The organism is Mucilaginibacter gilvus, from assembly GCF_004054195.1.
In the GTDB taxonomy this organism is placed as follows: domain Bacteria; phylum Bacteroidota; class Bacteroidia; order Sphingobacteriales; family Sphingobacteriaceae; genus Mucilaginibacter; species Mucilaginibacter gilvus.
In genome coordinates this window covers 1-57,671 of the sequence record NZ_SBIW01000012.1, presented here as the reverse complement: position 1 = coordinate 57,671, position 57,671 = coordinate 1, and the positions used below count along the sequence as shown (strand labels likewise).

The window sequence follows — 57,671 nt, the reverse complement described above, 5'->3', positions numbered from 1 at the left end:
GAGATCACCTTCATGTTAAAATGCTTATCGCCATGGAATTTACGGCAAATGTATGGCCAAGCGCCCATGTTCTCCGGCTCTTCCTGCACCCAAATAAATTCGGTTGCTTTTTCGTATTTGGCTTTTATTTTGATGATCTGCTGTATAGGTGTCGGGTACAATTGCTCTACACGAACAATGGCCACATCCTTGCGTTTGTCTACCTGTTGTTTCTCCAGCAGGTCGTAATAAACCTTACCCGTACACAGCAGCACGCGTTTTACTTTCTTAATATCAGCATAGGTATCGTCTATCAGTTCCTGGAATTTACCGCTGGTAAAATCGCTTATAGGCGATACGCATTTAGGGCTGCGTAATAAACTTTTAGGTGTAAAAATGATGAGTGGCTTGCGAAAATCGCGGTGCATCTGCCTCCTTAATATGTGGAAGAAGTTTGCAGGCGTGGTGCAATTAGCCACCTGGATGTTATCATCGGCGCAAAGCTCCAGGAAGCGTTCTACACGTGCAGAGGAGTGCTCAGGGCCCTGGCCTTCGTAACCATGCGGCAGCAACATTACTAAACCATTACCACGCTGCCATTTTGTTTCGGCACTGGCAATGTACTGGTCAACGATAATCTGCGCGCCGTTAAAGAAATCGCCAAACTGCGCTTCCCAAATGGTTAACGCATTAGGGTTTGCCATGGCGTAACCGTATTCAAAACCCAATACGCCGTATTCCGACAGTAAAGAGTTGAAAATGCTTAGCCTTGTTTCTTCATTAATAGTGCCAAGCGGGGTGTATTCGTCTTCGCTATCAGCCAGCGTTAATACTGCGTGGCGGTGCGAGAAGGTACCGCGTTTAACGTCCTCACCGCTCAGCCGCACCGGGAAACCTTCTTTCAACAAGGTTCCGTAAGCAAGCAATTCGCCCATGGCCCAGTCAAATACGCCGGTTTTGTTCACCATGGCGTTGCGGTCTTCAAATAATTTCTCAATTTTTTTGAAGAACTGTTTATCTGTTGGCAATACGGTTAATTTATTGCCAATCGCTATGATATCTTCTTTTGGTACAGCAGTATCAATTGCCGAGATCAATTCTTTATGATTAGCCAGGTGCAACCCGCTCCATGCGCCTTCAAACATGGCTATGGTATCGGTAAAGCGGTCTTCGGCTTTAGATTCATCCAGCATTCCCTGCAATTCGGCACGGAAATCTTTCTCTAACGTTTTTACAAATGACTCGTCTACAGAACCTTCCGCGATGAGTTTTTTGCTGTAGATCTGCAGTGGGTTAGGGTGTGCCTCAATGGCTTTATACAATACCGGCTGGGTGAATTTTGGTTCATCAGCCTCGTTGTGGCCGTAGCGGCGGTAACAAAGGATATCGATAAACACATCCTCGTTAAATACCTGCCTGTACTCCATGGCCAGGTTTATTACATATACCAATGCCTCCACATCATCGCCATTTACGTGAAAAACGGGCGAAAGCACAGTTTTAGCAACGTCGGTACAATAAGTGCTCGAGCGGGCGTCCTTATAGTTGGTGGTAAAACCTATCTGGTTATTAATAACCAAATGCACGGTGCCGCCTGTGCGGTAACCATCCAGTTTTTCCATCTGCAATACCTCGTACACAATGCCCTGGCCTGCTACAGAAGCATCGCCATGGATAAGTATCGGGGCAATTTTAGAGTGGTCGCCGTTGTATTTAAAATCTATTTTAGAGCGGGTGATACCTTCCACAACCGGGTCTACCGCCTCTAAGTGCGATGGATTGGGGCAAAGGCTTAAGTGAACATTTTTACCGCTTTTTGTTTTAATATCTGTAGAGAAACCAAGGTGGTACTTTACGTCGCCACCAAATGGTGATTCCGAATCGTAGTTCTTGCCCTCAAACTCAGAGAACACCTCTTTATAGGTTTTCTCCATGATGTTGGTAAGCACATTTAAACGACCGCGGTGAGCCATACCAATGATGAACTCCTGTATGCCCAGTTCCGAACCTTGTTTGATAACCGAATCAAGCGCGGGGATCAAAGATTCGGCACCTTCCAGTGAGAAACGTTTTTGACCTAGGAATTTTGTACCGAGGAAGTTTTCAAAAACAACGGCCTCGTTGAGTTTCGAAAGCATCATCTTCTTTTCTTCGATGCTGAAGTTTGGCGTGTTACGTTTGGTCTCCATCCTGTCCTCAAACCATTTTAGTTTGATAGGGTTGCGGATGTAGCGGTATTCGGCACCAATGGCGCGGCAGTAAGTATCTTCTAACAACTGGCGGATATCGCGCAGTTTGGCGGGGCCTATGCCAACTTCAACACCTGCGTTAAATACGGTATCCATGTCTGCTTCGCTCAGGCCGAAAGTTTCCAGTTCTTTACCGGGGAAATATTGGCGGCGTTCGCGCACCGGGTTTGTTTTGGTGAACAAATGGCCACGGGTACGGTAGCCATCTATCATGTTCATTACGTTGATCTCCTTCAGCAGGTTTTCGGGCATAACGCTACCTGTTGCTGTAGGTGCAGCCGCTTTTGCAGGCTGCGATTCTTTACCAAAATCAAAGCCTTCAAAAAACTTTTGCCAACCAAAATCTACCGATTCGGGGTCTTGTTTATACGATTCGTAAAGAGAGTCGATGTAGGCAGCGTTTCCGCTATCAATATAATTTAGGCGATCCATGAGAAACCATTCTTGTAAAACGGTACAAAATTAAGCATAATAGTACAATATGCCCCAAATTATATGTTATAACTTTGTAACTAAAGTGCACTTCACCAGCTAAATTTTTCTTTTTGCAATAAATTCCTCTCTCCTATAGTTTGTATAAGCCGCTCCCGATTTATTATATTTAACCATTAATAAATTTTGCCCGTGAATAAAAAAATCAACAAAACGCACAGTGAACTGGCGGCACCTGGCCTGTGCGCATCATGTGGCACGGTAGTTAACGATAAGTTTTGCGGCACCTGCGGCGAAAAGCAGGTAGACGCGCACGATTTCGCCCTGAAGCATTACGTAGAAGAATCGGTTGAAGGGATCACCCATTTTGACAACAAGTTTTTTCGCACGGCCAAAACACTCATCACAAAACCCGGGCTGCTCACGGCCGATTTCTCTAAAGGCAAAAGGATAACCTATCTCAAACCCTTCCAGTTGTTTATCACCTGCAACATCCTTTTCTTTTTTTTGGCGGGAAGCCTTAATATATTTTCGCAACCACTTTACAGCTTTTACGCGTACGACCCATACGTATCCTTTCACACCAAAGAAACCATTTTACAAAAGGCACACAACGATGCGGAATTTACCACCCTTGCCGCCACTTTTAACGGAAAGGTAGGCACCGAATCTAAACTATACATCGCCCTGTTCATCCCCACGCTGGCCTTGGTTTTCGCGCTCATCTTCTTCAACACTAAAAGATACTTTACCGAACACCTGGTGTTTGCCACGCATTACTTCTCCTTCATCCTCATCTATTTTACCCTGTTCACTTTATTGGTGATCAAACCTTTTTACTGGTTTACACACCTGGAGTTTTCCAGCACGTTTGATACCATCACATCCGTGATCAATATGGCTGTCTTTGGCACATACTTCACCATTGCTGCAAAAAGATTTTACAAGGTGGGCGGTTACCATGCCTTTTCGGGCGCGGTGATAACTACGGTAATGTTTGTTGGGATATTAACCGGGTACCGGCTACTGATATTCTATAAATTAATGTGGACGATGCACTAATCTTAATGCATCAGTTTGTGCAGGTAGCTGCGCACATAGCCCAATCCCTCGAACAGCACAGCCAGCAGGCCGATAATGATGGTGAATTGTTCGAAGGAGTTCATATACAAATATATACGATTGGATTGATATTTTATTGCTTTGTTACGCCGATACGGGTAACCAGGTGCTGATAAAATCGCTCTTGCTGTCCAGCTGATTGGCGGGTTTGGCAGCGTTAAAGTAACGGTTGCTTTTGGTATCGTTACCTACACCGGCAACAAATGCCCAGTTACCCCAGTTACTTGCCGGCGAATAATCTATCAGTTTTTCTTCAAAATAAAGTGCGCCGCGAGTCCAGTCTACCTGTAACTCCTTGGTTAAATAAGTAGCCACAGCCTGGCGACTGTAATTGCTGATGTAGCCTGTGGCATTCAACTCGTGCATGGCGGCATCTATAAAAGGCACGCCCGTTTCGCCGGTTTTCCAATGCTCAAAAAGTTCATCCTGGTTACTGGCGGGTTGGGGAGCTTCATCATTAAAACCTTCCGCACGGAAATACTTTTGTCCATGCTTTTTAAACATAAAGCGAAAATAATCGCGCCAGAGTAATTCCAGCATTAAGGCATCAGCATTTTGCAGCGTGCCGCGGTGCTTTACCACCTCCCAGTACACCTGCCTTGGCGATACGCAGCCCAGCGCCAGCCACGGCGATAAGCACGAGGCGATACCGCCGGTATTTTTGCCTGTCTTTTGCCCACAATTGTGCTGGCTGATAAAATATTGCTCCAGGCGGTTTAAGGCCTCTGTTTCGCCGCCTATAAAGTGGTTGGTTGCGCGGGTGTCGTCAATAGGTTCGGGTACGCCCAAGTCGGCCAGGGTTGGCAGTTCGCCCGCGTCGGTAATTTCCGGTATCAAAATCTGCTCCGGTGAGGTTACGCACTGGCGCACATTGCTATCGCGCTCCACCTTCTTTTTAAAGGTGACAAAACTATCGGGAATATCTTTTATAGGGAAGGGCAGATCCTCTTTATGGTACATGGTATGCCCGATGAAATGCCTGAGATTTAGCTTCATTTTCCATAAAGCTGCTTCCACTTTTTCAGACACATCGGTTTCTTCGGGTGCAACCTCGCGGTGATGGTAAACTTCGCTGATCTGGTATTCTTCGGCCAATTGGGTAAGTACTTCGGCAGGGTCTCCGGTGCGGATGAGCAGTTCGGCACCAAACTGTTGCAGGTTGGCGCGCAGGTCGGCGACCGACTCCAGCAAAAACCTCGCCCTGAAACTGCCTGTTTTTAAAACACCAGAAGCGCTGGTTTTAAAGTAATATGGATCAAAAACATATACCGGCAATACTTTATCAGCCCTGCGTATGGCTTCAGATAATATTTCATTATCGTGTATCCGCAAGTCATTCCTAAACCAAACCAGTATCGTCTTTTCACCCATATGAACACCTAATCTAAACTTATTTAGATTAATTACAAAAATGGTAATTATTTATTTGTTCGGCACCTGTCGCTGCAATATTTGACATCATCCCAACATTTAGCCCACTTTTTACGCCAGCTAAAAGGCTTTTTGCAGCATTGGCAAATTTTTGACGGAAGGGTTTGTTTGTTGCCTTTATGCATTAAATTATCTGTTTAAAAACTCTAACTAATTCAAGCCAAAGTAGTTTTAATGCCATTAAATCACGCTTACAACACTTCTTTATAACACAAGCATGATATTTGCGTATATAATAAATGGTAACTTTAACTCATAAAATCAACCCGATATGGCAACTACCGAAAGTATCCAGAAAGCATATATAGATTTTGTGTTGACCGAAGGCGCGCAGCCAAAATCGGTTTACATTTTTGCCAAGAAGAATAAAATGGCTGAAGAGGAATTTTATAAGTTCTTTGGTTCGTTTGATGCCGTGGAGCAAAGCGTTTGGACCGACCTTACCCGAAAAACCATGGCAGAGATACGCGCACAGGAAGTGTGGCTTCAATATTCCTCACGCGAAAAAGCGCTGTCCTTCTTCTACAGTTTTTTCGAACTCTTGAAGAGCAGCCGCAGCTTTGCCGTTTACAGTATTAAAAAACAACGCGGCCTGGGAACGCCAAAAGTATTGGAGCCCACTAAAGACATCTTCGAAGAGTTTGCCGACGGCATTTTAAGCGAAGGCATAGAAACCCAGGAACTAACCGACCGCAAATTTTTTAGTAAACGCTATAAAGATGCACTTTGGATCCAGTTTGGTTTTGTGCTTAATTTTTGGATCAACGACGACTCCGCCGGGTTTGAGAAAACCGATGAAGCTATAGAAAAAGGCATCAACGTAACGTTCGACCTATTCCAGCGCTCGCCCATTGATAACCTGTTTGAGTACGGTAAGTTTTTGGCCAAGAACGGCGGCATAAAAGAGAAAATGGGATTTTAGAAAGCCTCAGCCCAACCCCTTTCTAAAGGAAAGGGACTAAAAATATAAATGAGCGATAAACAAGACCCAAACTATAACGGCAAAGTCCTCTCCTCCGGAGAGATTTTAGATGAGGCTCCCAAGGCTTCCTTCGCTGCCATATTTGATATGGATGGCACCCTGATAGATAATACGCCGTTCCATTACAAAGCCTGGCAATTACTTTTTAAAAAGTACAACATGCCCGAGCTTAGCCGCGAAACTTATAAGGGCGAAATAAGCGGTGTCCCTATTGCCAATACCGTCAGGCGTTACTTTGCCGATGCGGATGAAAACCTGATTAAAACCATAGCCCACGAAAAGCAGGCCTTTTACCAGCAGGAATTTCTACCCTACCTAAAACCCATAAACGGACTGGAAAATTTCCTGGCCGAACTAAAGGATGGGGGGGTTAAAATGGCGGTTGCTACCTCGTCTGACATGGCGGATGTTGATTTTATTTTTGACACCATCCCCATTCGTCAGTATTTTGATGCCATTATAACCGGCGATATGGTAAACGAACCTAAACCAAGTCCGCAGATATTTTTAAAAGCTGCCGAACAACTAAACGCCCGCCCCGAAAACTGCCTCGTTTTTGAGGATTCGACAGCCGGGCTTAAGGCCGGCAAGGATGCAGGCATGAAGGTTGTAGGTATTACCACCGCCCACCCTACAGAAACCGTTGCAAAAGCAGCCCGCCTGGTAATAAACGATTATGCCGGTATGAGCCTGCAAAAGTTGGCGGCATTATTTGATGAATAAATTATGAGCGATAACACCCCAAAAGAGCAAAACAGTATCCCCACCAGTAAGGTAGAGCGCAGCGCCAAGTTTGTAAAAACAGGCTTTAAAATTGGCGGTAACTATATTAAGCATTACTCCAAAAAACTCTTCAACCCGGAGATGGATAAATCAGAGTTGAATGAGGATAACGCGACGGACATTTACCAATCCCTTAGCGAGCTAAAGGGCAGCGCCCTCAAAGTAGCGCAAATGTTGAGTATGGATAAAAACCTGCTGCCGCAGGCCTATGTAGATAAATTTACGCAATCGCAATACAACGCGCCGCCGCTTTCGGGGCCGCTTATTGTGCAAACGTTTAAAAAATATTTTGGTAAAGAACCCGGGCAGATCTACGATAAGTTCAACATCCGCTCTACCAACGCGGCCTCTATTGGCCAAGTACACCAGGCCGAGCTAAAGGGCGAAAAGCTGGCCATAAAAATTCAGTACCCCGGCGTGGGCGATTCCATCTCGTCGGATCTTAAGCTCATCAAACCCTTCGCCTTCAGGATGCTGGGCATGAGCGAAAAGGAATTGAACATTTATATGATGGAGGTGGAAGAGCGCCTGCTGGAAGAAACAGACTATGAACTGGAAGTACGCCGGTCAATAGAGTTTTCTGAAGCCTGCGCCAATTTGGATAACGTGGTATTCCCCAAATACTATCCAAAACTTTCCAGCAAGCGCATTATTACCATGGATTGGCTGGAAGGCAAACACCTTCGCGAGTTTTTGGCCACCAACCCATCGCAGGAGTTGCGCGATCAGATAGGCCAGGCGCTATGGGATTTTTACAACTTTCAGCAGCACGAGCTGCGTGCAGTACACGCCGACCCGCACCCCGGCAATTTCATGATAACGCCCGATGGTAAACTGGGCGTGATAGATTTTGGCTGTATCAAAGTAATGCCCGAAGATTTTTATTACCCATTTTTCGCGCTTACCTCCACTAATTTATTCGAAAGTAAAGAAGATACCATTAAGGCCTTCCGTAAGCTGGAGATGATATTGCCTAACGATACCCCTACGCAGATTGAATTTTATTACACCATGTTTAAGCAAATGATAGGCTTGTTTGCTAAACCGTATATCACCAGCGAATTTGATTTTGGCGAAAAAGCCTTTTTTCATGAACTATTCGGCTTTGGCGAAAAGATATCCAAAATGCCCGAATTTAAGCAAGCCCGCGGTGTAAAGCATTTTATATACGTAAACCGCACCAATTTCGGCCTGTACAATATCCTCCATGAACTAAAGGCACGCGTAAAAACAGATACTTATAAGCCACATGTGGAAGTACTCGTATAAATTATAACAGATGCGCTATGGGTATGATCGTACTAAGAGTTAAGGTTTGTATAAACTATATATAGTTTACTATCGCTACCAATGATAAGGCGAACGTTGCTATCCAGCTGATAACAGATTTTACATACCAGGCCTCAATTTCGGCAACGCGGCCGGTGCCGGCAAACGATTTTGATTTATGGTTGCAATAAAAACCGTAGGTGATCAGGCCCGTCATAACCAGGGCGAAAAAACAAATGAGTAACTTCTGAAAATCATTTGTTAACATATTAGTGCTGATGATCGGTATGATATACGTGCGGTTGTCAAAAATAGGTTTATTCATTTTCCGAATAGCACACTTTTTTATTTTATTAAGCAAAAATTTTACCAAAATCGCAGAAACACGCTTTTTGGAAGCACCATGCTTAAAAGTGTTGGTTATACGTAAATAATCATCCCAGTGTTATGTTAAATTGGGGAATTGCGGAACAGGTTGGGGCGGTTTTTGCAAAGCAGGTGTTTTATTTTCATCTTAGATGCATAAATATTTAATCCATGCTTTTAGAGAATACATTCACCCACCATGTACATTTTTGGCTGACCAATAAGGCCGATAAAGATAAATTGATAGAAGGGTTAAAAACTCTCATACCTATACCACATATCCGCCAGATCCATATCGGCGTACCTGCAGAAACTTTCAGGGAAGTGATAGACCGTTCGTACGATGTATCGCTGCTGTTGCTTTTTGATTCGCCCGAGGCTCAGGAAGCCTACCAGGTAGATGCAACGCATCAAATTTTCGCTAACGAATATGCAAAGGTGCTGTGCAGTAAAGTAGTTGTACAGGATAGCGTGAACATTTGATAGGCGATGAAATAGGCGGCGCAATACAGTGCCTCTTATCCTTACTCCTTATACCTCTATGTAAAACAGCGGGCCGCTTTGCTTGTTGCATTAACACATGAAAATTTTACTTGCCGGCGCTAATGGGTATATAGGTACAAGGCTCATTCCCATATTGCTGGAAAAGGGTCATACCGTGGTATGCATGGTGCGCGACAAGCGCCGCTTTCACGAACAAAACGATTACAGCGAACGGGTTACCCTCCTCACCGGCGACCTGCTGAAGAAAGAAAGTATAGAGGCCATCCCGTCGGACGTCGACGCGGCCTGTTACCTGGTGCACTCCATGGCGCAGGCTGCTGATTTTGCAGCGCTGGAGGCGCTTTCGGCACATAATTTTGCGCAGGCGCTTAATAAAACAAACTGCAAGCAAGTAGTTTACCTCAGTGGAATAGTGAACGATACCGGGTTATCAGATCACCTCCGTTCGCGCAGGCATGTAGAAGATGTATTGAAGGAATGCAAAGCGGCCATAACCGTTTTAAGGGCGGCTATTATCATCGGCTCCGGCAGTTCGTCATTTGAAATTATCCGCGACCTAACAGAGAAGCTCCCCATCATGACTGTTCCACGCTGGGTATATACCAAAAGCCAGCCCATCGCCATCCGCGATGTACTGGGCTATTTAGAAGGTGTGCTGCTGAACGAAAATGCATTTGATAAAACATTTGATATTGGCGGGCCGGATGTCCTCAGCTTTAAACAAATGATGCTGGTTTACGCCAAAGTGCGTAAGCTAAAAAGGTATATTATTACCATTCCCTTCCTCTCGCCAAAAATATCATCGTATTGGCTGTACTTTGTTACTTCTACCAGTTATTCGCTTGCCCAAAGCCTGGTGGATAGCATGAAGAACGAAACCATTATGAAAAACCATGATATTGACGGCGTGGTAAAGCGGGATTGCCTGGGCTACGAAGAGGCGCTGCAACTTGCTTTTAAAAAGATAGAACAAAATTCCATTGTAAGCAGTTGGAAGGATGCCCTGAACAACGGCTACCTTACCTCGCGCTTTATGGACCAGATAAAAGTACCGCAGAACGGCACGCTGGAATATAAGGTAAAACAGCCCTTTCACCGCGACAGCGCAGATGTATTAAAAAACATTATGGCTATCGGCGGCAGCAGGGGCTGGTACTATTGGGACTGGATCTGGAGCATACGCGGTTTTTTGGATAAGCTTTTTGGCGGCGTGGGCAGCAGACGTGGGCGCACCAGCAACATCAGCGTTTCGCCCGGCGATGTGATAGATTTTTGGCGTGTTTTACTTGCCGATAAACTCAACAGCAGGCTATTGCTGTATGCCGAAATGAAATTGCCTGGAGAGGCCTGGCTGGAGTTTAAAATTATTGAACGCAACGGTAAAACTTTTCTCAGCCAGGTAGCTACCTTTAGGCCCCGCGGGCTTTGGGGCCGTATGTACTGGTACCTGATGTGGCCGTTTCACCTTTTTATATTTAAAGGGATGGCCCGGCGGATAGTGAATTTTGAAGAAGCTCAAAGATGATGCTTCATGGTTGATAGTTTATGGTTCATAGCCGAACCTTTACTATCAAACTTAGAAGCTTCCTATGAACTATCACCTATTAACCATGAACAATTTATAAATGAAAAAAAACATACTCATCACCGGCGGCTCGGGGCTTTTGGGGAAACAACTTACCGACGAATTACTGAGCAAGGGCCATACCGTAAACCATCTTAGCCGCACCAAAGGCAAAAACCCAAAGGTGAAAACCTTTTTGTGGGACGTAGACAAAGGGCAGATAGACGAGCATTGCATCGACGGGGTAGATACCATCATCCACCTCGCCGGCGCAGCCATTGCCGATAAACGCTGGACAGACGAGCGCAAGCGCGAGATTGTAGAAAGCCGCACCAAATCCATCGGCCTGGTTTACGAACTGATGAAGGCCAAAGCCAACCGCGTACACGCAGTTATCTCCGCATCGGGCGTGGGTTATTACAGCGATCGCGGTGATGTGTTGCTGACCGAAGAAAGCGAACCCGCGCATGATTTTATCGGCACCTGTTGCATAGACTGGGAAAACGCGGTAGACGAGGGTAGAGGACTGGGACTGCGGATACTAAAATTCCGCACCGGGGTTGTACTTACTACCGACGGCGGCGCGCTGCCGCAACTGGCAATGCCCATAAAATTTGGTATTGGTTCGCCCTTAGGCACTGGCAAACAATGGGTCCCCTGGATCCATCACCGCGATGTGGTAGACATGTACATGATGGGGCTCGATGATGAAAAACTAACGGGCGCTTACCTTATGGCTGCGCCAAACCCGGTAACCAATGCCTATTTAACCAACGCCGTTGCCAAACAGCTGAAACGCCCGCTTTGGGCCCCAAAAGTACCCGCGTTTTTAATAAAACTGCTTTTTGGCGAGATGGCTACCCTTGTATTGGGTAGTACCAGGACATCGGCACAAAAAATAATGGATGCCGGCTTCAAATTCAAATACCCTGATGTAACATCGGCATTGCAAGAAATTTATGGATAAAAATACACCTGTAACAATTTTCTGGTTCCGCCGCGATCTGCGTATAACGGATAATGCAGGGCTTTACCATGCCCTTAAAAGCGGCAACCCGGTTTTGCCCCTTTTTATTTTTGATAAAGAGATACTGGGCGAATTGGAAGATGAGGACGACGCGCGCGTAACTTTCATATATAATAAGATAGAGGATTTAAAGTCGGCTTTAAATACGCACCACAGCGACCTTGAAGTAGTATACGATACCCCCGAGTATGCTTTTACCAAACTGATAAAAGATCATAAAATTGCGGCGGTTTATACCAATCATGATTATGAACCCTACGCCGCAGCGCGCGACGGGGCCGTGAAACAATTATTAGCCAAACACAATATTGAGTTTAAAACCTTTAAAGACCAGGTAATATTTGAACGGGCAGAAGTGGTAAAAGATGATGGCAAGCCTTACACGGTTTTCACCCCATATAAAAACAAATGGCATCAAAAACTAAAGCCATTTTACCTGAAGGCCTACCCTAACGAACAGTACTTAAAAAACCTATATCTATTTAAAGCAACCGCCCTGCCGTCATTAACAACAATGGGCTTTACAAAAAGTGATGCAAAGTTTCCCGAAACAGGGTATGAAAAGTTTATTGCCGATTACGCGGAGAAGCGCGATTTCCCGGCGATAAAAGGCACATCGCATATTGGACTGCACCTGCGTTTTGGTACGGTGAGCATCAGGCAGTGCGCAACCGACGCGCACAAGGCGCACGAAAAAACATGGCTAAACGAACTGATATGGCGCGAGTTTTACATGATGGTGCTGCACCACTTCCCAAAAACAATGGATAACGCTTTTAAGCCCGATTACGACAACATTAAATGGATAAACAACGAGCAACAATTTAAAGCGTGGTGCGATGGCGAAACCGGTTACCCACTGGTAGATGCCGGGATGCGCGAGCTGAACACCACTGGCTACATGCATAACCGCGTACGCATGGTAGTGGCCTGTTTTTTAAGTAAGGACCTGCTGATAGACTGGCGCTGGGGCGAGCGCTACTTTGCCCGGAAATTGCTTGATTATGAAATGGCCAGCAATGTAGGCGGCTGGCAATGGGCGGCCGGCAGCGGTACCGATGCCGCACCGTATTTCCGTATTTTTAACCCGGAATCGCAGCTCAAAAAATTTGACCCGAAATTAGAATACGTAAAAAAATGGGTTCCGGAATATGCTGACCTCAGCAAATATCCAAAACCCATTGTCGACCATGCTTTTGCACGAGATCGTTGTTTAAAGGCTTTTAAAACAGCCTTAAGTTAATATTACTATAACTGCGTAACCGTAGTTATCTGAAACTCGAACCTAAGCGGCGCGAAAGATGGTATTGAGCTTCCCGTTGTCGGGAAGTTGCCATAACCTAATCCCGAAGGTAATAGCAACGATATAGAGGTCCCAACGGTAGCATGATCTTCCAACCCCTCTTTTACACCCTTAACCAAGCCGGAAAGGCCATCGCTTACTGTAGGAGTAAATACATAGGCGGTAGTTTTTGATGCTTCATCAAACACAACACCGTTTAATAATGCGCCTGTATAAGTAGAGGTTACGATGGATAGATCTTTGATCTCGCCAATAGCACCTGTACCCGGTGTAATTATTTTATAGTACAAACCCGAAGCTGTTTTAGTGTAGCCACTTAAAGTGTTAGCGGTAAGGTAATTACGTATCACCAGATCGTCATACGCAGGCTGATCATCAATTACATGCACATAATACTCAAGCGACTGGTTACCCGCTATACGGCTATTTACATTGGTAACACTACCGGTACCGTAACCGTCTTTACCATACGCAAGATGCGAGGGTATTAGCAGGCGCATACTTGCTCCCTTATATTTCAGCAGGTTAAATATGCCGGTTTGTAAGCCCTTTGGTAAACCATCCTGCGCCAAATGGCCCAGGTAATCGTAAAAGTGGTTAGATATGGTATCGATTGAGGCGTACTTACCATCAAAACTTTTCAGGGTAAAAACCAAAGCAAGCCTGTCAGAATATTCCACCTTGGGGCCGCTGCCCGGGTTTATGATCTTGTAATACATCCCGGTAGTATCGCCGCCAATGGTATCGCGGATAAAACCGGTAAGGCTGTTTGCTGCAATATAATTTTTGATCTGCTGTTCGTCGTATTCTTTTATAGTCGGGTCAACGGTATCTTTTCGGCAAGCGCTAAGGCCGGCTGCGGCGATCAGTAAAAAAGTAAAAATCTTTTGTTTCATCTAAAATTAGTTCGTTACATCTAAAAGTTGTATATCAAAATCAAGCACCGAATTTTCGGGTAAGCCTAAAGTTTGTTGAGGGTACGGGCCGTATGCATAACGCGACGGTAGCAACAATCGTACGGTGCCGCCTTTCTTAATTTGCGGTATCCCCAGTCGCCAGCCCCTTATCACTTCACCCAGCGTAAACGAGGGATGAAAATTGTTGCTTTGCGTAAACTCCTTGCCACTGGTTAATATTCTGCCTTTATAATCCACAGTTACCCTTGTGGAATTCGTGAACAGATTGCTTCCTTCGCCCGGGGCTATCACAATATAAAAAACGCCCGTGGTATCAATCCGCTTTGCAGTTGTGGTGAGGCCGTTAGCGGCGATATAATCCTCCACTATCTTATCATCAACAACGCCCTGCGCCCTTACTTCCTCCGCCACATCGAATCCTTTTTTACAAGAGGATAAGCCAGCGGCAAGTAATAATATGATCACCAGTAACCTGTTCATTCCTTTAATAATCTGCAAATTTATTGTTTTATATGGCAAAAACGGCAGCTTAACACTTTTTAACACTTGGAGGGTATAAATAAGCTTTGGTTTAAGGCTTATAGTTAATAGTGAGCTGGTTTATTTTTTTCAGAATCTCTGTTAAATACAGCTTATCTGCCTCGCTAATGTGGGCGTTAAGATAGTTATTGAACTGTTTCACCACATCTTTGGCCATCTGGCGTTTCTCTTTACCCAGATCTGTTAAAAATATTTTCACAGAGCGCTTATCACCTTTGTTAGACTGGCGGTAAATAAGCCCTGTTTCTTCCAGCTGATTAAGCATCCGCGAAAGGCTGGTAGATTTTAGGCCAAGCAAAGCAGCTGCCTGCGATACGGTAGTACCTTCTTCATCGATATTGATGAGCAGATAGCCTATAGATTGTGTAATGCCAAATTCCGTTACTATCTGGTTATACCGGTTAGCAACGGTTTGCCAAACGATCTTTAAGAAGTAATCAATTGTTTCCTGGTGTTTTACACTGCTTCGCATACGGCAACAAACTTAGTATTTTAGTCGATAGTCCATAGTCGATAGTCCATAGTTTTTTTCAGATATGCAAATATCTCCCACATGTTTAAACAAAACGATTGGACATATAAGATATTGTACCTTACCATCCATCACCATGGCCTATCGACCATTGACTATCGACTTCTTCACTACCACCCTAATTTAGTATCATCTCCTCTTGGGTCGGCCCCACCTTCGTAGTAGCCCCATTTGGTTTTCCGGATGCCATCTACCCGGCCTATCGATCCGCGTTTAGTAAACTTATAGCCCTTTTTTGTTAACTTATCTATGGTGAGGCTATCCAGGGCATCGGCTTCGGCACCCACTTCATCGGGCATCCATTGGTGATGAAAGCGCTTGGCTGATACCGCTCCCTGAATACTTTTATCAAACTCAATTACATTTAATATGGTTTGAAACACCGAGGTAATGATAGTAGCGCCGCCCGGAGTGCCTACCACCATGTACAGGTCGCCGTTCTTTTCTATAATAGTAGGCGTCATAGCCGATAGCATCCTTTTGTTGGGCTGAATGCTGTTTGCCTTGCCGCCAAGCAGGCCATACATGTTTGGCACGCCCGGCTTCGAGCTAAAATCATCCATCTCATTGTTCAGCAAAAAGCCCGCGCCACCTACAAACACATGCGAGCCGAAGGTATCGTTCAGCGTGGTAGTTATAGCAACCGCGTTCCCTTCTCTGTCCACTATGGAGAAGTGGGTGGTTTGGTCGCTTTCGTAACCCATAAATATGCCGGGTTGTATGCTCGCACTTGGCGTGGCGGCATTCCAGTTAAAGTTTGCCATCCGTTTAAGGAGGTATTGGGAGTTCAGCAGGCTATCTTTCGGCACTTTATAAAAATCCGGGTCGCCCAGGTATTTAGACCGGTCTGCATAGGCGCGGCGCTCGGCCTCCACCATCACCTGCACGGTAGAATCTTTATTAAAGCCCCATCTTTTTAGCGGGTATCTTTCGGCTATTTTCAATAGCTGCATCAATATTATACCACCGCTGCTGGGTGGCGGCATGGTAATAATTTTATAACCCTTGTAATTGCCGGTAATAGGTGCGCGCCATACCGAATGGTAATTCTGCAGATCGGCCTTGGTCATAATACCTTTACCGGTATTCATTTCAGCTACAATCAGGTCGGCAGTTTTGCCGCTGTAAAAACCATCACGGCCCTTATCGCGGATCAGTTCCAGCGTGTGGCCCAGGTCTTCCTGCACCATTATATCGCCTTCCTTCCAATCAACATCCTTCACCAGGTAATTTTTACCGGGGTTAAGTACTTTAAATTTCGCCTTGGCGCGGTTGATATCATTGGCTATCCTCGCGGTCATTTTAAATCCGTTCAGGGCCAGGTTTATAGCGGGTTGCAGCAAGTCGGCCCATTTTAATTTGCCGTATTTTTTATGCGCGGCCACCATGCCATCAACAGAACCCGGCACACCCGCCGCGAAATGGGTGTACAAGCTCATATTTGGTATTACGTTGCCTGCGCTGTCAAGGTACATGTTGGTACTGGCCTGCGCAGGTGCTTTTTCCCTAAAATCGAGCGTGTTTGTTTTGCCGGATGCCGAGCGGTAAACCATAAAGCCACCGCCGCCAATATTACCCGCCTGCGGGTGGGTAACCGCCAGTGCAAACTGTACCGCCACCGCGGCGTCTACGGCGTTACCTCCCTTTTTTAGTACATCCAACCCTGCCTGGGATGCATCCGGGTAGGCGCAAACAACCATACCGTTGCGGTATTGGCCGCTTACATTTTGCCCTAACTGCCCTTTTACACAGCCCGCCGTAAGGCATAAGAACAGGACTGCAGCGAATAGTTTATTGTATGTGGCAAATTTGCGGTTTATCATTGCGGGGGATATAATTTCTGCCAAATTAATCTATTTTGGGATAAAATTCCAGTCTCCAACCGTGTAATTTTCTTGTTGACAACCAGCCATATCAGGCAAAAAGCCACATTCATTTTGGCTAAATAAGCATAAAACCTCAATTATGCCGTTTATACGAAAACTATCATTATGAAAAAGATCTCCTTTATAGCATTTATTTTATGCTCGTTTTTACTCATCGCGAACCGAGCGCAGGCGCAGGATTATAAAACTGCCGTAGGCGTAAAATTCGGCGGTTATGAAAATGGCTTCTCGGTAAAACACTTTTTAGACGAGCGTACCGCGCTGGAAGGCATCCTGGGGATTCGCTCACATGGTGCCGTGCTTACCGGCCTTTACGAATTGCACCAACCCGCCTTTAACACCGCGGGATTAAAATTTTACTATGGCTTTGGTGCCCACCTGGGTTCTATCGGCAAAGGCAATTACAGGGGCTTTGGTAACGACCAATATTACGATGACAACCACATCCTTTTAGGTGCCGATGGTGTGCTTGGCCTTGAATATAAGATAGCCGACGCACCTATCGCCGTCAGTCTGGATCTTAACCCACGTTTAGAACTGGCTACCGGCCCGTTCTTTGACCTTGCGCCGGGACTGGGATTGAAGTATACTTTTTAAGCTCAGGCAACCTAATTTAACAAAGGCCCTGCAATTGCGGGGCCTTTGTGGTTAATACTATCGTACTAACTTACTTCACAATAATTATTTTTTTGGCATATACCTTTTGCCGTAATGTTACCCTCAGTAAGTATGTTCCGGGTAATTGGTTAGTGATATTTACAGCCGCGCTAAAGTTGCCTGCCGCTATGGTTTGCGATTGCTGGTACACTACCTGGCCGGCGGTATTCACAATTTCTATTTTGGCGGTGCCTGCTTCCTTTGCCACAAACACCACGTTTAAATTGCTAATGGCCGGAATTGGAAAAATGGTAAGCCCTATATCGGTACTGGTATCGGGGTGTTTAGCTACCAGCGCGAAGTTATACACGTTTGACCTGCTCACACAGCCCGTGTTTAAAGTTACCTCTATGGTATAATTCCCACTCTGGATAGGTGTGTAAGTTGCAGCCGTTGCACCAACTACGGCAACTCCATTTAAAAACCACTGGTTCCCTTCGGTGAAGTTAGAATTGAGCGCATCTCCGGTTTGGGTGATCACCGGTTTGTTTACAGTTACAGGCAAGCGCGCTGCCGAAGGGCAGCCTATGCTTTTTACATGCAGATTGTAAAAGTAATAGTAAAAACCTTTGTAATAGGTAGTATCGTTAGCGTTAGTGGGCGATTGCGCCGTATTACCCATAATACTGAAGATATTGCCAATTTTAAACGGATAACCGGTAACCCCGCTATTATTACGGAACACCGTTACTGTATTATCATACGAGGGTGTAATGGAGTAAGTGCCAGCGGTGGGCAGGGTTAAATTGAGCGTAACAAGTGTTCCCTGGTCTGCAGCATCGTCAATTTGTGCGCCCTCACCTGGTATGGTGCGGGTAGCAGTAGCGTTGATGGTGGTGGACGAAACCGTTTCGCCATTGGCGTTAGTTACCGTAAATGTTAGCTTCCCGGAGTTACCAAAGTACATTTTGGCTGTCTCTAATACTACAGGAACATTGGTATACACCGTTACCGATGGCCCAAACTGGTTGTACCCGCCACCCGGAAACGCTGTTTTTGCAAACGGACCAACGTTGCCGCTAAAATCATTTAATCCGGCATAAAAAGTATTGTTTACCGGGGCCGTGGTGGTTGAAGCAACAGGCCCGAAAGCTATTGGCAAAGCAGCCGTAGGCGAAGTATACCAAAGCAATTGCCCGTCGCCGGTGCCCTTAAGCAGGTACGAGTTATTGTTATTACACAAATACGCGCTTAAAGTACCCAATGCAGGCGGCAGGCTTATGCTTACCGTGCCGGTAGTTTTATCGTTAGTGGTTATGGGGTCGCCGGTTAAATGGGTTTCGGCAGTAATGGTGTAGGTAGCGCCTGCTACGGTATTAAACTTTCCTGTAAGGGTAAAATCAACCTCATCCAGCGGGCTGATGGTACCGGTGTAAACCTCGTTAAAGGTAACCGCCGTATTATTTTGTGAGGTTACCGTAACAGTAACCGGCACATTGCTAATGCTGGCGCTACCATAGTTCTTTAGCCTTACTATCACCGCCGTGGCTACCGCGCACGAGGTACCATCCTCCGCATTCACAATGGCTGTTGCCCCGGCATCGGCCACGGGTTTTAAAAATTGCACCCGGTAATCCTGCGTTTCGCCCTTGGTATAAGTACCGCAGGCGGCTATGGTTGATGCATCAGCGGTTTCGGCAAGCACTACACGCAACAGGCCGAAGTTACCGGGTATTACCGATAGCGGCACCGTAATATTACCGGTATAGGTAGCCGTTCCATTTACTACGTTGGTTGTGGCAGCCAGTTCATTGGCTGCAAACACACCATCGCCGTTCCAATCCACAAAAACTTTGGCTGCTTTGTTAAAATTGCTGCCGCAGCTACCCACGGTGATGCTGAAAGGATAAGTTTTTGCCTGCTCTAACTGCAGGGTAAGATTGGTATAATCCGAATAACCGGTGCATCCCGCGGCGGGGGTATTGTTGATATTGGAGAGCGTAAAATTATTCACCCTCGAATCGGCGGTTGATAATGGGCTCGATGCACAGTAAGCCGCCCCGCCAATACCCGTAGCAATAAGCGAATATGCCTGGCTGCCTGATGACAGCGTGCCTTTGTGTGACACGGTAATGGTATAGGTTTTACCCGGCGTAGCATTGGCAATGTACACCTGTTCAATATTATCGCGGATGTTATCGCCGGTGGTAGCTACCGCCGATGGGTTATCGGGGTTTAGCACGTATGGGTTAAAAGTGGAAGCGCCATCGCTTACGCGGATATCCAGATCGTTAACCAGTTTGGGTACCCTGCTGTTGATGGTGCCTTCGGCGTTTGGTATACCCTGTGGGTCTGTCCAGGAGATAGAAACCGCCAATGGCCCACTGCCTGATGCGGTAACCGTGAATGTTTTACTCTGCCCCTGCGTTAAGGCATTTTCACTGATGAGACTCTTTGTTCCATTATCAGTAATGGCCTGCGCGGCGGTGCGCATATTGAGCAAACCCCACCCGTAAATATAATCGGGACCAGGGTTTCCGGCATCAAATGCGGTGTGGCAGGCAAGCCCTTTAAGGGTGGCTGCACGCATAAAAGCGCCTGCATTCTTTTGCGCGTAATATTCCTGCAACAAGTAGAGCGAGCCCGTTACACTGGGCGCCGACATGGAAGTGCCCGACAAGGTAAGGTATGAATTGGGGCTGCTTACACCGGTAGATAACACGTTCTCGCCATCGGCCACAATATCGGGTTTAATGCGGCCATCATCTGTTGGCCCCCAGCTGCTAAAGTAGGAAACAGCTACATCGGAAAGGTTAACCGGGCCATTTGGCAAAGCCCCTACCGCGCCTATTGTTAATATATTTTTGGCGGTGCCTGTGGTGCTGATGATATCGTACCCATCGTTACTGCTGAGGTTTGCCGGCCTTGGCCCTTTGTTTACGATAGATGAATTGGTTTTACTGGCATAACCATAATAGGTTTCGCCGACCGCAGGGCCATTGCTGCCCCGGCTATTACCGGCCGATTCCACAATGAGATAATAGGGCGCGTTGTAGGCTATCCGGTCCCAGGCCTGTACACGGGCATCGTAAAAACCGAAATTATAATCTTCCGTATCGCCCGGGAGGCCGTACCATTCCCAATGGCCCGCAGTGCTATTATATTCCCAACCGGCCACATCGCCGTAAGAATGGTTAGAAAGCAGCAGGCCCGGTGCGGCGGCGCTCATTTCAGATACATCGTTATCAAAATCCCAGGAAGAGAGCACCGGCGTATTGAATGCCATCCCCCTTGCAGGGCCGTAAACCCCTTTGGCTATCATAGTACCCGCTACGTGGGTGGAATGATCGAGCACACTGGCGGCATCTTTGGAAGTGATGGTTTTGCCAGAAAATTCTACATGTGCCCCGTATACCGAGCCGCCATCCCAAATGGCCAGTTTGTTATTAAGAAAAGTACTGCTGCCAGATAAGTTGAGCCCCAAAGCACCGCCCGGCTGTACCGCGTTGGTACCTATAGTGGCAGCGGAAATAGTATTGTTATGCGTAACCAGGTAAACCGGGAACCCCAGACTGTTTACCCCCTGCAGCGTTTTCAAATTGCCTGTTTTGGTTTTACTGCGGATAGACCAGCCGCGCGCCTTCGCCAGCGAAACGGCTTTTTGCTGCCCGGTAATAAATGCCTGGTTGGCTTGCGCGGATATGCGGTTGAGTTCCTGCTTTTTAGCGGCATCAACCAATGGGTTTTGCGCAAACGCGGGAGAGATGCAACAAAAACATAAAAAACTTAATAATTGAGCCAGGTGAAGTTTTCTCATAAATTAAAAAAGCAGGCGGATGTACAAGTTTCCACATTTAAAGGCGGATAAAAAAGCAGAACAGCGGATAACTTTAACAGTTAAAGTGGTTTTTTTTTAATAAACCTTACTCCAAATACGTTTAAACACCAGATTAACCATGACCGGGAATAATTCATCCTCGCAAATACAACCCTGTTTTAACAATATATATATTGTTCAGCGAAATTATATAGCCAAAAAATACCCTAAAAGCAGACCTTTTCGTAATAGTTAACAAACTAAAAGCACATGGGCTGCGTATACAGTATATATGTAATTTTGTTATATATAATATATTGATTTGCACCGTTTTTGATTAAATTTGTGTGTATATTAAAATAATATCTCAAAGCTTTGAAAAAACTATTATTTAGGTCGTTTCTCTTAAGTATTTTTATTGCCACAATTATAGGCCGTATTGCCTACGGCCAAACGCCGGCTGCGGGAGTAGCAACATTTCAATTCCAAACCGGCACCCAAACAAATTCTTCTTCAAATTTTGCTGATTTTGTGCCAACGAGTGTTTTGACCGCAGATGGTGGCTTTGGATATGAATTCATAACACAATGTACCGGTGCTACTACAAGTTTTTATCCCCAAGTATCTTATGTTAATTTTTCGGGAACGGATGCCACTCTTAGTTTCGACAGAAGTAATAATGCGATTACTGTCACTGCTGCTTTTATCCGCAGTGCCAGAACCGGCGCGGCAACAACGCAAGGTTTGACATCAAAACCTGTTGCCGGGGGGGAATTTAGATTCACATCTTTAGATTTACTGGCTATATCCGCAGCGACAACATCTGTATCGTTACAGGCTTATAAGAACGGGGTAGCTGTTGGTTCGGCAGTACTGGTAACAGGATTATCAACGTCTACAAAAAAACCAGTTGATCTATCTGCCAATAGCGATTTTTATAATATCGATGAGATTGGCATTACCGGTTTTGCCGCAGACGGTATACGCGTAGATAACTTGACGACGGCAGCGATTCCCTTCTTTATTAATTCACCGGCAACAAACACCTACTATAATATTGGCAATAACTTTACCATATCGGTAACTAATCCTCCGTCAGGAACTTTAGGGGTAGACTACTTTGCAAATGGTGTTCAATTAGGTACCCGCTCCACCGTTTCGCCATTTTCTGTTAACGCAACCGCTACTACTGGCGGCTCTTACAGTATTGTTGCCAAGGCGTATAACGCCACTTCGGCAGGAACACTCTTAGGTACAACAGCGGCAATTATCGTTAACGTTTACCCGCCTGCACCATCCACTACAGACGGATCCAATTGTGGCACCGGACCGGTTTCTGTAAGTGCATCAGGTACACCAACGGGAGGCACCTTTTATTTGTATTCTGCCGCTACAGGTGGTACGGCAATTTCCAGCAGTACTTCAACCACTTTTTCTACACCTTCTATCTCGGCGACAACCACTTATTACGTTTCTTATGCAGTGAGTGGGGTAGAAAGCACTTCTCGCACAGCTGTAACGGCCACTATCAATACACTGCCAACTGCCGCCTTTACAGCCACAACGCCGGTTGTAATCAACGCAAATTCTACGGTTACATTAACCAGTACCTATTCTGCCTCTTTAACCTACGCCTGGAATTTTAACGGAGGCACCCCATCAACAGGGTCAGGCCAGGGGCCGTTCTCAGTACAATGGTCAACTGCGGGCACAAAAAACATAACGCTTACGGTTACCAGTGCTGCAGGCTGTACCACGGCTACTGCATCGCAATCAGTTACCGTTAATACGCCCGTACCAACAGTAACTGGTGCCGGCTCGGGCTGCGGTGCCGGCTCGGTAACGCTTACCGCGGCAGGTGGTCAGCCTACCGGTGGTGTTTATAATTGGTATGGCGTTGCTACAGGTGGTACTGCTTTGGCAACCGGTACAACCTTCGCGCCAATTACCAGCGGTACCTATTATGTAGATTATACAGCGGGGGGCGTAACAAGCTCTCGCAGCACCGGCAGTGTAGTAACTATTAACCCTATAGTATCATCGCCCACCAGTAACGCTTATTTTTCATATTCGTTTGATGGCAATATTAATGATATTTCAGGCAACCTGAACGATGGGGTACTGTCGGCAAGCCCGCCAGCTGCCACCACCGGCAGGTTTGGTGCACCTTCTGCAGCATACAATTTCACGGGAACCAGCAGCCAGTACATATACACGTCAAAATCTGTGGTAAACCCGCAAACCTTTACCATAAGTGCGTGGTTTAATACCACCACCACAACCGGCGGCCTCATTGTGGGCTTTTCTTCGCAGACTAACGGGCAGGCCCAGCACGATAGGAAAATATATATGGATAATGCAGGTAAGCTGTATTTCGGGGTATATAGCGGCGCTACCAACACCATCGTTACAGCTGGTACGTATAATGATGGCAACTGGCACCACGTAGTTGCTACGTTATCTGCAGCAAACGGTACCAGGTTATATGTAGACAATACGCTACAGGCCTTTAATGCCAGCTTTATAGCCGCAGAACCTCACAATGGTTACTGGCTAATAGGAGGACCTTATGTTAACGGCTGGCCAAACGCACCCACAAGCAATTATTTCACTGGTAAAATTGATGATGTATCTGTTTTTAGTACGGAGATGACAGCGGCCGCTGTAGCCGCTTCTAACAACGTTAATCAGATTGGCGCCTATGGCCCTGTTTGCGTTGGCAGCCCAATAACCATTTATAGCCCAACCATAACAGGCGCAACCTATTCCTGGAAAGACCCAAATGGAACCACGTTAACCGGCACCGCCAACAGCACCACCTTCCCGTTAGCAGTAGCGGGTACATACACACTTACAGTAACTAACGGCCCGGGGAGCTGTACATCAACAGCAACTTACACACCAACTTTATACGCTTTGCCCGCACCGGTAATTACCAGCCCTGCTACAGTTGCCACAGGTGCATCGGCTGCTTTTAGTACAACCGCTGTGGCCGGCGAAACATATTCGTGGACAACCGATGGTGGTACGCCTGCAACCGGCACCGGTAATACCATTTCTGTAAACTGGGCCACTGCCGGGGTTAAAAAAGTAATTGTTACCGCAACAAATGCTAACGGTTGCAGCGTATCTGTTACACAAACTATAGCAGTTACCAAAACGGTTGCATCTGGCAATTATGCCTTTAGCCAGGGTATTACGGTAAGCGCGCTGGGTAATACCGGCACCTTATCTAATTTCCCGATGCTGGTTTATATAAAAGAAGATGCACTAAAATCGGCAGTTAACTGCGCTAACAACGTTCAGTTTCCAACAGGTTTATCTGCCGTTAACGGGTACGATTTTGCCTTCACAACAAATGGGGGCACGAATGAGTTGTTTTACCAGGTAGAAAGCTTTGACGCCACTACCGGCACTTTAACAGCCTGGGTTCAGGTACCAACTGTTACCACGGCGGCAACGTCGCTTACCTTTTACTTTGGCTCGGCGGCTCCGGCACACGACGCAAGCTTTGCGTATGGTACCTGGAGCAGCGATTACCTTGCGGTATATCACTTTAACGAAGGCAGCGGTACTGTGTTAGATGGTACTACTTATCAACGGTCTTCCACGGCCACCAATGCTACCAGTACAACTGCGGGTAAAGTATCTTCAGCCTATTTATTTGATGGCACAAGCACAAAAATTGTATCGGCCTCTTCGGCAGATATTACGGGTAACTTTACGCTATCGGGATGGGCCTTTGTTACCGATTTTAGTAGCAGCGATCGAAAGATTGTCACTAACCAAAGCAACTCTGCAAATGGCGGTTACAAATTAGGCTATTATGGCGGCAGCGCTACAACTGTAAAGGCCGAGATTGAAACGCGTGCCTACTCCGGTGCATCAACTTTAAACCGGGGCGAAGCCGGTGGTACCATTGTTACCACAGGTGCCTGGCACTATGTACAGGGTGTATACACCGGCACAAATTTCATTACTTATTTTGACGGAGTTGCAGACCGATCTGGCACTACGGGCGCGACAGCCGGAACCGGCGGGCCAATAATTGTAGGGTCTGACTTTGGAACAGGTAACTTTTTTAAGGGAACTTTGGATGAGATCAGGGTATCTAACGTAGTCAAATCTGCGGATTGGATAAAAGCCGAATACTTTAACCAAAATAATTATCTTACCACAACCGCCACTAATGCCGACTTTACAACCAACGCTGCTAATGCAAAGGCTATAGGTGGTTCTATTGTTTATACCTGGACGGGGGCCACTAATACATCAACAACCGCTCCGGGCAACTGGAAAACACCCGCATCTAACAATCCGGTAGCGACAATTGCAATACCTACAGATGGCTCGGCCAGTATAATTGTCAATAACGTAACCAATAAGCCGTCCTTAGCTGCCGCTGCAACATTTTATGGTGTAACTGTAGCAGCAGGTTCAAGCTTAGATCTAAATGGAAATACCCTTACGGTAGGTTGTAACGTTTACAATAGCGGCACCATTAACACCGCAGGTACTACCAATACATCTACCTTAATATTTAATGGCTCTGCCGCCACCCAAACATACACTGCCGCTGCTACTTCAAATACGGCGAGCATCGGTACTATGACTGTGAATAACACGGCAGGTGGTACAATAACCGTTAGCGGCGGCCCTATTGATGTTTACAACCAATTGGTGATCACTAAAGGTAACCTCACCATTGCAGGTACAACTACGCTTTCATTAAAAAGCTCTGGAACATTAACGGCTAATGTACCGGCAATTCCGTCAACATATGCCATAACCGGTAACGTTACGGTAGAACGCTGGTTTACCGGCGGCTCAATAAGCAACCGTGGCTGGCGTATGCTCAGTTCGCCTGTAAATAACAATACTATTAGCCCGCTTGCAGCAAATGGCACTACCGCAACAACCGCAACATTTAACTTTTCGAGTTTAAAAACCAATTTATTAATTACCGGTGTGGGAGGTAGCGGGGCCGGGTTCGATCAACCATCGGGTTATACTGCTAATGGCTCAACTATATTATTTTACACACCATCAAACGCCCTGTTCACCTGGCCTACGTCATTAAATACTGTGCCAACAAGGCCGGTAGGTTCGGGTTTTTATTTCTACTTCAGGGGTAATAATACAACAAACACGGTGGGTAAGGTAATAAAATCGGGCGGTGTTTATACAGCACCGGAGGCTAACGTGGTGGGGCTACAAACCGGTACGCTTAATCAGCAGGCATTCAGATACACGTTGTCATACACAGCAACTACAGGCGTAAAAAACTTTAACCTGGTTGGCAATCCATATCCGTCCACCATTAGCATGAGTAGCACACCACAAACCGGTACTACAGGCTTTATTTACACTTACACCCCCGGCGCGACTGCTATTTTCACGCAACCCGGCGCTATCAACATAGCCAGCGGGCAGGGCTTTTATGTAAAAGCCAACGCAGCCACAAGCTACATTAGTTTTGCTGAAACTTTAAAAACGGCAACGCAACCAACAGGAGCGAGTTTGTTAATGGGTGTACCTGTTGAAATTAAGGAGCCGATGATCACCATGAAGATGATACAGGACTCTTCTAATTACGACATTACTTACCTGCGTTACCTGGATAGCTATAAAGACACCTACTATGATATGGAAGACGCGGACGACCTTAACGGAAGCGGCCAAACTGTATTTTTCGGCGCGTTAACTAGCGATAAAAAATTAGTTGCTATTGCTTCACAACCGATGGCCAAACAACGCACATCCGTATTTTTAAGCGTAGATGATGCCACCACCGGCATTTATACTTTGAAAAGAACAGGGTTGATTGGCATACCGGCGGCCTATGATGTTTACCTGATGGACCACTTTAAAAAGGATTCGCTTGACCTGCGCGCAAACGACACCTACAGCTTTAACCTGAATAAAAGCAATACCGCTACTTTTGGTAACGAACGATTTGAGGTGATTATCAGGAAAAAAACATTACCTCCCTACAAACTTGTGGCGTTCACCGGCGAAAAAACCGGCAATGATGTTTTGTTACGGTGGGATACCCAAAACGAATTCGACTATACCGGCTTCGAACTGCAGAAAAGTTACGATAATGCTACCTTTGAGGCTGTGCGGAACATGCAGTCCACATCGGCCGGCACTTATACTTATAAAGATCTGTTCTCGGTTACCGATAGCAAACCGGTTTACTATCGCTTAAAACAAACAGACATTAATGATAACATCAGTTATTCGCAGGTGGTGATCATCACAACCAACGGTAACGGCACCTTTAGCGTTTTCCCCAACCCGGCCACAAACGTTATACAATTTAGCCTTGCAAAACCTATTAAATCGCAGGTAAGGCTAAGGATCTATAATTCTATGGGCATATTGATGAAAACAAGTATCTTTACAACTTCAACCGGTCAGCAGGACATTTCGTCATTGCCAATAGGTAGTTATACGATAGAAATAGTTGATCTAAGCACTAAAACACCTACGCTTACCGGTAAATTTATAAAACTTTAAGATATGTGGAGAAGGTTTAGTTGCATTGTGGTGTCTGTTTTAGCATTGGTTATGTATAGTAATATAGTACTTGCACAATGCGATGAAGTACCAAACCCCGGCAACCCGGATGATCCCGGATATGACCCCAACGGTTGCCCTGTCCCGCTTGATACCTGGGTATTTATCCTTGTAGCTATTGGACTGGTTTACACCGTATATATCCTCCACAAAAAACAAAAAAGCCTTTCTGCTTAAGCAAAAAAGCAAATAATATAAAAAGCAAAGGGCCCTTTCTGATAACCAGAAAGGGCCTTTTGTATTTCTTATAAACTTTATGACTTTATTAATTTAACCGGTGGGTTAAGGTTAAGCTGTTTAACAATACCTTCCACTACCTTAGGTATTTCGCGCAGGGTGGTTTTTGGGTCGTGCAGTTCGCCAACACCGTAACCGCGCCATACCAGCGTATTTGTTTTTGGGTCTATCAGGTCGATAATAATCGTTCCTTCTTTATAAGGCACCCGTGCGGCGTAAGAACCGCCGTAATTAGGGAAGCCGTAGCCGTAGTAGCCATAGCCAAACGGGCGGTACCAGCCGTACCCAAAGCCGCCATAATAGCCGCCATACATAGGCGAATAATAGTAAGTAATTTTAGAGCCCCGCCCGGTAACGGTGGCATAGCCAACCAGCAAGTCGGGGTTTTGCTCGTTTAAGGTTAAGCCCTTTTGCAGCAAGGCGTTTTTAGCAGATTCCTGTAGCTTGCCGTTGCCAATTTCGGTAAGGGGGCGCCATTGCTTGCCCGAATCCCTTTTCATGGGTGCCCAGGCAAAGGTGCGGTAACTGCTTAAGTTTGTTTTGTTTGCCGCGGCTGTATAGTAGTTGTAACTGCTGCAGGCCGACAGTACCGAAACAAACGTTACCGCCAGCATTAAATAAATATATTTTTTCATAGCAACACCTTTTTATTTATAAGTCTTAGACAAGGGTATAAGCAAAGGTTTAACGGAGTGAAAACTTTTTTTTGACATACATGACTGCCTGCTTATGTTACGGTTATCAACTAATGGGTGTACACTAAACTATAAAAGCGTGCATATCTATGTCAACCCTGTTAAAATACAACTTATTGATTGATAGCTTTTTATAAAGTTAACATCGGAAATTGTGTTAACTTTTGTAAACTTTTTGAGCTGGCTCGGGGTTGTGGAATGTCGGCTTAGGACAAATACTTCCCAACTATAGGCATCCTCCGGCCCATACCAAATGCCTTTGGCGATACCCGCAATATTGGCGGGGTTTGGTAGCGTTTATGCTCGGATATATTAACCAGCCTAAGAACTTTTCGCACCACGGCTTCTTCAAAACCCAATTTTATAATTTCGGCAGAAGAACGCCTGTTGAGGATATATTCATACAATATCGCATCCAAAATATCATATTCGGGGAGGGAGTCGGTGTCCTTTTGATCGGGCCGTAACTCTGCCGACGGTGGTTTTACAATAGTATTTTCGGGGATGATCTCCCGGTCTTTATTGATCTCGCGGGCCAGTTCAAAAACCTGCGTTTTAAAAACGTCGCCAATTACCGAGATGCCGCCGCACATATCACCATACAAGGTTCCGTAGCCAACCGCGGCTTCGCTTTTGTTGGAGGTATTGAGCAAGATGTACCCAAACTTATTACACATGGCCATCAGCACCACCGCCCTGCTACGCGATTGAAGGTTCTCCTCGGCAATATTAAAAGGCAGGTTTTTAAACTGCGGCGACAGGGCGCTCTCAAACGATTCGGTAATTTTGGCTATCGCCACGGTTTCGCTTTTGCAGCCCAGGTTTTTCACCAGGTCCTCAGCATCCTTTATAGAATGGTCGCTGGAGAAACGCGAGGGGAGCAGCACTGCCATCACATTTTCGGGGCCTAAAGCTTCAGCCGCCAAAGCACAAACCACCGCAGAATCAATCCCGCCGGATAAGCCCAATATGGCCTGCTTAAAGCCCGATTTATAAAAATAATCCTTTATCCCTAATATCAACCCCTCGTGGATTTGCTCTATGTCGCTCTGGTGGGCCGCCTTAATGGTAGACGCGTGCTCAAAGCTAACGCTGGCGTCATCATTCAGCGTATAATAAGTAAGGGCCTCTTTAAAATACGGCAACTCATCCAGCAAAACGCCGGTGTTATCAAATATCAGCGAGCCCCCATCAAATATCAGTTCGGTTTGCGCGCCAACGTGGTTCACATAAAAAAGCGGCAGGTTGTAACGGATGGCATTATCCTTCAATATCTCAATTCGTTCCTCATCATGGTTATACGCAAACGGCGATGCCGCGATGTTGATCATCACATCGGGCTTTTGCTTGATCAGGGTATCCATGGGGCGGGTAATGTACAGCGGGTTTTCTATAGTGTTCCATAGGTCCTCGCAAATAGTAAGTGCTATGCGTTTCCCTTTAAAATCAATACAGCTAAACTGGGTAGACGGTTCAAAATAGCGGTACTCGTCAAAAATATCGTAATTAGGCAGCAGCGCCTTGTTTACTACTGCCTTCACCGTTCCGTTCTCAATAAAATAGGCCGAATTATTAAGGTCCTTACCTTCGGGGTTGTTATTTGGTGTAGGCAGCCCTATAATGCAGGCTATATCGTGGCATTCGGTCGCAATAGTTTTGGCGGCCTCATCACAAAGGGTAATAAACTCGTTAAACTCTAAAAAATCGCGTGCTGGGTAACCACAAACGCACAGTTCGGCAAATACCACCAGATCGGCACCGTTTTGTTTGGCTTCGCGGATGTGCTGGATGATCTTATTGGTGTTGGATTCGAAGTTGCCTACGTGATAATTAAGCTGGGCTAATGCGATCTTCATGGTGTATGGTAGTATTGCTTACGCTGTAATGCAAATAAAAAAATTATTTTTGCTAAAACGACAGAAATGGATTTCTATTCTCTAAAAACGAGGCTTATTTATTTAAGCTTTATCACCCTAATATTTAGCGCCTGTAACAAACATAAAAAAATTGACGTTAGCAATATACCTGTTGATGTAAAAATTGAACGTTTTGACCGGGATTTCGACTCGTTGCGCGTAAAGCCAATGGACGAGCAGGCGGGTGTGCTGTATAAAAAATACGGCGTTTTTTATACCGATTTTATTGAACGTGTGATGAAAGCCGGGAGCGCCCGCGATACCGCTTATTTTACCAGGCTGCGTGCAATTTTTGCTGATAAAGCCTACGCCGACCTAAAACATGATGTGGACGCCGCCTACCCTAACCTGGATAAGCAAACCGAAGAACTAACCGATGCTTTTAAACACATTAAATACTATTACCCAAAAAAGAACCTGCCCAAACTTTACGCTTATTTCTCGGGCTTCGAGGCGCAAACCTCAATTGGTGACGGCTACTTCGGTATTGGATTGGACCTGTTTCTGGGTGCCGATTCTAAATTTTACCCCTCGCTTGTAAACGCTTTTCCGCGTTATGTAAGCCGAAGGTTTACACCCGATAATATTACCCCACGGGTGGTAGAAGGTATGGCACGTGAGGATATGTTCCCGGAGTATGAACGCGATAAGTCACTACTCGCTAAAATGGTGTACAACGGCAAGATCATGTACTATATGGACCAGATATTACCCGATGTACCCGATTCTACTAAAATTGGTTACAGCACCAAACAAACCAAATGGTGCGAAGATTATAAAGGCGATATATGGAGCTACTTTTTAGAAGAGAACATGCTTTACGAAAGTGATTACCAAAAAATACAAAAGTATTTGAATGAGGCGCCCTTTACGCCCGGGCTTGGCCAGGATAACGAATCGGCCCCAAAACTTGCCGTATGGACCGGCTGGCAAATTGTACGCGCTTACATGGACAAACACCCGGATGTTACCCTGCAGCAACTAATGGCAGATAAAGACGCCCAAAAGATTTTGAACGAGGCCAAGTACAGGCCGAAGAATCCGTAATAGCAATATCTATTATCCACCACGCCATCTCCAATAAACTGGCGGGGCAGAGTGGGGCGTAAGGAGAGATCTTATACGCCCTGCATAAAAATGCAGATCGTACAAGCACGGCGTTCAAGATTTCTCCTCGCTATCGCTCGATAGAAGTGACGCAGCGGAGCAAAAAAAAAGCGTCGCCGAACGGCAACGCTTTCATAAATATCTACGAGTAAAACTTAGTCTAAAATTTTGAAAACCGCTCTTAACGCGATGATTGAAGCAAACAACAAAATGAGGTTTGATACTAAAGTAGCATGCGGAAACTCTGCAAAACGCAAATAGCAGCCTACTAAACCTATAATGATGGTAAGAATTAAAAATTTATAGTGGCCTTCTTTATTGGCATTTTCCATTGATTGCATAATCCTGTTGTTTTTTATTCGCCACAAAAATATAAATGTTTACCGAAAAACGATAACCTTTTTAAGCTTTTACCGCTTTTTTGTTCCAGCCCTGCGGCAGGTTTTCCTCAATCTCAATATTCTCGAACTCGGCACTTGCGCGCGAGCCTACTACCCTGGCCCAGGCAGCCATTTTGCTGATACCATCCTTTAAGCTTACGTTGGCGCTTTCGCCAAAAACACCGGCTGCTTTTGAGTGGTCGCTGTGTGCGTGCATAACCTCCTTACGCGCTTCCAGGTGGGTTACTTTTGGCTCCACCCCAAGCTCATTGGCAACTACCTGCACCAGTTCGTTCACGGTGTAAGGTTTATCGGCACCTACGTTAAATACCTCGTTGTACGCGGCAGGCACGTTAGGGCTGTTGGCAATATGCGGGGCAACATCATCAATATAGCTAAACGCGCGGGTTTGCTCACCATCACCAAAAATGGTCATTGGCTTTTCCTGCATAATTTGGTTCATAAAAATGCCGATAACGTTACGGTATTTATCGCCGATGTTTTGGTTCTCGCCGTAAACATTATGCGGGCGAAACACCACATAGTTTAAGCCGAACATGTGGTGAGCTGCCTTCAGATCCATCTCCACAGCGTATTTGGCAACGCCGTAGGGGTCTTCGGGTTGTGGTACCAGGGCTTCGCGCATAGGCAGTTGCCCTGCGCCATAAACAGCTATAGATGAGGCGAACACAAAACATTTCACTTTATGCAAAATAGAAAGGTTAATGAGGTTAACCGAGCCTATCAGGTTGTTATTGTAATTGAACCTGCGGATAAAGTGCGAGAGGCCTTCGGCCGCATAAGCAGCCAGGTGGTACACATAATCAAACTTATGCTCCTCAAACAATTTCTCCAATAATTCATAATCGTTGATAGAACCAACTATAAACTCAACGCCCGCCGGTACATGGTCTTCAAAACCGCCGCTCAGGTCGTCTAAAACAATTACTTTATGCCCGAGGTTAAGGCAATGCCTGGCTACGTGTGAGCCTATAAAACCGGCACCGCCGGTCACCAATGATGTGATCATATTACTTAAATAGTATGGTTTAGTTTCAACTTATTTGGCACCAGCATCCTGCCATCTCTCAAATATCCTAAAAAAATACTAACCGGCTCTTTAAAATTTATTAATTGCTTACGCCGGCAGGTTGTGCCATTGCGGCAACTGCTTGCAAAAACCAGGCCGCATGGGGTATCCACTGCTCTGTCCAGCGCCACTCGTTGCCTTTTGCTTCCCTCTTAAAATCTATTCCCGAACCGTCGGGACAACCATCTTTGCCGGTAACACCGTTAGAAATGCCCCCTCGCTCGCTTCCGTGTCCATAATTTGACGCCATATAAGGCACATTATTTTTTCCGAAACCGTAAATAAAACTCATGCTATAAGGGTTGCAACCCATTATCCACGACATCTGTCGTTCCGCATAATTCGCAAGTGTTGCTTTTATTCCCCAATTCCCCTCGGCCGGATAGGCTACCCTGCCTCCCACAACCGCAGCTGTTGCCAACGAGCCAAGGCGTGCATTCTCGCCCTGCCACCACCACCCGGTCTCATTTTCGTGCGGGATAAAAAAGCCATCTTTAACCTTCCCTTTAAACAAAAAGCTTTGGCGGGCATACCCAAAAGGGTTGCTTATTTTATTGGTAACCGCCACGTTATAATCCAATGCCTGCCTAATGGTTTTTAAGGCAGCCGCACGATAAGCTTCGTCCTTTTCTTTATCCAGATACCTTGATAGGGCTACCACCGGCAAACCCGCATCCGATGCATGGAAATATGGGCGATCTGCATCGTTGGAGATAAAATACCCGGCGGTAGTCATTCTTCCGTTCAGGTTCTTAGCGCGTTTGCGGGCCTCATCACGGTATTGATCTTCGCCGGTAGCTATCCAAAGTTCGGTAGCGGCCATCAGCGCGCAGTAGTCGTCGATGATGTTTTCTTTACCATCGTCATCGTATTTGGTGTTGTTGATGAGCAGATGCGCAAAAGCGCGTTTGGCACCATCTAAATATTGGGCGGAGGTAAATTCGCCGTTCTTTTTCCATTGCGAGATGCGGGCGAGTGCGGCTATGGCCATTCCCCCACCCTCGCGGAAAGCACATTGGTATTGGTTGGTGGTAACGCTGTTGGCCAGCAGGCCCACCACGCGGCGGGCGTTAGGGTCCTTATTAAAATAGCTGAACACGATCATATAAAAATAATCGTCTTTACTTAAGGCGCGCATCATGTAGTCGGCACCGTAAAGCGCCTCATTATCAAGCGAATCCTTTAAATTCCATTTGGTTAACAATTGCGGGATGGCTTCTGATGCGCTCACCATGCTCCAGGTTACCAGGGGCGTTTGCTGCGGCGAAAAATAGTTGGCATACGCCAGATGCGAAAAATATTTGCTTACATCGCCCGAGGCATCGCACCAGCCACCGCGCAGATCTACCTTTTGATTGCTGCCAAAAAGTTGCATTTTAGCATCGGCAGCAAGTTCGCCGGGGGTGTTGGCGCGCTGCTTGTTATAGTAGTGAATGATAGCAGAAAGTGTACGTTTGGCCACCATGTTCTCCCCTATTTCGAAAGGATAGGAAGTATAGGTAAGTCCCTCATATTTAATACGTAAGCTGTATTTACCCGCCGTTTTAAATGCCGAAAAATTGGCCTGGAAAAACAGCTTGCCGGGCAACCAGTCTGCTATGGTTTCCGGGGTGGTTAACATGCCGGCATAGGCAACCTGGCCGCTGGCAACGTTCACCAGGTTAAAGCTAAATGCCTTGGTTAGTTTATTATCAAACTGCAGCACGCCTACCTTGGGGCCGTTGCTATCAAAGGCTACCTGGTTGAGGTAGATAACAGGATCTGCGAAGGCTGCAGCTGCAATAAGTAATAAGATGATTAAAGGGTAGAATTTTTTCATATATTTTATTTTTCATCGTAGCCGAAGATGCAACGCCTTGCGTCTTCGGCACGCTAATCGCTGCGTTGGTTACCGTCTAAGGAACTCATGGTCGCCTTCGGCCAGGATTTTTTTTATCACTTTGTACTCAGAGTCCCTGGCATCTACTTCAATCTTCGCTAAGGTTGCAATTACTGCCCGCAACGGAATTCCCTCTCCAAAATAACTTACCTGCCAACTTTGCGGCGCTTCGCCATTCAACGGTTTTGGGTCTTTAGCCTCCAACGAAATAGTAGTATTTTTTGCATCAGCACTCAGCAGGCTTATCAGCCTTTGTCCGGTGCTATCAATCTCCTTTTTCAAAACAGTGGCCTTTCCCCTACGGATCATTAAATAAGCCGAATAGTTAAGATTATCGTTGCCTGCGGAATTTGTAAAAACAACTTCCCTCAGTTCATGCCTGATGAGGTCAATATGATCCATAAGCTCATTCACCGCTGCAGTGGCCCGCTTTGCCCTCAATAGTAAGTTAGAGGCTTTTTCCGCGTCGCGATTATGCGCTTTATTTTTGAACGTTTGGTAAGATACATTGATGCTGCTATCGAGCCTTTTCCGCGATGCGTCTAAACTTTTTGTAATAACATCGAAAGAGTTAAGCAGGTTAGTTGGTATGCTTACCCATGCGTAAGCAATAAGGCCGGTGGCCGCAAGTATAATAAGCAATATCCAAACTGCTTTCCTTTTCATTTGATTAAATACACCCGGGTGAGATAACAGATGCTGCCTCTAATGTAATATTTTATTTTCTATTTGCCCATCAGCCCACGTATCTGCCGGGCAAAATAAACGAAAACAATTGCGGGCCGGGGTTTACACCTCCGGCCCGCAAACTTATTGGTTAATACTAAAACTTATTTTTTTACCGCCCATACCGAAACCGATCCGGCGCGGGCAAAAAACTCGCCCCAGCCTTCTTCATTGATAGTTACTTCGGCATCGTGCTTGTTAAGGTAATCTACAAAGACCTTACCGGCGTGTGCCTGGCCAACTTCCATACTTTTGCTGCATTCGTCGCCATTGGTTAGTAACACTGCGCAGCCCGAGTTTTCGTGATCGCCGTCGCCCTCGCGCGTCCAGCCGATGCAGTTGGGGTTATCAAAATAATCGCGCTGTGCGCCGTAGGCAATGTGCTTTCGGGCATACAGCAGGCTTTCCATTTCACCGAGGGCGGGCAGCTCCACTTCGTGGTCGTTACCGTCGTCGCCTTTGTCGGTATATTTTGAGCCGTACAGGTCGGAATAGAATACACAGGGGTAGCCGTGCTCGCGCAGCAATATCAGCGCATAGGCCAATGGTTTAAACCATTGCTCAACCGGCAGCGCCAATGATTGCAGGGGCTGGGTATCGTGGTTCTCTACCAGCGTAACCGCGCGTGAGGGGTTGGCGGCAACCAGGGTATTCTCAAATATCCGCGTAAGATCGTAATCCTTGCCGTAGGCAGAGGCATTGTGCAGGTTCTCGTGCAGTGGTGCATCAAAAAGCGACATGCGGCCCTCCGTTGCCGTAATGTATTCCTGCAGCAGGCTTACCTCGTAGCTCCAGTATTCGCCAACGGTAAACAGCTCCTGCCCGGTTTGTTCGCGCAGGTTATCCAGCCAATCGTTATAAAACTCGTAGGAGATATGCTTAATGGCATCAAGGCGCATTCCGTCAAACTGTACGGTATCGTGGAACCATTTGCCCCACCGTTTTAGCTCGTCTCGCACGGCGGGGTTGCGGGTATCGATATCATCCAACATCAGGTAATCAAAATTGCCGTTCTCATCTCCAACCACATCTTCCCAGGCTTCGCCATATTGGTTTTGGATGCTAAAAATGGCCGATTCATTATTCCCGGCGTCGTAGTCTATCCCGCTGAAACATTGCCAATCCCAAACAAACTGCGAATGTTCGCCATGCCTGCCCGGGAAAGTGAACTTGGTAAAGGCTTCTATCTCGTAGGGTTCGCTGGTAAATTCGTTGCGGTTATCGGGATTTACCTTACGCACGGTAACGGTTTCCTTTTCATCAGCACCGCCCATGTGGTTCAGTACAATATCCATGTACACGGCCAACCCTTTACTTTTAGCGGTTTGCACGGCATCTACCAGCTGTTGTTTTGTACCGTATTTTGTACGCACTGTACCTTTTTGGTCAAACTCGCCCAGGTCGTAAATATCATACACATCGTACCCTACCGAGTACCCGCCGGCTTCGCCTTTGTAGGCGGGTGGTAGCCAAACGGCATCTATACCTATATTTTTCAGCCTTTCGGCATCATTCTTTAAATGTTCGTATAAGCTGCCATCGCCGGGATAGTACCATTCAAAAAACTGCAGCATTGTAAAATTCTCCATGAGGGCTATTTATGTTTTAAAACAGCATATAAACTCCGTAGAGGCATTTTGGTTTTAAACACGATTGCAGGATTTAAGAATTCACACGTTTTTTTGCGTTCTGATTACAATGATTGTTTCATTTGTTTTTAACTTTTCCTGTCAAACCATCCGCTCCTCGCCAAACATCGTGTAAATTCATTAATCTTTAAATCGTGTCCAAACTGGCACTATCCTTGTAAATACTTCAACACATAAAACATTTACCTTAAAAATAAAAAAGTCATGGGCTTATTAAAATTTATAGCAGTTGGCGCGGCCATTGGTTACGGGATAAATTATATTACTAAAAAAGGCGAGAATGGCCGCTCGATCCTTGATGATATTACTGATGATGCACCGGAGTGGTTTGACAAGGCAAAGAAATTCGCCGAAGAAAAAGTAGAACAGGCTGTAACCGCATCGCAACCAAAAGGCGGCTACACCGAAACTTTATAACGAACATTTTTTTTCACACTCGCTAAAAAACTTCTGCCTGTAACCGGCAGGAGTTTTTTTGTTTTAAGGGGGCTGGGGGCGAGTATGGTAATGTGTACAAAGCGCCGACAATTAAGTATCAATTAATGCGATTACCAATAACCTTAAGGTTTTCCAACTTTAAATAAATTATTTCGATAATTTATTAAGCACCAGGTTATTAATTATATTTATTGCAAACTCGCCCATTTTGAAACTTATTGATAGCCTAACCCAAACCACTAAACTGTGCGGCCCCGCGTGCGCAACTGTTAAACCAATAGTAAAAGCCTCGCCGGGCACACAGGTAGCCGATTTTTTTGGCAACATTTTCGGCACTGCCAATTGGCCCGCGCGATGGCATTGCGGCAGTTGGAGCGATTTCCACGGCTGGCTGTATATTATTTCCGATATCGGCATCTGGGCATCCTATTTTGCCATCCCCTTCCTGCTCGTTGTTATGCTGAGGAAAAAGCAGGACATCCCTTTTCACAGGATAATCTTTCTGTTTGTAGCCTTTATATTACTATGCGGGCTCACCCATTTAATTGACGCCGCCATATTTTGGTGGCCTGCCTATCGCTTAAGCGCGCTGCTGCGTTTTATTACGGCGGTGGTATCTATTTTTACGGTATATGCTTTATACCGAATACTGCCCACCGTGTTTAACCTGCGCACCGTGGCCGATCTGGAGGCCGAGATAGAAAAACGCCGCATGGTAGAGGAGAAACTAACGCTAAACGAGATAGCGTTGAACCGGTCGCTGGAGCTTACCACGCAAAACAACAGGCAGCTAAAGAGTTTTACACACATCCTGTCGCACAATATCCGTAACCATGCCAGCAATATGGCGCTGGTTTCGGGCCTTGTTGATACAGAGAAACTGGACGCGGCAACCGCCGAATTGTTTGAAAAACTAAACAATGTATCGCGCGCGCTGAATAACACATTGGAAGACCTCTCTCACGCCATCAAAATAAAGGAGGGCGTAATAAAATCCACTACCATTAATTTCGCGGACGTAACCACTGAAGTGCTGCATATCTTTGAATCGGATCTGAAAGTAAATAATGCCACATTAGAAACAGACTTTGCGGTTGAGCAGGTGGTTTTTCCGCATATCTACCTCGAAAGTATCCTCATCAATTTAATATCAAACGCGATAAAATATAGAGGGGCGGACGGTAATCTGAAAATAGTATTAAAAACGTATATTAACAACGAGTTACGCACCGTTTTAGAGTGTAGTGATAATGGATTGGGTATAGACCTGAAACTGCACGGGCACAAACTATTCGGGCTATATAAAACATTTCACGATCGTAAAGATGCCCATGGCGTGGGGTTATTTTTAGTGAAAACGCAGATAGAATCGCAAGGAGGCCAGATACAGGCCCAAAGCACACCAGGAAATGGCGCCACGTTTAAAATAATTTTTTAATGAATAAACTGAAAATTGCTTGTGTTGTAGATGATGACGAGATATACGCGTTCACCGTTACCCGCGTTATAGCACGGGCCGAAATTGCCGAAAAAACCATTTTCTTTCATAATGGAAAGGCGGCACTCGATTTTTTTATAGCAAACGCCGGCAAAAACGAAGAACTGCCTGATCTTATCCTGCTGGATATTAATATGCCCGTACTTGATGGCTGGCAGTTTTTAGATGAATATGTAAAAATGATGCCAAAGCTGGGCAAAAAAATAACCTTGTTTATTGTAAGCTCTTCTATAGACGAGGAAGATTACGCGAGGGCAAGGGCCATTGAAGTAGTAAGCGATTTTATAGTAAAGCCACTTACGGTAGAGCACCTGCACTATATTCTGGGCCAGCTAACAGAGCAGTAGCCACCTCCTGGGTATTTGCGCTGCTGCTGGCTGTTTTACGCTGCGGGGTATCCCCCCGCATTTAAATATCAACCCATATTTTTATATTGTTGACTTGCTTGTAGGGCAAAAAATGCATTTTTTGCAAAAATACGCTGGTATGTTGTATCGTTTTTAAAAATAGCTGCGTAATACAGGTATTACACTTACTAAAATGTTATGATGAAAAACGTTCAACAAAATTCAAGGAGATGGGCAGGCATGGTCGGGATGATGTGTTTGCTGGCCGTATCGCTCAGTTCATGTTTAAAAAACAGCAATGATACTGTACAACCCCCAATAGCGCTGCTATCGGTTATCAACGCTTCGCCGGATGCACCCCCGCTCGATTTTTATTTAAGCGATAACAAAGCCAACGCATATTCTTTTGGCTTTGGTAACGGGTTAGATTACATAAGTGCTTACACCGGTAAACGCACGGCAACATTTACAGCCGCAGGCACCAAAACGGTTTATAAGGCTGATACCCTTACGCTTAATGAAAACAGATACTATTCGCTTTTTTTAGCAAACACAGCCGGGCACGAAGAATTTGTGGTGCTTAAAGACACTATTGTGAAACCGGCAGATACCAAGGCGAGCGTCAGGTTTATTAACCTGAGCACCGATGCACCGGCAGTAGACCTGGTTATAAAAGATGGCGCCACGCTGTTTGCCAACAAAAGCTATAAAGGTTTTTCGGGCTTTGTGCCTATTAATGCCGCTAAATACACCCTGGAGGTTAGGCAGGCAGGTACCACTACTGTGCTGGCCACAATAACCAACGTTATGCTAAACAACGGATCGTTGTATACGATATGGTTGCAGGGGCTTGCTGCTGCAGGCACAATAGATGCCAAGAAACTGTCAGCCAAAATTCAAACCAACGTTTATTACTATTAAGTTTCTACCTCTACCTACGAAACAAAAACCTGGCTTAGGCCGGGTTTTTTTGTGCATTACATTCCCAAATTTGCCCGCGTTATTTATTTAACCAGAAATAAATTTACCTTTAAGTTTTTAACCTCCGCACTTCATGAGTAAATTGAAAATAGCGCCCGCCGAACCGCAAAAGGTGCAGTTCCCGGTAGTGGGTATCGGCGCATCGGCAGGTGGGTTAGAGGCCATAAAACTATTTTTGCAGGCGCTGCCAAAAAAAACGGGGATGGCCTTTGTGTTTGTACAGCACCTTAGCCCAACGCATGTAAGCATCCTGCCAGAGATACTGGAGCGGATATCGCCCATACCGGTTGTACCCATTACCGATGGCATCGCGCTACAACAAGACCACTTTTACATCAGCCCCGAAAATACAGTTGTAAAAACTGTAGACGGCATGTTAAAGCTTGAACCCGCCGGCCCCAAAAACAAAAAAGCTAACGCTATTGATGTTTTATTCAGTTCGTTGGGATCGGTGTACCAGAGTTATGCTATTGGTGTTGTCCTGTCCGGGTCGTTAAATGACGGTACCGTAGGGCTGCAGATCATAAAATCTTACGGGGGCATCACCTTTGCCCAGGATGAGGATTCGGCAGCTTTTGAGAGTATGCCCAAAAGCGCCGTACAAAGCGGTGTTGTAGATTTTATTTTGCCGCCCGATGAGATAGCCAAACACCTGGTAAACATAAATCACCCCTTCAATTTAAATTTTTTGGCCATAAACGAGCCGGAATCGAAACAGGAGGACCACGATGTTTTTAAACAGATCCTCACCGTACTGCGTGTGCGCCGCGGGGTAGATTTTCAGTATTATAAATCGAGCACTTTAAAGCGCCGTATCATCCGCCGGATGGCGCTTAATAAAATAGAAAAACCTGCCGATTACCTGTACCGCCTGCGCGAGAGCAAAAGCGAGCAAGACGCGCTGTATAACGATATGCTCATTTCGGTAACGCATTTCTTTCGCGATCCGCTAACCTTTGAAATGCTTTGCAGCGATATTTTCCCTGCTTTAGTTAATCAAAAAACGGCCGCGAACGAACCGCTGCGAATTTGGATAGCAGGTTGCGCAACGGGCGAAGAAGCATACAGCATGGCCATGTGCCTGCAGGAATACATGGGTGATAAGGCGTCAATTATGAAACTACAGATATTTGCCACCGATATATCTGAAACCGCCATTGCCAAGGCACGTAACGGGCTGTACCGCCTAAACGAACTGGAGGGCTTAAGCACTTCGCGCATACAGCAATTTTTCAGCAAAATGGATGGGCATTACCAGGTGAGTAAAACCATACGCGATATGTGCGTATTTGCGCACCATAACCTGCTAAAAGATCCGCCGTTCTCTAAGATAGACCTTATCAGCTGCCGCAACGTGCTCATATACCTTGAACCGGTGCTGCAAAAAAGAGCGCTCACCACATTCCATTACGCGTTAAACGAGAGCGGTTACCTGATGCTTGGCAAATCGGAAAGCATCGGCACGCATACCGATATTTACAGCCCTTTCCGCTCGGCCGAAAAAATATACCTGCGTAAAGGCCCGCCGGGCAGGTTTATGAACGTAGCATCTAAAACCTCTGAGCAAAACTTCCGGAATATTGACCAGGGCGAGCAACGCGGCGAAGCGAAGGATATTTACAAAATGGCCGACGATACAATGCTGGAGAAATTTGTGCCGCCCGGGTTACTGGTGAACGACAAGTTTGACATTATCCAGTTTCGTGGTGCTACCGATAACTGGCTGGGCCAACCACAGGGCAAACCCAGCTTTAATGTTTTGAAACTGGCACGCAACGGGCTGGCATTTGAGCTGCGGGCCTTATTGCAACAGGCCAAAAAATCTCACCAGCCATCGCGTAAGTACGGCATATTTTATCAGCATAACGATCTGCAGCATTTTTTAAACATTGAGGTGGTGCCCCTGCGCGACCAGGACGAGCAGCATTTTCTGATCGTTTTTCAGCAGGCATCATCCACCGGTATTGAACCCGGAATGTTTGAGGGCGGCCCATCGCACTCCAACGCCAACTACAACGCCTCAGAGCTGCGCATAGAGCACCTGGAACGCGAGCTGATCCAATCGCGGGCGGATATGCGCGTGGTGAGCGAAGAGCAGGAACTGGCCAACGAGGAACTGCAAAGCGCCAACGAAGAGCTGCTATCGGGCAGTGAGGAACTGCAGAGCTTGAACGAGGAACTGGAAACTTCTAAAGAGGAACTGCAAAGCACCAACGAGGAGATCATTGTAATTAACAACGAACTGCTTGACAGGAACGAGCAGTTGAACAATTCGCGCCTGTATGCCGAAGCGATCATCAACACCATCCGCGACCCATTGCTGATACTGGATAAAGACCTTAAAGTACTACGCGCCACGCAGGGCTTTTATAAAACCTTTATGGTAAGCGAGCGCGAAACAGAGGGCCAATACCTGTACGACCTGGGTAACAAACAATGGGATATACCGGCGCTGCGCGAAGTGCTGGAGCGCATACTGCCGCAGCATAAAGACGTGAAGGATTACGAGATCAAGTGGAATTTTCAAACCATAGGCCCCAAAACCATGCTGCTGAACGCCTACCAGTTGGATAACAGCCAGCAAATAATACTTGCTATAAAGGATATAACCAGGTTTGTAAAAAAGTAATTTTTGCGCGGCTAAACAATATTATTTAACGCCGGGGCCTTTTTTCCGTCTTCGTGCCGGGTGAGGGTTTTTACCAGCCAGGGTAGGCTTAACCCCTGCCCTATCAGCGTGAACAGCACCACCACTACGGAAATAAAGATGATCTCGTTGCGGAGCGGGAAGGTGCTGCCGTCTGCCAGTTGGGTTGGCAAGCCTATCGCAATGGCCAGCGATACTATCCCCCGCATACCCGACCAGCTGATAATGAGGCTATTTTTAAAATCGAGCAGGGCGTCTTCGGTTATCTTATGTTTCCCTTTGGCAAAGGCATTTTGAAGGTTTAGTTTTTGGGTGAACACCCGCGCCATGCGCAGCAGCAAAGCTACAATGGTAATAATAAGGGCATAACCCACATACAGCCATACCTGCGCGCTATCTATATGCCTTATCACATACGGAAATTGCAGACCGATGAGGATAAATATCAGTCCGTTGAGCAAAAAGATGATGATATCCCAAAAGGATTTAGACTGATTCTTCAACTTATCGGGGAATACCTTATTGCTGAAACGCGCTATCCCCAGGCCTAAAATAACTACCGCTATTACGCCCGAAACATGCACCTCTTCCGCAATTAAATAGGTTACAAGGGGCATCAGCAGCATAAAGCTAATCGTAGCCAGGCTATTTTGATGAATGCGTTTGATAATGAACGAGAGGATCATGGCCATTGCCATACCTACCAGCATTCCGCCGCCTATGAGCAAAGCAAACTGTAGCGTTGCCATCCACCAAACAAAGGCGGTGCCGGTAACCGCAGCAACAGCAAAGCGGTAGGCCACCAGGGCCGAGGCATCGTTCACCAGGCTTTCGCCCTCCAGTATGGTGTTGGTTTTATGCGAGAGGCCAAGCCCCTTGGTAATGCTCATGGCGGCTACAGCATCCGTTGCGGACAGTATGGCGCCCAGCACAAAGGATAAGGGCCACGTCATTCCCGGGATCATGTAATGTGTTACCACCGCTATGCCCGATGCGGTAATGAACACCAGCGAAATAGCCAGCGTACCAATGGTATTGATATTGGTTTTAAATATTTTGTAATTGATATTAAAGGCGGCATCGTAAAGTAAGGGCGGCAAAAATATCAGAAAAACGATCTCCGGGTTCAACTCCACATCCGGTAGGGTTGGGATGAAGCCAATGGCTACTCCGGCGGTTATCAGCAGCACGGGGTACGGCAGCTTCACCTTATCGGCAATGGCCGATAGCCCAATCATAATGGCAAGAATGAAGATAACGATGCTGTAATTTTCCATGCTAAGCGGTTAAGGCAACAGCCTAAAGGTAGCAGATAAATTTAACGGTGAAATTTAACACCGGAAGAAAAATAGGATTTCTGGGGCTAAACTCCCCAAAAAAAAACGTTTTATACTATCGGTTAACTATTCTATGGGCTAAAATTAAAATTACGCTATCGGTGATATTTAATTACTTTTAATAACTTTCTTACCTAACCTAAAACACTACACAGAAGACTATATTTCAAGAGGTAAAAATATTATGAAAATAAAATGAGGTTAATTTTAGGTAGTTTTTTATCGTTTTTCTTAAATGCTTTTGCGACCCTTTCGATTGCACAAATTAATCATGGCACCTGTATTGCTTTTTGTGCAAATAAAGAGTTTATCTTCTTGGCCGTTGATTCTCAAATAAACCATGAAGACAGCTCTAAAACTACGGGACTAAAAATACATAATTTAGGCACTACCACTTGGGTTAACACGGGCCTTTATAGATTTTCCAATTTATTCGATATAGATGAAATAATTATGTCCCACAGTAATGGCGTTAACAACTTCGCCGCTCAACAGGTATTAATTAGACAGACAGTTACTAATAAGCTTTCATCTGTTATTGAAATGGTCTTCAAGCTATCCCCAACGTTATATAAAGGTGACGATATTCCAATTTTAGTAACTGTTATCATGAATTCAGATGGCGAGAATTTCAAGATGGAGCACGTCAATTATTTCTGTAAAAAACTCCCAAACGGGAAATTATATATTAAGGCCTCATTAATAGAAAGCAATGAAAATATCGACGGTAGCTTATTTAATATATTAGGTTCCAACAAATCTGCAAAACCAGTTATGGATAAATTAATTGCAATGGATTCACCGAACGATATTACTACTAATTGGCATGTTCCTACACATTTGGAATTTAAGTTCCAAAATATCGCTGAAATTTTGTACTATTTTGTCTATTTGGAAACAATGGGTAATCCGAGTGATGTCGGTGAGCCGATTTCCGTGGTTAGGATAGATAAAAATGGAGTTACCGGTTTAATTAATTATCCTATTAAGTGATTATTATTGAATAACCATATTGTCCCTAAAATAGAAGATTTATTATAAAATAGCCCGCGGCTGCTTAGGCCTCAATAACCATCTTTTTAATAAGTCCGCCCTCAAATTCATAAACGTGCTTTACCGGGCCGTCGAATACCATATTGCCCTCCAGATCTTTTACTACTTGCCTTACTTCAACAAGCAAGCGCCCGTCTTGTAAAGGTTTGATAGTTTCGGGTGTAACTATAGGGTTAAGCTCGGCCCACTGCCTTGTCCAGTAATCGCGCACCTGCTGCTGCCCGTGTACATAACCACCTTCCCAGCCGTTTGGCCATTCTACTTCCGGGAGGAAAAATTTTAATACGCCATCAATGTCGCGGTTGTTGAAAGCGGTGTAAACCTGGTTAATGATAACCTCGTTAGTCATATAGTTTGAGTTTATACAGATGTGCCGTTTTACGCTGATATATCACCAAAATTAAAACGGCCACCAGTTTTAGCTGATGACCGTTTATTAAATAGTTAGCTACCGCGAGATTAGCGATAGCGTATCTCGTGGTGGGGCATGGCCAAAGCTTCCAGCATTAGCCAGCTGCAAGCAATAGCTTCATCTACAACGTTGCCATATCTATTACAAACCGGTAGCGTACATCGCCTTTTTCCATACGCTCGTAAGCGGTTTGGATGTCTTTGATGTCTATCAGTTCAATATCAGATACGATGTTGTTTTCTGCGCAATAATCCAGCATTTCCTGGGTTTCTTTGATCCCGCCGATGCCCGATCCGGCGAGGCTTTTACGGCCGCCCAACAGGCTAAACGCCGCGACAGAAGCTGGCTCAGATGGCACGCCAACACATATCATGGTACCGTTGGTACGTAATAAGGATAGGTACATATTAAAATCGTGCGGGGCAGAAACCGTATCTAATATAAAATCAAAGGTGCCCATGGCGGCTTTTACCTGCTCGGCATCTTTGGTTACTATAAAATGGTGCGCGCCCAATTTTTTGGCGTCTTCTTCTTTACCGGCAGATGTGCTCAGCACGGTAACTTCCGCGCCGAATGCAACGCCGAATTTAACGCCCATGTGGCCCAAACCACCCAGGCCCAATACCGCCAGTTTATGGCCCTTGCCAACACCCCAATGTTTCAGCGGCGAATAGGTGGTAATACCGGCGCAAAGCAACGGCGCAACGGCTGCCAGATCAACGCCTTCTTTCAGTTGCAAAACAAACTCTTCGCGTACTACAATGGTGTTAGAGTAACCGCCATAAGTAGGCATCGATTTATCGCGCTCCATACTGTTATAAGTTTGGGTGCTGCCTTCCAGGCAGTATTGCTCCAGGTCCTGCTTGCAGTTTTCGCACACCTGGCAACTATCCACCATACAGCCGGTAGCCGCAAGGTCGCCTACTTTAAAGTTTTTTACGTGGTCGCCCACTTTTACTACGCGGCCAACAATTTCGTGCCCCGGCACCATCGGGAAGATCCCCGGGAACCAATCATTTTTTATCTGGTGCAGGTCTGAGTGGCAAACGCCGCAGAAAAGGATATCAAATTGCACATCGTGCGGGCCTACTTCGCGGCGCTCAAAGGTCCACGGCGCCAAAGGTGTTTTTTCGTCCTGGGCCGCGTAAGCTTTAGTTTCAATCATGTTAAATAAGTTTTTTCTAAGTGAGTTTCAGTTTAGCCGATTGGCTTAAACAAATATACAATCATACAGATATATGGTGTTGATGCCGCGTACATAAAAATGTTTATGACGGTTATAAGACAATTGAACAAGCACCCGTTGGTTTACCTCTTTATCTTTCCCTTCAGCATCCGCGCTGCCTGGGTGTAGCCACCCTCGGAGCCATCTACAAAGTGGATATGATCGTCCTTAAGGTCGCGCACGTAGCAGGACATGACCGATGCGCGGCTGATGTGCAGCCCGTAGATGAGCTTGCCTTCCGCCTCCAGCTTATCCAACACCTTTTGCAGGGCCAGCCGCTGTTTGGCCGTGCCCGATATTACGGTGTTTATTTTACCATCTATCACCAGCGTATCGGCCATTTCTACCAGGCTTTGCAGGTAGTGCTTCCCGTTTTTTGTACGGAAATAAACGTAGCCGTATAGGCCCAGCATCCAGCTTTTGAGTAGCTGCAGCCATTTTATTCTGCCCAGCGTTACCATCATCTCGTTGCTGAGTTTGGAGAAAGTGCTGTTAAATTGTAGCTTAGCGATAGATATGGGCTGCCTTTTTTGCGGCAGGCCGTAGATTTCGTCCATAGCGTTCATCACATCCTTAAACACTGCCGACTGGCGGTTACCATCGCGGGCAACAACAAGCAGGCTCACCACTTCTTCCTTATTCTCGGGTGGGGCTATGCGGTCCCAGCGGCATTGCATACCGGTTAGGTCGGGTTCTTCCTCCTCGCCGGTATTGGGTGCCAGCATATAATCGTCACCTTTTATAATTTGCTCGGCGTAATTGATGCCGTTGCCCAATACCACCGAGATAAAAAACACCTGCGAACTGCTGTATTTAGCAATGTGCAGGTGATGCCCCTCGGCATATATTTTTTGTACCGCTACCGTGCCGGTACGCAGTTCGAGGTTGAAATTTTGCAGGGTGCTCACCTTGTATGCCGCCAATGCCTGCATCACCTTATCAATAATAGTGGGCGGAACAATAAAAGTTGCACCATCCCCGCCAAAAAAGAACGGCACCATCACCCCCATGCTAAACGCGATGTTGAGTGCCGTTACGATGCTGCCGGTGGCAATGAGGTTTACATTCTCGTGCGCGCCACTCATCACCGCCTGGGTAGAACTTTTTATATCGGTGATCACCACGTGCCAGTCTGCCGGTACATCGGCAAAAAGGGCGTCGTTCATCAGCAGATCGCCGAGCGGCATCCGGTTAACGGGTAACTGGGCATAAAACTGGCTGTTATCGGTGGGCATAACGCTTTACTTTAATAAGAGATACGAAAAAAAGACAAGGGGTATGTTTGGCCTTTACTAAATTACCATTTCACCATTCCATTTTCTTTTAACAATGATATTAAAATGAACCGGAAAAATTTAATATTTGAATTATATGGCAGGCTTCAATATCTATACCATCCTCTTCTTTGACGGCGAAATACGTTTTGAGTCGGACGCGACAGATAAAGCAGGTAATAAAACCTTATTCCATTTTACCTTTTTTAACCAGGGGCAATTGCAACTGAGGCAATTGCTGGAGCAATCACCGATGGCGGCACCACCTTTACAATAGCTTACGGCCCCACCTACAAAAGGATAGTTAAAAAAGCATAACGAACTTACCTGACGTCAAAAAAAAACCGAAACTGTTTAAAGTGTTGCAGCTGCAGCCAGCACGGGCACATGGTTTGCGCCATAAATAAACCAGGCGTTGAGCAAAAGATAGGCCGCCAACAGCACCTGCGCGCACAAAAAGTCGAATTTTTTGGCCTGGGCTATTTTCTCCTGTTTCACCAGCCGCAGCGAGTAGGATGTGCAAATAATAACGGTGAGTATAAAAATGAGCGTTACGCCGTGTAAGCTATCAACCAGGGTAAAGGTGGTTGATTCGGGCAACGACGAATCAATAATATACTTGTTACCAATAACTGCGAACAAAGCACCCACGCTTAAGCCAAACCGCGAATCTATACTATCGGTATGGATGTAAAAGCACATATAGGCGATCAGGAAAGCTACGTACATCCCCAAAAACATCTTCCAGAACAGGCCCATAGCGTCCCGGTCTATCTGCATACGCACCCTAAAATTGCTGTACTCTGTATGAGGTTTAGCCAGGCTTTCGTCGCCAAAACCAGTTTCGTATTTTTTAATGCCGGTGGCAAGCGTCAGGCTGTCTATCCGCCATCCCCGCAGGGTAAAACGCGGATCGTATTGCTGGCCAAGGGTGTCTTTTTTAAATACCAGCGAGTGGGAATCAAACTGCGAATTTTCGATAGAGAAACGCAGTTTTTGCTTATCGAAGGGGAAATTATCAATGGCCCAGGAATCCTTCATTACGCATTGCAGCTTCATCAGCAGGTAAACTTTGCCGCCGGTAGTATCAATGGTGGAGAATGATGTGGTGTAGGATTTTGCCTGTGGCACCTCCAGGTTATGCAAAAAGTCGAACTTTTTGTTCTTATACTTTAGCCAAAGCCACAGGTTAACGTTGTATTCCTTATCCTTAAAGTTGATATCGTGGATGCTGGTAATGTAAATGCCGGTTAGTACGGTATCGGGCGTAGCTTTTTGGGCGCGGGCCGGAGAGGATATAAGCAGGGCAATAATAACTGTAATTGCCGCGACGAACTGTTTTAACATAGGGCTATATTGAATAGGTTAAAAATAGGGATTTTTTATTGAAGATAATGACCGAACGGCGACGGTGTATATTAGTTAAATACCTAATAAAGTCCTAAATAGCACCCATAATTAACTTTAACTTAACTCTATTGCTTTATGTATTTGAATCGATATAAAAACTAAATCTTTCATTCCTTCGCCTTTTCCAAGTATTCCTGATTCGAATACCTGTCTGACTGCACAGTAAAGGCTGTTATTATTTTATGCCTGGAAAGAGCTGTTGCCCGGGTTGCCGGCGACATCAATCGGGGCATTTGTTTTGCACACCCTTTCCCGATGATATTCTATATAAAAAATATGGTGTGCATGAGCTGCCAAATGGTAGTAACGTACGAGTTGGAAAAACTGGGCTTAAACCTGCACAAGGTTGAGCCTGGAAAAGTAGAAGTATTTGAGCCTGTTTCTGCCGATCAGATCCTGATTCTTAAACTGGCGCTTATCCGTGCAGGGCTGGAATTGATGGATAATAAGAAAAACATACTGGTAGAAAAGATAGTATGCGCTGTAACAGAGATGATAGACTATGCTCATGATGAGCTCAAAACAAATTTTTCTCACCACTTGAGCGAAAAGTTAAATCACGACTATACCTACCTGGCCAATATATTTTCTGAAGCAAAGGGTACAACCATAGAACAGTTCATCATCCTCAAAAAAATACAGCGGGTAAAACAGCTGATCTGTTATAACGAGCTCAACATGACAGAAATATCCTGGAAGATGCATTACAGCAGTGTTGCCCACCTATCTACCCAGTTTAAGAAGATCACTGGAATAACACCCTCTCATTTTAAACACATGGGCTGCAACAGCAGTTTACACCCCGAAATGTGTGAATTATAGAACTTATTAAAAAAGTTGTGTAACAGCCGGTCGCTATGCCGGGTGTAGGTTTGTAGCGTCCGAAGTTTTGTCCAAAAATTTTGCGGCACTCATTCCTACTAAAAATATTACATGAACAAAAAATCTACTTTCCACGCTGGCGGCAATTTAATGCCTCAGCGCAAAAACTACTCCGGCATCTTCAAAGCAATTTGTATGCTGGCCATGGCCGCCATTTTTTTTACAGCCTGCAAAAAAGATGATTATAAAGGCGAAATAAAAGGCGACTGCCCCGTGGTAGTTAGTACCGACCCGGCCGATAAGGCCGTAGATGTTGCGCTTGCTAAAGTAATAACGGTAACGTTTAATACGGGCATGGCCAAATCAACCATAACCGATAAAACGTTTTTGATTAAACAAGGCGCTACAGTAGTCGCAGGTACCATTGCCGCTACCACGGATACTAAAGTATACACTTTTACTCCTGCACAGCCGCTTTCTCCATTTGCTGTTTATACCGGCACCATTACAACCGGCGCTACCGATACGTTGCGAACCGCTATGGTTGCCGATTATGTTTGGAGCTTTACCACCATTCCGCAGGTAACCCTCGCATTAGCGCCAGCTTTAGGCGGAACAACTACGGGCGAAGGTGCATTTGCGCAAGGCTCAACCGTAACGGTTACCGCTACACCAAGTGCAGGGTATACATTTACCAATTTTACCGAAAACGGCAACGTGGTTTCCACAAGCTCCAGCTACCAGTTTGTAATGGCAGGTAACAGGGCTTTAATTGCCAATTTTAAACTCACCCCGGCTTCGCAGTTTGCCGTAGTGTTATCATCCCTACCTGTAGCGGGAGGTACCACCAATGGCTCGGGCGCGTTCAACGCCGGCAGTACGGTAACTGTTAATGCCATCCCAAATACCGGTTACACGTTTGTAAACTGGACGGATAACGGCAATGTAGCATCGACGAGCCCAAGCTATCAATTCATATTAACAGCCAATCGCAGCCTGGTTGCACACTTTGCCGCTATACCAGCATCGCAATTTGCGCTGGTATTAAACTCAAGCCCGGCAGCGGGTGGTTCAACCACAGGTTCGGGCGCGTACAACTCCGGCACCAATGTATCGGTAACGGTAACGGCAAACCCGGGTTACAGCTTTACTTCGTGGAGCGGCGACGCATCGGGATCAAACAACCCGCTAACGGTTACTATGAACGCCAATAAAAACATCACCGCAAACTTTGCCCCTATCGTGGTACCAATACCACCGGCCTTAGGCGGCGCGGCGCAGTTTGGTGCATTCGGCGGAAACGCTGGGGTAACCAACCAGGGCCTTAACACGGTTATTAACAATGGCAGCATAGGCACAACAGCGGCATCAACCTTGATAACCGGTTTCCACGACGCTACCACTGGTGATGTTTATACCGAAACACCACTAAATGTGGGCAACGTAAGCGGCAGAATTTACACCGCCCCACCGGCACCGGGTAATGCCACCTCGCTTTCCATTGCAACACAAGCACTTTTAGACGCCACCGTGGCATACAACAGCATATCACCGGCCTCTAAACCAGGCGGTATAGACCCGGGTGCGGGCGAACTGGGTGGCTTAACCCTGGCGCCGGGCATTTACAAATCTGCCAGCGGTACTTTCAAGATCACCAACGGTAACCTTACACTTGATGCCAAAGGCGACCCGAATGCTACCTGGATATTCCAGACAGCGGCGGGGCTTACAGTAGGTGTTGCAGGCCCTGCGGGAGCCCGCAGCGTTACGCTCATCAACGGCGGCCAGGCTAAAAATGTATTCTGGTACGTAGGCAGCTCTGCTACCATTAACGGCGCAGGCGGCGGCATCATGACCGGTACCATTATTTCATCGGCAGGCGTTACTTTTTCTACGGCAGGTAATGCGGTACAAACGGTACTGAATGGCCGGGCAATTTCTTTGGTAGCTTCGGTTACTATGGTAAACACCACCATCAACGTTCCGCAATAATATCCAAATATCTACAGGTACAAGCCCCCTTTCGGGGGCATTACCAAACCGTATTAAATAACACATTTTAAAAAGAAATTATATGTTACCCATAAATAAAATCATCCCAAAAGCCATCATTTTTTTACTGATGGTTATAATGGCCGGCACAACGGTTAAGGCACAAACCACGCAACCTACCTGGTGGTTTGGCGTATCGGGTGCGGCCAACTTTAATATTTATAATGGCACTACCCAGCATCTAACCAATTCCTTAACAGCGCCCACAGCTTTCCATAAAGGGAATGGCGTGCGCCCTTACGGTTCCATACTGATGGAGTACCGCCCCAAGAGCGTTTTAGGCCTGATGCTTAACGTGGCCTATGACGGCCGCGGCGGTAAGTTTAAAGATGTGGTTGCACCCTGCAACTGCCCCGCAACTTTGGGTACCAGCGCAAGCTATGTAGCTATAGAACCAAGCATCCGTTTAGGCATCCCCTCATCGGGTTTGTATTTTTTTGCAGGCCCGCGCGTTGCATTCAATGTAAACAGTGATTTTGCCTACACCCAGCTTAAACAACCCAATACCAACGGCGAATTCAGCGCCATGCGCAAATCGCTTGTATCTGGCCAGGTTGGGCTTGGTTATGATATCATGACCTCATCTGCAGCCAGCACTACCAAAGTGAGCATTTCGCCTTTTGTTTCCTTCCACCCATACTTCGGGCAAGATCCGCGCAGTATAGAAAGCTGGAACATCAGCACCGTTCGCGCCGGTATAGCGCTAAAATTTGGCAAGGCAAGCAAACTTGCACCTGCCGAAGTTTCTATAACCCCAGCACCGATGCATGATTTTGCGTTTAACGTACGGGCACCTTTGGCCGCGCCGCTAAAACGCCAGGTAAGCGAAACTTTGCCGTTGCGTAGTTCGGTGTTTTTTGATGAAGGATCTACCCAGCTTTCGCCGAGGTATATCACCTTAACAAGCAGCCAGGCAGCCGACTTTAAGGAAAGCCAGCTGCAGAATGAGCAGCAGGCTGATATGACGGGGCGCTCTGCAAGGCAATTAAATGTTTACCATAACATCCTTAATATTTTGGGCGACAGGCTGCGTGCCAACCCCGATGCTACCATCACCCTCACGGGTGCATCAGGCGCGGGCTCTGCAGAAGGTAAAACACTTGCCGAAAATGTAAAGCAATACTTGGTTACCACGTTTGGTATAACTGGTGCCAGGATAACAACCGCAGGTCGCACAAAACCGGTTCTCCCATCAGAACAACCTGGTGGCACCAAAGAACTGTTACTTTTACGCGCCGGTGATCGCCGGGTTGATATCACCAGCACGTCGCCGCAACTGCTTATGGAAGTTGGCGGAGGCATGATGAGGCCAATACAGATAAACACTACGCAGATAAACCCATTGGATAGCCAGGTGGTGCTGAATATTGATAGCGCACAACAGTTGCTTAAATCATGGTCGGTAGATGTTACAGACGATAAAGGCACGGCACAGCATTACGGCCCGTACACGCGCGACCAGGAAAGCATCCCTGCAGCCAGCATCTTAGGCAGCAATACCACCGGCGATTACAAACTGGTGATGACCGGCGAAACCCGCAAAGGTTTGCCAATACGCAAAGAAAGCACACTGCATTTAGTACGCCAGGACGAAGCACCAACCAAGGGTTTGCGTTACAGCATTTTGTACGACTTTGATAGTTCAAACTCTACCAATGTTTACGATAAGTTCCTGACGGATGTTGTTGCAGCGTCCATAGCCGATGGATCTACCGTAATTATACACGGGCATACCGATATTATTGGTGAGGATTTGCATAACATGCAATTATCAAAAGACCGGGCAAACGATGTAAAGACAACTTTAGAACGCGCGTTAAACGCCGCTGGCAAAACCAATGTAAAATTTGAAACATTGGGTTTTGGCGAGGATACCGGCAATGCTCCGTTTGACAACAATACCCCCGAAGAGCGTTTTTACAACCGTACCGTTATTATTGATGTAGTGCCGGTTAAGTAATTTGTAAAAAACTGCTTTATCAAAAAGCCGGCTCGGGGATAACTACGAAGCCGGCTTTTTTTTTGAAATAATAGTTGAAAATATTTTTCCATACATATGCGTCAGGTATATGGCCCCTGGGCGTTGCTATTACAATAGTTAATAAAGTTGCGTATCTTTAAAAAAAAAGGCGAATTGAAGAAAAAAGTGTTGATTATTGAAAATGACCAGGATATAAGGCATATCGTGGAATTTATTTTAGAAGAACATGGGTTTGAAACGCTAAGCACCCCGGAACCCGCAGACATGCAGGAGATCACCAATTTTAACCCCGATGCCATCCTGCTCGACGAATTTATTAACAGCCGGCCGGGGCACCGCCTGTGCCTGAAGATTAAGCAGGTAGATAGCCTGAAGCATATCCCGGTTATCATCCTTTCTACAGCCAGCAACATCGAACTGATCGCCAGCGAATGCCAGGCCAACGGCTATATCAGCAAGCCTTTTGATATTGAACACATGGTAGATAAGGTGATCAAAATTGTAAGTCATTAATCCCTGGCGCTTTAGGGAGAACATTACCCGTACTAAACAAAAAAAGCCCGACCTTTCGGTCAAGCTTTATCAATGTGGAGAATATCGGAATCTCCACTGTCTATATTTTTATAGGTAAATATGGTATTTATTTAAAATTCGTGCTGAAATCGTGCTGAATTTACCAAAACGTTCCGTATCTTTATGTTATTAAACAGGATATGGAAACACTCAAATATACTACCCCGGTTATTAAAAAAGGCAAAGAGGTAACCTTTATTCCTAAAGGCAGTAGCAAGCTGGCACAAGCCGCTCTGAATGTTTGGTACATTGAGTACTACTACAATGGCAAGCAGGTAAGGGTAAAGGGTGGTCTTAACTACCATAACGATGACCATATCAGAAAGCAATACGAAGCTGATGTATTATTGCAATCCATTAAGGATGATTTAGTACACGGGTTTGACCCGGCAAATCCTAAGGCTTTTGTTGAGCAGGAGCGTAAGGCGTTAATGACCTTAGCTGATGGTATATCTTTATTTAAAGACTATCATGTTAAACACCAAAGCCGGAGCAAAACAGTCGGTACATATATGAGTAAATTAAACGCTTTATCCAATTACATCCCCGGAGCGTTGCTTAAAGATATAACAACCGAAACACTTGAAAATTTTGTCCAATCTAAAATTAGTGACGGCACATACGCCCACAATAGCGTAAAGTCGGCTAAGAGAATTTTTGGTACTTTTTTTACCGTCATGATAAAATTAGGTTACAGTACATCTAACCCTAAAGATGGGTTTGATAAAAAGATTAAAAGTACTAAAGAGGTAGCTGACAAACATACTCCTTACACAGATGTCGACTTGAAACGGGTGTTTAATTATTTAGATTTAAACGATAAATATGCAGCTTTTTTTTGCCGCACTATTTACTACACTTGCATACGTCCGGGGGAAATTAGAGGCTTGCGTGTTGGTGACATCAATCTCACTAATGGCACTATTACTATACGTGCCTCTGTTAAGAAAACCACTACAGATAATAAAAATCAGATTGTAGATATTGATAGAAACTTCCTTAAAGAACTTGAAAAGTTAAACCTAAATCAATACCCTAAAGATTACTACTTAACCGGGTCAACCTTAAATATTGTTGGTGAAACACCAGTAGGTGTTAATACCCCTTATGAAAAATTGATAACCGCACTAAAAAATATTGATAAGCAGGATTTAATTGATAATCCTACTATCAAAAATGAGGATAGGATTACCAACAAAGGCTACAATCTGTACAGTTTTAAATCGACCAGCAACATTAAAAAATATAATTCAGGTTGGACGCTATCCCAAATCATGAAAGCCAACCGTCATGGGAGTATCTCAATGACCGAAATCTACCTTAAAAAGTTAGGCACCTTTACGGATACTAAGCATTTAGAAGTGCCAGCGATATAACAAATGGTTAGTTGCCTGATGAGTATGCAGCTAAGAATTTATGTCCATTAAAATGAACCATGTGGTCGGGGTTGTCTGCCGTCCAAACCTCGGATTCCCATGCAATGTCAAGGATGTTTTTTTTGAAATCTGCTTTGGTTAAAAACGCAGTAATGTATATTACTTCTGCACTACAACCCTTTAGATTTTTTTTTAATTCAATCATTCTCACTTCACTAATTGTTCCGGTTGAATAAAAGGCTTCAATAAGATATAACCAATTTTTTTCAGCGCTGTACGCAACAACATCAGGTAATATACCATGCGATATATCAAAGAAATTTAATGCCTTCAACTCTTCATCCAGTTTCCAAAGAGATTTGTTAGCGCCATCCCCAACATACAGCACCGCAGACGATGCACCAAACCTTGGTAAAAACTGTTCTATAATAGCCTTTTGTAAATCGTTATGTGAACCGACGCTAAAATTAATTAGCTCACCTGACGGCAATAAAACGGGTAAAATATTCAAGTCCCTTTTTCTTTTTAACAGCTCAACTAATGATGTACGACCAGCTGTGAAATTTGATATTCCGGGGATGTTGACCACCTGATTCCGTGGCAAAGTGACCAGGCGATTAGCTGGCGAACGATAGCAGCGAGAGCTGTAAAAGCGTTTTCAAAGTTAGTTATTAAAAGTGGTTA

Annotated in this window: 46 protein-coding genes (1 of these 46 running past the window's edge); 24 read left to right on the top strand and 22 right to left on the bottom strand. The window is 45.7% G+C overall.

Translation table 11 applies throughout. The features are described 5' to 3' along the window. Window positions 1-2,660 carry the 5' portion of a 2-oxoglutarate dehydrogenase E1 component gene (locus EPL05_RS20070; RefSeq protein WP_128535786.1) on the bottom strand. Its footprint begins 160 nt before the window's first position, so only the first 2,660 of its 2,820 coding nucleotides appear in the window; its start codon is at window positions 2,658-2,660; its stop codon lies off the left edge, out of view. A 192-nt stretch (window positions 2,661-2,852) separates the two neighbouring features. On the opposite strand from EPL05_RS20070, the gene EPL05_RS20065 reads away from it, so the two are divergent. Beyond that, window positions 2,853-3,722 (top strand): DUF3667 domain-containing protein, encoded by an 870-nt coding sequence (locus EPL05_RS20065; RefSeq protein ID WP_166727769.1) that lies wholly within the window; start codon window positions 2,853-2,855, stop codon window positions 3,720-3,722. 144 nt (window positions 3,723-3,866) lie between these two features. Here EPL05_RS20065 and EPL05_RS20060 read toward each other — a convergent pair whose 3' ends face one another. Further along, a complete protein-coding gene (locus tag EPL05_RS20060) occupies window positions 3,867-5,153 on the bottom strand; it encodes a DASH family cryptochrome (RefSeq protein ID WP_128535784.1) in 1,287 nt (428 codons plus the stop codon). Between the two features lie 47 nt (window positions 5,154-5,200). Beyond that, window positions 5,201-5,338, bottom strand: a complete 138-nt coding sequence (locus tag EPL05_RS20055; protein ID WP_128535783.1) for a DUF2256 domain-containing protein — start codon at window positions 5,336-5,338, stop codon at window positions 5,201-5,203. Window positions 5,339-5,484: 146 nt separating this feature from the next. Between EPL05_RS20055 and EPL05_RS20050 the strand changes: the two genes are divergently transcribed. The 3 genes from EPL05_RS20050 to EPL05_RS20040 are packed head-to-tail and all read left to right on the top strand — an operon-like array spanning window position 5,485 to window position 8,247. Further along, window positions 5,485-6,135 (top strand): TetR family transcriptional regulator C-terminal domain-containing protein, encoded by a 651-nt coding sequence (locus tag EPL05_RS20050; RefSeq protein WP_128535782.1) that lies wholly within the window; start codon window positions 5,485-5,487, stop codon window positions 6,133-6,135. A gap of 48 nt (window positions 6,136-6,183) precedes the next feature. Beyond that, entirely contained in the window at window positions 6,184-6,918 is a 735-nt protein-coding gene (locus EPL05_RS20045) for an HAD family hydrolase (protein WP_128535781.1), read from the top strand. A 3-nt stretch (window positions 6,919-6,921) separates the two neighbouring features. Next, a complete protein-coding gene (locus tag EPL05_RS20040) occupies window positions 6,922-8,247 on the top strand; it encodes an ABC1 kinase family protein (protein ID WP_128535780.1) in 1,326 nt (441 codons plus the stop codon). A gap of 55 nt (window positions 8,248-8,302) precedes the next feature. On the opposite strand, the gene EPL05_RS20035 is transcribed toward EPL05_RS20040, so the two are convergent. Then, window positions 8,303-8,572 carry a hypothetical protein gene (locus EPL05_RS20035; protein ID WP_128535779.1) on the bottom strand — a complete coding sequence of 90 codons (270 nt, stop codon included), beginning with the start codon at window positions 8,570-8,572 and terminating at the stop codon, window positions 8,303-8,305. Between the two features lie 212 nt (window positions 8,573-8,784). Between EPL05_RS20035 and EPL05_RS20030 the strand changes: the two genes are divergently transcribed. From EPL05_RS20030 to EPL05_RS20015, 4 genes are all read left to right on the top strand, one after another. Next, window positions 8,785-9,096, top strand: coding sequence for a Dabb family protein (locus EPL05_RS20030; protein WP_128535778.1), 312 nt, complete (start codon window positions 8,785-8,787; stop codon window positions 9,094-9,096). Window positions 9,097-9,193: 97 nt separating this feature from the next. Beyond that, window positions 9,194-10,642, top strand: a complete 1,449-nt coding sequence (locus tag EPL05_RS20025) for an SDR family oxidoreductase (protein WP_128535777.1) — start codon at window positions 9,194-9,196, stop codon at window positions 10,640-10,642. Between the two features lie 100 nt (window positions 10,643-10,742). Further along, entirely contained in the window at window positions 10,743-11,648 is a 906-nt protein-coding gene (locus tag EPL05_RS20020) for a TIGR01777 family oxidoreductase (protein WP_128535776.1), read from the top strand. Beyond that, window positions 11,641-12,951, top strand: a complete 1,311-nt coding sequence (locus tag EPL05_RS20015) for a cryptochrome/photolyase family protein (RefSeq protein ID WP_128535775.1) — start codon at window positions 11,641-11,643, stop codon at window positions 12,949-12,951. The genes EPL05_RS20020 and EPL05_RS20015 overlap by 8 nt, the downstream gene beginning before the upstream one ends. Before the next feature lie 5 nt (window positions 12,952-12,956). Here EPL05_RS20015 and EPL05_RS20010 read toward each other — a convergent pair whose 3' ends face one another. From EPL05_RS20010 to ggt, 4 genes are all read right to left on the bottom strand, one after another. Further along, window positions 12,957-13,907, bottom strand: coding sequence for an FKBP-type peptidyl-prolyl cis-trans isomerase (locus EPL05_RS20010; protein ID WP_128535774.1), 951 nt, complete (start codon window positions 13,905-13,907; stop codon window positions 12,957-12,959). A 6-nt stretch (window positions 13,908-13,913) separates the two neighbouring features. Then, entirely contained in the window at window positions 13,914-14,408 is a 495-nt protein-coding gene (locus EPL05_RS20005) for an FKBP-type peptidyl-prolyl cis-trans isomerase (protein ID WP_128535773.1), read from the bottom strand. Window positions 14,409-14,499: 91 nt separating this feature from the next. Beyond that, complete coding sequence (locus tag EPL05_RS20000; RefSeq protein ID WP_128535772.1) at window positions 14,500-14,940, bottom strand: MarR family winged helix-turn-helix transcriptional regulator; 441 nt, start codon at window positions 14,938-14,940, stop codon at window positions 14,500-14,502. 170 nt (window positions 14,941-15,110) lie between these two features. Further along, window positions 15,111-16,823, bottom strand: coding sequence for a gamma-glutamyltransferase (gene ggt, locus EPL05_RS19995; protein ID WP_128535771.1), 1,713 nt, complete (start codon window positions 16,821-16,823; stop codon window positions 15,111-15,113). Window positions 16,824-16,991: 168 nt separating this feature from the next. Here ggt and EPL05_RS19990 point away from each other — a divergent pair, with 168 nt between their 5' ends. Beyond that, entirely contained in the window at window positions 16,992-17,483 is a 492-nt protein-coding gene (locus EPL05_RS19990; protein ID WP_128535770.1) for a hypothetical protein, read from the top strand. 70 nt (window positions 17,484-17,553) lie between these two features. Here EPL05_RS19990 and EPL05_RS19985 read toward each other — a convergent pair whose 3' ends face one another. After that, on the bottom strand, window positions 17,554-21,300 hold the full coding sequence (locus EPL05_RS19985) for a S8 family serine peptidase (protein WP_128535769.1): 3,747 nt from the start codon (window positions 21,298-21,300) through the stop codon (window positions 17,554-17,556). Between the two features lie 375 nt (window positions 21,301-21,675). Here EPL05_RS19985 and EPL05_RS19980 point away from each other — a divergent pair, with 375 nt between their 5' ends. Both EPL05_RS19980 and EPL05_RS19975 read left to right on the top strand, forming a co-directional pair. Beyond that, complete coding sequence (locus tag EPL05_RS19980) at window positions 21,676-27,822, top strand: LamG-like jellyroll fold domain-containing protein (protein WP_128535768.1); 6,147 nt, start codon at window positions 21,676-21,678, stop codon at window positions 27,820-27,822. A 3-nt stretch (window positions 27,823-27,825) separates the two neighbouring features. Continuing rightward, complete coding sequence (locus tag EPL05_RS19975) at window positions 27,826-28,059, top strand: hypothetical protein (protein WP_128535767.1); 234 nt, start codon at window positions 27,826-27,828, stop codon at window positions 28,057-28,059. Window positions 28,060-28,136: 77 nt separating this feature from the next. On the opposite strand, the gene EPL05_RS19970 is transcribed toward EPL05_RS19975, so the two are convergent. Both EPL05_RS19970 and EPL05_RS19965 read right to left on the bottom strand, forming a co-directional pair. Continuing rightward, window positions 28,137-28,754, bottom strand: a complete 618-nt coding sequence (locus EPL05_RS19970; RefSeq protein WP_128535766.1) for a DUF4136 domain-containing protein — start codon at window positions 28,752-28,754, stop codon at window positions 28,137-28,139. A gap of 266 nt (window positions 28,755-29,020) precedes the next feature. Then, a complete protein-coding gene (locus EPL05_RS19965) occupies window positions 29,021-30,670 on the bottom strand; it encodes an NAD+ synthase (protein WP_128535765.1) in 1,650 nt (549 codons plus the stop codon). A gap of 66 nt (window positions 30,671-30,736) precedes the next feature. Between EPL05_RS19965 and gldB the strand changes: the two genes are divergently transcribed. Then, the gene (gene gldB, locus EPL05_RS19960; RefSeq protein ID WP_128535764.1) at window positions 30,737-31,777 is read left to right on the top strand and encodes a gliding motility lipoprotein GldB; all 1,041 of its coding nucleotides are present in this window, start codon (window positions 30,737-30,739) and stop codon (window positions 31,775-31,777) included. A 215-nt stretch (window positions 31,778-31,992) separates the two neighbouring features. On the opposite strand, the gene EPL05_RS19955 is transcribed toward gldB, so the two are convergent. The 5 genes from EPL05_RS19955 to EPL05_RS19935 form a co-directional block, all read right to left on the bottom strand. Next, window positions 31,993-32,178, bottom strand: a complete 186-nt coding sequence (locus EPL05_RS19955) for a hypothetical protein (RefSeq protein ID WP_128535763.1) — start codon at window positions 32,176-32,178, stop codon at window positions 31,993-31,995. Window positions 32,179-32,239: 61 nt separating this feature from the next. Then, entirely contained in the window at window positions 32,240-33,247 is a 1,008-nt protein-coding gene (locus EPL05_RS19950; protein WP_128535762.1) for an NAD-dependent epimerase/dehydratase family protein, read from the bottom strand. A gap of 100 nt (window positions 33,248-33,347) precedes the next feature. After that, on the bottom strand, window positions 33,348-35,126 hold the full coding sequence (locus EPL05_RS19945; protein WP_128535761.1) for a glycoside hydrolase family 9 protein: 1,779 nt from the start codon (window positions 35,124-35,126) through the stop codon (window positions 33,348-33,350). Window positions 35,127-35,195: 69 nt separating this feature from the next. Beyond that, window positions 35,196-35,852, bottom strand: a complete 657-nt coding sequence (locus tag EPL05_RS19940; RefSeq protein WP_128535760.1) for a hypothetical protein — start codon at window positions 35,850-35,852, stop codon at window positions 35,196-35,198. Window positions 35,853-36,016: 164 nt separating this feature from the next. Further along, the gene (locus tag EPL05_RS19935) at window positions 36,017-37,501 is read right to left on the bottom strand and encodes an alpha-amylase (protein WP_128535759.1); all 1,485 of its coding nucleotides are present in this window, start codon (window positions 37,499-37,501) and stop codon (window positions 36,017-36,019) included. A 264-nt stretch (window positions 37,502-37,765) separates the two neighbouring features. Between EPL05_RS19935 and EPL05_RS19930 the strand changes: the two genes are divergently transcribed. The 5 genes from EPL05_RS19930 to EPL05_RS19910 all read left to right on the top strand — a co-directional run bounded on the left by EPL05_RS19930 (window position 37,766) and on the right by EPL05_RS19910 (window position 43,454). Beyond that, entirely contained in the window at window positions 37,766-37,978 is a 213-nt protein-coding gene (locus EPL05_RS19930) for a YtxH domain-containing protein (protein ID WP_128535758.1), read from the top strand. 229 nt (window positions 37,979-38,207) lie between these two features. After that, window positions 38,208-39,437 (top strand): sensor histidine kinase, encoded by a 1,230-nt coding sequence (locus tag EPL05_RS19925; RefSeq protein ID WP_128535757.1) that lies wholly within the window; start codon window positions 38,208-38,210, stop codon window positions 39,435-39,437. Further along, a complete protein-coding gene (locus EPL05_RS19920; protein WP_128535756.1) occupies window positions 39,437-39,844 on the top strand; it encodes a response regulator in 408 nt (135 codons plus the stop codon). The genes EPL05_RS19925 and EPL05_RS19920 overlap by 1 nt, the downstream gene beginning before the upstream one ends. A gap of 198 nt (window positions 39,845-40,042) precedes the next feature. Continuing rightward, on the top strand, window positions 40,043-40,765 hold the full coding sequence (locus EPL05_RS19915; protein WP_128535755.1) for a DUF4397 domain-containing protein: 723 nt from the start codon (window positions 40,043-40,045) through the stop codon (window positions 40,763-40,765). A 133-nt stretch (window positions 40,766-40,898) separates the two neighbouring features. Further along, window positions 40,899-43,454 (top strand): CheR family methyltransferase, encoded by a 2,556-nt coding sequence (locus EPL05_RS19910; RefSeq protein WP_128535754.1) that lies wholly within the window; start codon window positions 40,899-40,901, stop codon window positions 43,452-43,454. 11 nt (window positions 43,455-43,465) lie between these two features. Here EPL05_RS19910 and EPL05_RS19905 read toward each other — a convergent pair whose 3' ends face one another. Continuing rightward, entirely contained in the window at window positions 43,466-44,749 is a 1,284-nt protein-coding gene (locus EPL05_RS19905) for a Na+/H+ antiporter (RefSeq protein WP_128535753.1), read from the bottom strand. A gap of 255 nt (window positions 44,750-45,004) precedes the next feature. Here EPL05_RS19905 and EPL05_RS19900 point away from each other — a divergent pair, with 255 nt between their 5' ends. After that, window positions 45,005-45,802 (top strand): hypothetical protein, encoded by a 798-nt coding sequence (locus tag EPL05_RS19900; protein ID WP_128535752.1) that lies wholly within the window; start codon window positions 45,005-45,007, stop codon window positions 45,800-45,802. A 64-nt stretch (window positions 45,803-45,866) separates the two neighbouring features. Here the strand turns inward: EPL05_RS19900 and EPL05_RS19895 are convergent, their stop codons facing one another. From EPL05_RS19895 to EPL05_RS19885, 3 genes are all read right to left on the bottom strand, one after another. Next, a complete protein-coding gene (locus EPL05_RS19895) occupies window positions 45,867-46,211 on the bottom strand; it encodes a nuclear transport factor 2 family protein (protein WP_128535751.1) in 345 nt (114 codons plus the stop codon). A 184-nt stretch (window positions 46,212-46,395) separates the two neighbouring features. Further along, window positions 46,396-47,439 carry an NAD(P)-dependent alcohol dehydrogenase gene (locus EPL05_RS19890; protein WP_128535750.1) on the bottom strand — a complete coding sequence of 348 codons (1,044 nt, stop codon included), beginning with the start codon at window positions 47,437-47,439 and terminating at the stop codon, window positions 46,396-46,398. Window positions 47,440-47,582: 143 nt separating this feature from the next. Beyond that, entirely contained in the window at window positions 47,583-48,734 is a 1,152-nt protein-coding gene (locus tag EPL05_RS19885; protein WP_128535749.1) for a DUF3095 domain-containing protein, read from the bottom strand. A gap of 136 nt (window positions 48,735-48,870) precedes the next feature. On the opposite strand from EPL05_RS19885, the gene EPL05_RS19880 reads away from it, so the two are divergent. Then, window positions 48,871-49,050: a hypothetical protein gene (locus EPL05_RS19880; RefSeq protein ID WP_128535748.1), complete on the top strand. Its 180-nt coding sequence runs from the start codon at window positions 48,871-48,873 to the stop codon at window positions 49,048-49,050. 77 nt (window positions 49,051-49,127) lie between these two features. Here the strand turns inward: EPL05_RS19880 and EPL05_RS19875 are convergent, their stop codons facing one another. After that, window positions 49,128-50,120 carry a ligand-gated ion channel gene (locus tag EPL05_RS19875; protein ID WP_128535747.1) on the bottom strand — a complete coding sequence of 331 codons (993 nt, stop codon included), beginning with the start codon at window positions 50,118-50,120 and terminating at the stop codon, window positions 49,128-49,130. Window positions 50,121-50,438: 318 nt separating this feature from the next. Here EPL05_RS19875 and EPL05_RS19870 point away from each other — a divergent pair, with 318 nt between their 5' ends. The 5 genes from EPL05_RS19870 (at window position 50,439) to EPL05_RS19850 (ending at window position 56,987) form a co-directional block, all read left to right on the top strand. Further along, window positions 50,439-51,005 (top strand): helix-turn-helix domain-containing protein, encoded by a 567-nt coding sequence (locus EPL05_RS19870; protein ID WP_166727768.1) that lies wholly within the window; start codon window positions 50,439-50,441, stop codon window positions 51,003-51,005. A 111-nt stretch (window positions 51,006-51,116) separates the two neighbouring features. Continuing rightward, window positions 51,117-52,997, top strand: coding sequence for an ice-binding family protein (locus EPL05_RS19865; RefSeq protein WP_128535746.1), 1,881 nt, complete (start codon window positions 51,117-51,119; stop codon window positions 52,995-52,997). A gap of 82 nt (window positions 52,998-53,079) precedes the next feature. Next, window positions 53,080-55,017 carry an OmpA family protein gene (locus tag EPL05_RS19860; RefSeq protein WP_128535745.1) on the top strand — a complete coding sequence of 646 codons (1,938 nt, stop codon included), beginning with the start codon at window positions 53,080-53,082 and terminating at the stop codon, window positions 55,015-55,017. Window positions 55,018-55,164: 147 nt separating this feature from the next. Continuing rightward, window positions 55,165-55,551 carry a response regulator gene (locus EPL05_RS19855; protein WP_166727767.1) on the top strand — a complete coding sequence of 129 codons (387 nt, stop codon included), beginning with the start codon at window positions 55,165-55,167 and terminating at the stop codon, window positions 55,549-55,551. Window positions 55,552-55,751: 200 nt separating this feature from the next. Further along, entirely contained in the window at window positions 55,752-56,987 is a 1,236-nt protein-coding gene (locus EPL05_RS19850) for a tyrosine-type recombinase/integrase (protein ID WP_128535743.1), read from the top strand. A gap of 7 nt (window positions 56,988-56,994) precedes the next feature. Here EPL05_RS19850 and EPL05_RS19845 read toward each other — a convergent pair whose 3' ends face one another. Then, window positions 56,995-57,591: a BsuBI/PstI family type II restriction endonuclease gene (locus EPL05_RS19845; RefSeq protein WP_166727766.1), complete on the bottom strand. Its 597-nt coding sequence runs from the start codon at window positions 57,589-57,591 to the stop codon at window positions 56,995-56,997. Between the last annotated feature and the right edge of the window lie 80 nt (window positions 57,592-57,671).

Bases quoted from the DNA above. Each gene is read 5' to 3' on its own strand.
- EPL05_RS20020 (WP_128535776.1), top strand. From the start codon at position 10,743: ATGAAAAAAAACATACTCATCACCGGCGGCTCGGGGCTTTTGGGGAAA.
- EPL05_RS19945 (WP_128535761.1), bottom strand. From the start codon at position 35,126: ATGAAAAAATTCTACCCTTTAATCATCTTATTACTTATTGCAGCTGCA.
- EPL05_RS19935 (WP_128535759.1), bottom strand. From the start codon at position 37,501: ATGGAGAATTTTACAATGCTGCAGTTTTTTGAATGGTACTATCCCGGC.
- EPL05_RS20000 (WP_128535772.1), bottom strand. From the start codon at position 14,940: ATGCGAAGCAGTGTAAAACACCAGGAAACAATTGATTACTTCTTAAAG.
- EPL05_RS20040 (WP_128535780.1), top strand. From the start codon at position 6,922: ATGAGCGATAACACCCCAAAAGAGCAAAACAGTATCCCCACCAGTAAG.
- ggt (WP_128535771.1), bottom strand. From the start codon at position 16,823: ATGATAAACCGCAAATTTGCCACATACAATAAACTATTCGCTGCAGTC.
- EPL05_RS20010 (WP_128535774.1), bottom strand. From the start codon at position 13,907: ATGAAACAAAAGATTTTTACTTTTTTACTGATCGCCGCAGCCGGCCTT.
- EPL05_RS19850 (WP_128535743.1), top strand. From the start codon at position 55,752: ATGGAAACACTCAAATATACTACCCCGGTTATTAAAAAAGGCAAAGAG.
- EPL05_RS19985 (WP_128535769.1), bottom strand. From the start codon at position 21,300: ATGAGAAAACTTCACCTGGCTCAATTATTAAGTTTTTTATGTTTTTGT.
- EPL05_RS20035 (WP_128535779.1), bottom strand. From the start codon at position 8,572: ATGAATAAACCTATTTTTGACAACCGCACGTATATCATACCGATCATC.
- EPL05_RS19915 (WP_128535755.1), top strand. From the start codon at position 40,043: ATGATGAAAAACGTTCAACAAAATTCAAGGAGATGGGCAGGCATGGTC.
- EPL05_RS20045 (WP_128535781.1), top strand. From the start codon at position 6,184: ATGAGCGATAAACAAGACCCAAACTATAACGGCAAAGTCCTCTCCTCC.
- EPL05_RS19865 (WP_128535746.1), top strand. From the start codon at position 51,117: ATGAACAAAAAATCTACTTTCCACGCTGGCGGCAATTTAATGCCTCAG.
- EPL05_RS20050 (WP_128535782.1), top strand. From the start codon at position 5,485: ATGGCAACTACCGAAAGTATCCAGAAAGCATATATAGATTTTGTGTTG.
- EPL05_RS20025 (WP_128535777.1), top strand. From the start codon at position 9,194: ATGAAAATTTTACTTGCCGGCGCTAATGGGTATATAGGTACAAGGCTC.
- EPL05_RS20030 (WP_128535778.1), top strand. From the start codon at position 8,785: ATGCTTTTAGAGAATACATTCACCCACCATGTACATTTTTGGCTGACC.
- EPL05_RS19905 (WP_128535753.1), bottom strand. From the start codon at position 44,749: ATGGAAAATTACAGCATCGTTATCTTCATTCTTGCCATTATGATTGGG.
- EPL05_RS19895 (WP_128535751.1), bottom strand. From the start codon at position 46,211: ATGACTAACGAGGTTATCATTAACCAGGTTTACACCGCTTTCAACAAC.
- EPL05_RS19970 (WP_128535766.1), bottom strand. From the start codon at position 28,754: ATGAAAAAATATATTTATTTAATGCTGGCGGTAACGTTTGTTTCGGTA.
- EPL05_RS19940 (WP_128535760.1), bottom strand. From the start codon at position 35,852: ATGAAAAGGAAAGCAGTTTGGATATTGCTTATTATACTTGCGGCCACC.
- EPL05_RS20060 (WP_128535784.1), bottom strand. From the start codon at position 5,153: ATGGGTGAAAAGACGATACTGGTTTGGTTTAGGAATGACTTGCGGATA.
- EPL05_RS19900 (WP_128535752.1), top strand. From the start codon at position 45,005: ATGAGGTTAATTTTAGGTAGTTTTTTATCGTTTTTCTTAAATGCTTTT.
- EPL05_RS19870 (WP_166727768.1), top strand. From the start codon at position 50,439: ATGATATTCTATATAAAAAATATGGTGTGCATGAGCTGCCAAATGGTA.
- EPL05_RS19975 (WP_128535767.1), top strand. From the start codon at position 27,826: ATGTGGAGAAGGTTTAGTTGCATTGTGGTGTCTGTTTTAGCATTGGTT.
- EPL05_RS19880 (WP_128535748.1), top strand. From the start codon at position 48,871: ATGGCAGGCTTCAATATCTATACCATCCTCTTCTTTGACGGCGAAATA.
- EPL05_RS20055 (WP_128535783.1), bottom strand. From the start codon at position 5,338: ATGCATAAAGGCAACAAACAAACCCTTCCGTCAAAAATTTGCCAATGC.
- EPL05_RS19860 (WP_128535745.1), top strand. From the start codon at position 53,080: ATGTTACCCATAAATAAAATCATCCCAAAAGCCATCATTTTTTTACTG.
- EPL05_RS19920 (WP_128535756.1), top strand. From the start codon at position 39,437: ATGAATAAACTGAAAATTGCTTGTGTTGTAGATGATGACGAGATATAC.
- EPL05_RS19890 (WP_128535750.1), bottom strand. From the start codon at position 47,439: ATGATTGAAACTAAAGCTTACGCGGCCCAGGACGAAAAAACACCTTTG.
- EPL05_RS19910 (WP_128535754.1), top strand. From the start codon at position 40,899: ATGAGTAAATTGAAAATAGCGCCCGCCGAACCGCAAAAGGTGCAGTTC.
- EPL05_RS19885 (WP_128535749.1), bottom strand. From the start codon at position 48,734: ATGCCCACCGATAACAGCCAGTTTTATGCCCAGTTACCCGTTAACCGG.
- EPL05_RS19965 (WP_128535765.1), bottom strand. From the start codon at position 30,670: ATGAAGATCGCATTAGCCCAGCTTAATTATCACGTAGGCAACTTCGAA.
- EPL05_RS19875 (WP_128535747.1), bottom strand. From the start codon at position 50,120: ATGTTAAAACAGTTCGTCGCGGCAATTACAGTTATTATTGCCCTGCTT.
- EPL05_RS19930 (WP_128535758.1), top strand. From the start codon at position 37,766: ATGGGCTTATTAAAATTTATAGCAGTTGGCGCGGCCATTGGTTACGGG.
- EPL05_RS20005 (WP_128535773.1), bottom strand. From the start codon at position 14,408: ATGAACAGGTTACTGGTGATCATATTATTACTTGCCGCTGGCTTATCC.
- EPL05_RS19955 (WP_128535763.1), bottom strand. From the start codon at position 32,178: ATGCAATCAATGGAAAATGCCAATAAAGAAGGCCACTATAAATTTTTA.
- EPL05_RS20015 (WP_128535775.1), top strand. From the start codon at position 11,641: ATGGATAAAAATACACCTGTAACAATTTTCTGGTTCCGCCGCGATCTG.
- EPL05_RS19950 (WP_128535762.1), bottom strand. From the start codon at position 33,247: ATGATCACATCATTGGTGACCGGCGGTGCCGGTTTTATAGGCTCACAC.
- EPL05_RS19990 (WP_128535770.1), top strand. From the start codon at position 16,992: ATGAAAAAGATCTCCTTTATAGCATTTATTTTATGCTCGTTTTTACTC.
- gldB (WP_128535764.1), top strand. From the start codon at position 30,737: ATGGATTTCTATTCTCTAAAAACGAGGCTTATTTATTTAAGCTTTATC.